At 43.6% G+C, this 57,671-nt stretch carries 55 protein-coding genes; 33 read left to right on the forward strand and 22 right to left on the reverse strand.

From position 1 onward, the window contains the following. The first annotated feature begins 3 nt into the window (after positions 1-3). The 4 genes from GWK51_RS07345 to GWK51_RS07360 all read left to right on the forward strand — a co-directional run bounded on the left by GWK51_RS07345 (position 4) and on the right by GWK51_RS07360 (position 5,112). Positions 4-900, forward strand: coding sequence for an acetaldehyde dehydrogenase (acetylating) (locus GWK51_RS07345; protein WP_142769596.1), 897 nt, complete (start codon positions 4-6; stop codon positions 898-900). A 10-nt stretch (positions 901-910) separates the two neighbouring features. Next, positions 911-1,930, forward strand: a complete 1,020-nt coding sequence (dmpG, locus tag GWK51_RS07350) for a 4-hydroxy-2-oxovalerate aldolase (RefSeq protein WP_142769595.1) — start codon at positions 911-913, stop codon at positions 1,928-1,930. 799 nt (positions 1,931-2,729) lie between these two features. Continuing rightward, the gene (locus GWK51_RS07355) at positions 2,730-3,968 is read left to right on the forward strand and encodes an OprD family outer membrane porin (protein ID WP_161933213.1); all 1,239 of its coding nucleotides are present in this window, start codon (positions 2,730-2,732) and stop codon (positions 3,966-3,968) included. Positions 3,969-4,251: 283 nt separating this feature from the next. Then, a complete protein-coding gene (locus GWK51_RS07360) occupies positions 4,252-5,112 on the forward strand; it encodes an alpha/beta fold hydrolase (protein WP_161933214.1) in 861 nt (286 codons plus the stop codon). Positions 5,113-5,186: 74 nt separating this feature from the next. Here the strand turns inward: GWK51_RS07360 and GWK51_RS07365 are convergent, their stop codons facing one another. Together GWK51_RS07365 and hcaR are read right to left on the reverse strand one after the other, a co-directional pair. Then, positions 5,187-5,864, reverse strand: coding sequence for a DUF1345 domain-containing protein (locus GWK51_RS07365; RefSeq protein ID WP_161933215.1), 678 nt, complete (start codon positions 5,862-5,864; stop codon positions 5,187-5,189). A gap of 309 nt (positions 5,865-6,173) precedes the next feature. Further along, positions 6,174-7,073 carry a DNA-binding transcriptional regulator HcaR gene (gene hcaR, locus GWK51_RS07370; protein ID WP_100240507.1) on the reverse strand — a complete coding sequence of 300 codons (900 nt, stop codon included), beginning with the start codon at positions 7,071-7,073 and terminating at the stop codon, positions 6,174-6,176. 283 nt (positions 7,074-7,356) lie between these two features. Between hcaR and hcaE the strand changes: the two genes are divergently transcribed. The 8 genes from hcaE (at position 7,357) to katG (ending at position 16,677) form a co-directional block, all read left to right on the forward strand. Next, positions 7,357-8,724: a 3-phenylpropionate/cinnamic acid dioxygenase subunit alpha gene (hcaE, locus tag GWK51_RS07375; protein ID WP_161933216.1), complete on the forward strand. Its 1,368-nt coding sequence runs from the start codon at positions 7,357-7,359 to the stop codon at positions 8,722-8,724. Further along, entirely contained in the window at positions 8,721-9,239 is a 519-nt protein-coding gene (gene hcaF / locus GWK51_RS07380; protein ID WP_161933217.1) for a 3-phenylpropionate/cinnamic acid dioxygenase subunit beta, read from the forward strand. The genes hcaE and hcaF overlap by 4 nt, the downstream gene beginning before the upstream one ends. Continuing rightward, entirely contained in the window at positions 9,239-9,565 is a 327-nt protein-coding gene (hcaC, locus tag GWK51_RS07385; protein WP_100240510.1) for a 3-phenylpropionate/cinnamic acid dioxygenase ferredoxin subunit, read from the forward strand. The genes hcaF and hcaC overlap by 1 nt, the downstream gene beginning before the upstream one ends. 2 nt (positions 9,566-9,567) lie before the next feature. Then, positions 9,568-10,383 (forward strand): 3-phenylpropionate-dihydrodiol/cinnamic acid-dihydrodiol dehydrogenase, encoded by an 816-nt coding sequence (gene hcaB / locus GWK51_RS07390; RefSeq protein ID WP_100240511.1) that lies wholly within the window; start codon positions 9,568-9,570, stop codon positions 10,381-10,383. A 323-nt stretch (positions 10,384-10,706) separates the two neighbouring features. After that, on the forward strand, positions 10,707-11,672 hold the full coding sequence (locus GWK51_RS07395) for a 3-carboxyethylcatechol 2,3-dioxygenase (RefSeq protein WP_161933218.1): 966 nt from the start codon (positions 10,707-10,709) through the stop codon (positions 11,670-11,672). Positions 11,673-11,676: 4 nt separating this feature from the next. After that, a complete protein-coding gene (gene hcaD, locus GWK51_RS07400) occupies positions 11,677-12,903 on the forward strand; it encodes a 3-phenylpropionate/cinnamic acid dioxygenase ferredoxin--NAD(+) reductase subunit (protein ID WP_161933219.1) in 1,227 nt (408 codons plus the stop codon). Between the two features lie 244 nt (positions 12,904-13,147). After that, positions 13,148-14,206: an MBL fold metallo-hydrolase gene (locus GWK51_RS07405; protein ID WP_161933220.1), complete on the forward strand. Its 1,059-nt coding sequence runs from the start codon at positions 13,148-13,150 to the stop codon at positions 14,204-14,206. A gap of 284 nt (positions 14,207-14,490) precedes the next feature. Continuing rightward, a complete protein-coding gene (gene katG, locus GWK51_RS07410) occupies positions 14,491-16,677 on the forward strand; it encodes a catalase/peroxidase HPI (protein WP_142769584.1) in 2,187 nt (728 codons plus the stop codon). A 90-nt stretch (positions 16,678-16,767) separates the two neighbouring features. Here the strand turns inward: katG and GWK51_RS07415 are convergent, their stop codons facing one another. Then, positions 16,768-17,460 (reverse strand): aspartate/glutamate racemase family protein, encoded by a 693-nt coding sequence (locus tag GWK51_RS07415; RefSeq protein ID WP_161933221.1) that lies wholly within the window; start codon positions 17,458-17,460, stop codon positions 16,768-16,770. A 179-nt stretch (positions 17,461-17,639) separates the two neighbouring features. On the opposite strand from GWK51_RS07415, the gene GWK51_RS07420 reads away from it, so the two are divergent. After that, on the forward strand, positions 17,640-18,515 hold the full coding sequence (locus GWK51_RS07420) for a LysR substrate-binding domain-containing protein (RefSeq protein ID WP_235941102.1): 876 nt from the start codon (positions 17,640-17,642) through the stop codon (positions 18,513-18,515). Positions 18,516-18,855: 340 nt separating this feature from the next. On the opposite strand, the gene GWK51_RS07425 is transcribed toward GWK51_RS07420, so the two are convergent. Together GWK51_RS07425 and GWK51_RS07430 are read right to left on the reverse strand one after the other, a co-directional pair. After that, positions 18,856-19,212, reverse strand: a complete 357-nt coding sequence (locus GWK51_RS07425) for a DUF1360 domain-containing protein (protein WP_161933222.1) — start codon at positions 19,210-19,212, stop codon at positions 18,856-18,858. A 58-nt stretch (positions 19,213-19,270) separates the two neighbouring features. Then, positions 19,271-19,714, reverse strand: a complete 444-nt coding sequence (locus GWK51_RS07430; protein ID WP_142769580.1) for an RrF2 family transcriptional regulator — start codon at positions 19,712-19,714, stop codon at positions 19,271-19,273. 382 nt (positions 19,715-20,096) lie between these two features. Between GWK51_RS07430 and GWK51_RS07435 the strand changes: the two genes are divergently transcribed. Together GWK51_RS07435 and GWK51_RS07440 are read left to right on the forward strand one after the other, a co-directional pair. Then, complete coding sequence (locus GWK51_RS07435) at positions 20,097-20,408, forward strand: hypothetical protein (protein ID WP_161933223.1); 312 nt, start codon at positions 20,097-20,099, stop codon at positions 20,406-20,408. Between the two features lie 233 nt (positions 20,409-20,641). Further along, entirely contained in the window at positions 20,642-21,175 is a 534-nt protein-coding gene (locus GWK51_RS07440; protein ID WP_161933224.1) for a PaaI family thioesterase, read from the forward strand. A 181-nt stretch (positions 21,176-21,356) separates the two neighbouring features. Here GWK51_RS07440 and GWK51_RS07445 read toward each other — a convergent pair whose 3' ends face one another. After that, positions 21,357-21,974 (reverse strand): TetR/AcrR family transcriptional regulator, encoded by a 618-nt coding sequence (locus GWK51_RS07445; RefSeq protein ID WP_161933225.1) that lies wholly within the window; start codon positions 21,972-21,974, stop codon positions 21,357-21,359. A 79-nt stretch (positions 21,975-22,053) separates the two neighbouring features. Between GWK51_RS07445 and GWK51_RS07450 the strand changes: the two genes are divergently transcribed. Then, positions 22,054-23,706, forward strand: coding sequence for an acyl-CoA dehydrogenase family protein (locus GWK51_RS07450; protein ID WP_161933338.1), 1,653 nt, complete (start codon positions 22,054-22,056; stop codon positions 23,704-23,706). A gap of 330 nt (positions 23,707-24,036) precedes the next feature. Here GWK51_RS07450 and GWK51_RS07455 read toward each other — a convergent pair whose 3' ends face one another. Continuing rightward, complete coding sequence (locus GWK51_RS07455) at positions 24,037-25,035, reverse strand: NADP-dependent oxidoreductase (RefSeq protein WP_328703732.1); 999 nt, start codon at positions 25,033-25,035, stop codon at positions 24,037-24,039. 321 nt (positions 25,036-25,356) lie between these two features. After that, on the reverse strand, positions 25,357-25,797 hold the full coding sequence (locus GWK51_RS07460) for a MarR family winged helix-turn-helix transcriptional regulator (protein ID WP_161933227.1): 441 nt from the start codon (positions 25,795-25,797) through the stop codon (positions 25,357-25,359). 252 nt (positions 25,798-26,049) lie between these two features. Between GWK51_RS07460 and GWK51_RS07465 the strand changes: the two genes are divergently transcribed. After that, positions 26,050-26,250 carry a DUF7230 family protein gene (locus tag GWK51_RS07465; RefSeq protein WP_161933228.1) on the forward strand — a complete coding sequence of 67 codons (201 nt, stop codon included), beginning with the start codon at positions 26,050-26,052 and terminating at the stop codon, positions 26,248-26,250. Here the strand turns inward: GWK51_RS07465 and ptsP are convergent. Next, positions 26,247-28,544: a phosphoenolpyruvate--protein phosphotransferase gene (ptsP, locus tag GWK51_RS07470; protein ID WP_161933229.1), complete on the reverse strand. Its 2,298-nt coding sequence runs from the start codon at positions 28,542-28,544 to the stop codon at positions 26,247-26,249. The two genes, GWK51_RS07465 and ptsP, sit on opposite strands and share 4 nt — an antisense overlap. An 83-nt stretch (positions 28,545-28,627) precedes the next feature. Continuing rightward, positions 28,628-29,110 carry an RNA pyrophosphohydrolase gene (locus GWK51_RS07475; protein WP_016168296.1) on the reverse strand — a complete coding sequence of 161 codons (483 nt, stop codon included), beginning with the start codon at positions 29,108-29,110 and terminating at the stop codon, positions 28,628-28,630. 182 nt (positions 29,111-29,292) lie between these two features. On the opposite strand from GWK51_RS07475, the gene GWK51_RS07480 reads away from it, so the two are divergent. The 3 genes from GWK51_RS07480 (at position 29,293) to GWK51_RS07490 (ending at position 30,925) form a co-directional block, all read left to right on the forward strand. Further along, positions 29,293-29,946: an HAD family hydrolase gene (locus tag GWK51_RS07480; protein WP_161933230.1), complete on the forward strand. Its 654-nt coding sequence runs from the start codon at positions 29,293-29,295 to the stop codon at positions 29,944-29,946. Positions 29,947-30,093: 147 nt separating this feature from the next. Continuing rightward, positions 30,094-30,342 (forward strand): DUF2789 domain-containing protein, encoded by a 249-nt coding sequence (locus GWK51_RS07485; RefSeq protein ID WP_100240529.1) that lies wholly within the window; start codon positions 30,094-30,096, stop codon positions 30,340-30,342. A gap of 76 nt (positions 30,343-30,418) precedes the next feature. Continuing rightward, positions 30,419-30,925, forward strand: coding sequence for a DUF2628 domain-containing protein (locus GWK51_RS07490; RefSeq protein ID WP_161933231.1), 507 nt, complete (start codon positions 30,419-30,421; stop codon positions 30,923-30,925). A 50-nt stretch (positions 30,926-30,975) separates the two neighbouring features. Here the strand turns inward: GWK51_RS07490 and GWK51_RS07495 are convergent, their stop codons facing one another. Both GWK51_RS07495 and GWK51_RS07500 read right to left on the reverse strand, forming a co-directional pair. Next, on the reverse strand, positions 30,976-31,833 hold the full coding sequence (locus tag GWK51_RS07495; protein ID WP_142769572.1) for a LysR family transcriptional regulator: 858 nt from the start codon (positions 31,831-31,833) through the stop codon (positions 30,976-30,978). 122 nt (positions 31,834-31,955) lie between these two features. Next, complete coding sequence (locus tag GWK51_RS07500) at positions 31,956-32,198, reverse strand: DUF2061 domain-containing protein (RefSeq protein WP_161933232.1); 243 nt, start codon at positions 32,196-32,198, stop codon at positions 31,956-31,958. 228 nt (positions 32,199-32,426) lie between these two features. Here GWK51_RS07500 and leuC point away from each other — a divergent pair, with 228 nt between their 5' ends. The 4 genes from leuC to leuB all read left to right on the forward strand — a co-directional run bounded on the left by leuC (position 32,427) and on the right by leuB (position 36,303). Beyond that, on the forward strand, positions 32,427-33,845 hold the full coding sequence (leuC, locus tag GWK51_RS07505) for a 3-isopropylmalate dehydratase large subunit (RefSeq protein ID WP_161933233.1): 1,419 nt from the start codon (positions 32,427-32,429) through the stop codon (positions 33,843-33,845). A gap of 21 nt (positions 33,846-33,866) precedes the next feature. Beyond that, positions 33,867-34,517, forward strand: a complete 651-nt coding sequence (leuD, locus tag GWK51_RS07510) for a 3-isopropylmalate dehydratase small subunit (protein ID WP_100240533.1) — start codon at positions 33,867-33,869, stop codon at positions 34,515-34,517. Between the two features lie 100 nt (positions 34,518-34,617). Further along, positions 34,618-35,181, forward strand: coding sequence for a hypothetical protein (locus GWK51_RS07515; protein ID WP_100240534.1), 564 nt, complete (start codon positions 34,618-34,620; stop codon positions 35,179-35,181). Between the two features lie 42 nt (positions 35,182-35,223). Next, positions 35,224-36,303, forward strand: a complete 1,080-nt coding sequence (gene leuB, locus GWK51_RS07520) for a 3-isopropylmalate dehydrogenase (RefSeq protein WP_100240535.1) — start codon at positions 35,224-35,226, stop codon at positions 36,301-36,303. A 62-nt stretch (positions 36,304-36,365) separates the two neighbouring features. On the opposite strand, the gene GWK51_RS07525 is transcribed toward leuB, so the two are convergent. Together GWK51_RS07525 and infA are read right to left on the reverse strand one after the other, a co-directional pair. Next, positions 36,366-36,758 carry a hypothetical protein gene (locus GWK51_RS07525; RefSeq protein WP_161933234.1) on the reverse strand — a complete coding sequence of 131 codons (393 nt, stop codon included), beginning with the start codon at positions 36,756-36,758 and terminating at the stop codon, positions 36,366-36,368. Positions 36,759-36,898: 140 nt separating this feature from the next. Further along, entirely contained in the window at positions 36,899-37,120 is a 222-nt protein-coding gene (gene infA, locus GWK51_RS07530; RefSeq protein WP_001284370.1) for a translation initiation factor IF-1, read from the reverse strand. Between the two features lie 229 nt (positions 37,121-37,349). Between infA and GWK51_RS07535 the strand changes: the two genes are divergently transcribed. Then, on the forward strand, positions 37,350-38,357 hold the full coding sequence (locus GWK51_RS07535; RefSeq protein WP_100240537.1) for an AraC family transcriptional regulator: 1,008 nt from the start codon (positions 37,350-37,352) through the stop codon (positions 38,355-38,357). Between the two features lie 66 nt (positions 38,358-38,423). Here the strand turns inward: GWK51_RS07535 and truA are convergent, their stop codons facing one another. The 5 genes from truA to asd all read right to left on the reverse strand — a co-directional run bounded on the left by truA (position 38,424) and on the right by asd (position 44,352). After that, entirely contained in the window at positions 38,424-39,221 is a 798-nt protein-coding gene (truA, locus tag GWK51_RS07540; RefSeq protein ID WP_161933235.1) for a tRNA pseudouridine(38-40) synthase TruA, read from the reverse strand. A gap of 18 nt (positions 39,222-39,239) precedes the next feature. Beyond that, entirely contained in the window at positions 39,240-40,211 is a 972-nt protein-coding gene (locus GWK51_RS07545; RefSeq protein WP_161933339.1) for an asparaginase domain-containing protein, read from the reverse strand. Between the two features lie 46 nt (positions 40,212-40,257). Then, positions 40,258-41,577 (reverse strand): hypothetical protein, encoded by a 1,320-nt coding sequence (locus GWK51_RS07550; protein ID WP_161933236.1) that lies wholly within the window; start codon positions 41,575-41,577, stop codon positions 40,258-40,260. A 68-nt stretch (positions 41,578-41,645) separates the two neighbouring features. Next, positions 41,646-43,091, reverse strand: coding sequence for a type IV pilus assembly protein FimV (locus GWK51_RS07555; RefSeq protein WP_161933237.1), 1,446 nt, complete (start codon positions 43,089-43,091; stop codon positions 41,646-41,648). 142 nt (positions 43,092-43,233) lie between these two features. Then, positions 43,234-44,352: an aspartate-semialdehyde dehydrogenase gene (gene asd, locus GWK51_RS07560; protein ID WP_100240541.1), complete on the reverse strand. Its 1,119-nt coding sequence runs from the start codon at positions 44,350-44,352 to the stop codon at positions 43,234-43,236. 190 nt (positions 44,353-44,542) lie between these two features. Here asd and GWK51_RS07565 point away from each other — a divergent pair, with 190 nt between their 5' ends. Continuing rightward, positions 44,543-45,661, forward strand: coding sequence for an endonuclease/exonuclease/phosphatase family protein (locus GWK51_RS07565; RefSeq protein ID WP_161933238.1), 1,119 nt, complete (start codon positions 44,543-44,545; stop codon positions 45,659-45,661). A gap of 298 nt (positions 45,662-45,959) precedes the next feature. On the opposite strand, the gene GWK51_RS07570 is transcribed toward GWK51_RS07565, so the two are convergent. After that, on the reverse strand, positions 45,960-47,066 hold the full coding sequence (locus GWK51_RS07570; RefSeq protein WP_161933239.1) for a glycosyltransferase family 4 protein: 1,107 nt from the start codon (positions 47,064-47,066) through the stop codon (positions 45,960-45,962). 97 nt (positions 47,067-47,163) lie between these two features. Further along, on the reverse strand, positions 47,164-48,099 hold the full coding sequence (gene lpxL, locus GWK51_RS07575) for an LpxL/LpxP family Kdo(2)-lipid IV(A) lauroyl/palmitoleoyl acyltransferase (RefSeq protein WP_161933240.1): 936 nt from the start codon (positions 48,097-48,099) through the stop codon (positions 47,164-47,166). A gap of 200 nt (positions 48,100-48,299) precedes the next feature. Between lpxL and GWK51_RS07580 the strand changes: the two genes are divergently transcribed. Further along, positions 48,300-49,271, forward strand: coding sequence for an acyltransferase family protein (locus GWK51_RS07580; protein WP_161933241.1), 972 nt, complete (start codon positions 48,300-48,302; stop codon positions 49,269-49,271). A gap of 106 nt (positions 49,272-49,377) precedes the next feature. Here the strand turns inward: GWK51_RS07580 and GWK51_RS07585 are convergent, their stop codons facing one another. After that, positions 49,378-51,288 (reverse strand): ATP-binding cassette domain-containing protein, encoded by a 1,911-nt coding sequence (locus tag GWK51_RS07585; RefSeq protein ID WP_142769561.1) that lies wholly within the window; start codon positions 51,286-51,288, stop codon positions 49,378-49,380. A gap of 33 nt (positions 51,289-51,321) precedes the next feature. On the opposite strand from GWK51_RS07585, the gene GWK51_RS07590 reads away from it, so the two are divergent. From GWK51_RS07590 to GWK51_RS07615, 6 genes are all read left to right on the forward strand, one after another. Then, positions 51,322-51,567 carry a SlyX family protein gene (locus GWK51_RS07590; RefSeq protein ID WP_100240547.1) on the forward strand — a complete coding sequence of 82 codons (246 nt, stop codon included), beginning with the start codon at positions 51,322-51,324 and terminating at the stop codon, positions 51,565-51,567. 134 nt (positions 51,568-51,701) lie between these two features. Then, positions 51,702-52,694, forward strand: coding sequence for a hypothetical protein (locus GWK51_RS07595; protein ID WP_161933242.1), 993 nt, complete (start codon positions 51,702-51,704; stop codon positions 52,692-52,694). 70 nt (positions 52,695-52,764) lie between these two features. Beyond that, positions 52,765-53,214: an ammonium transporter gene (locus GWK51_RS07600; protein WP_142769559.1), complete on the forward strand. Its 450-nt coding sequence runs from the start codon at positions 52,765-52,767 to the stop codon at positions 53,212-53,214. A gap of 36 nt (positions 53,215-53,250) precedes the next feature. Beyond that, positions 53,251-55,896, forward strand: coding sequence for a type I DNA topoisomerase (topA, locus tag GWK51_RS07605; RefSeq protein ID WP_161933243.1), 2,646 nt, complete (start codon positions 53,251-53,253; stop codon positions 55,894-55,896). Positions 55,897-55,991: 95 nt separating this feature from the next. After that, a complete protein-coding gene (locus GWK51_RS07610; protein ID WP_161933244.1) occupies positions 55,992-56,795 on the forward strand; it encodes an NYN domain-containing protein in 804 nt (267 codons plus the stop codon). Between the two features lie 5 nt (positions 56,796-56,800). Continuing rightward, positions 56,801-57,559, forward strand: coding sequence for a hypothetical protein (locus GWK51_RS07615; protein ID WP_161933245.1), 759 nt, complete (start codon positions 56,801-56,803; stop codon positions 57,557-57,559). Positions 57,560-57,671: the final 112 nt, after the last annotated feature.

Consider the following 57,671-nt stretch of genomic DNA (forward strand, 5'->3'; position numbering starts at 1 on the left):
TGCATGAAAAAGATTAAATGTGCATTAATCGGTCCGGGAAATATTGGGACTGATTTACTGTATAAGTTGCAGCGTAGCGAATTTCTGGAACCTGTGTGGATGGTTGGGATTGATCCAACTTCGGAAGGTTTGGCACGTGCTGCCAGTATGGGCATCAAAACTACGGCAGAAGGCGTAGACGGTTTGCTGCCACATGTACTTGCAGATGAAATTCAGATTGCCTTTGATGCGACTTCAGCATATGTGCATGCAGAAAACAGCCGCAAGTTGAATGAGTTGGGTGTACAGATGATTGACCTGACGCCTGCTGCGATTGGTCCGTTCTGTGTGCCACCTGTAAATCTTCAAGAATTGTTGGATGCAGGTGAGTTGCCGAATGTGAACATGGTGACCTGTGGTGGTCAAGCGACCATTCCTATGGTGGCTGCGATTTCACGTGTACAGCCTGTGAACTATGGTGAAATTATTGCCACCGTTTCGACCAAATCGGTCGGTCCAGGGACACGTAAAAACATTGATGAATTTACCCGTACTACGGCAGGTGCGATTGAAAAAGTTGGCGGTGCAAAACAAGGGAAAGCCATCATCATTATTAACCCAGCCGAACCTCCATTGATGATGCGTGACACCGTGCATTGCTTGGTCGAAGGTGAGCCTGATCAAGCGGCAATTACCGCTTCGGTGCAAGCCATGATCACAGAAGTACAAAAATATGTACCGGGTTACAAGTTGGTGAATGGTCCTGTCTTTGATGGCAATCGTGTTTCGATTTTCCTTGAAGTACAAGGTTTGGGCGATTTCTTGCCGACCTATGCAGGCAATCTCGACATTATGACTGCAGCAGCGGCACGAACCGCAGAAATGTTTGCAGAACGTTTATTGGCAACCGCTGAAGTATAAGGAGCAACCCATGTCTAAGATTATTGTGCATGATATGACTTTGCGTGATGGGATGCATCCTCAGCGCCATCAAACTACGGTTGAGCAAATGATTGCAATTTCAACTGCTTTGGATGATGCGGGTGTACCGTTAATTGAAGTCACTCATGGGGATGGGTTGGGCGGTTCATCGGTCAACTACGGTTTTGCTGCGGCAAGTGATGAAGAATACTTATCTGCTGTGGTTCCGCGGATGAAAAATGCCAAAGTTTCGGCATTACTTCTACCGGGGATTGGTACCGTCGATCATTTGAAAATGGCGCATGAGATTGGTGTGTCGACCATTCGTGTGGCGACGCACTGTACCGAAGCAGATTGTTCCGAACAGCATATCACCGCTGCGCGTCACTTGGGGATGGATACAGTTGGTTTCTTGATGTTGGCGCATATGGCATCACCGGAGCGTCTTTTAGAAGAAGCGAAAAAGATGGTGTCTTACGGGGCAAACTGTATTTATGTGACAGACTCAGCGGGTTATATGCTGCCACAAGATGTGACAGACCGCGTTAGTTTACTGCGCCAAGAATTGGACAGCAGTATTGAACTGGGTTTCCATGGTCATCATAACTTGGGCATGGGCGTAGCCAATACGGTAGCAGCGGTTGAAGCGGGTGCAATTCGTGTCGACTTGGCTTCTGCGGGCTTGGGTGCAGGTGCGGGCAATACACCATTGGAATTGTTTATTGCGGTGGCAAACCGGATGGGCATGGAAACAGGTGTAGATTTGTTTAAGGTGCAAGATGTAGCAGAAGATTTGGTGATTCCAATGATGCTAAATCCAATTCGTGCCGACCGTGATGCCGCAACTTTAGGTTATGCAGGCGTGTATTCATCATTCCTGTTGTTCGCGAAACGCGCTGAAGCCAAATATGGTGTCTCTGCACGTGAAATTCTGTTGGAATTGGGACGTCGTGGTACCGTAGGTGGTCAGGAAGACATGATTGAAGATTTGGCGTTGACCATGTCTAAAGCGAAGGCTGCTTTGGTTTAATTTATTAATTAAAGCGAAGAATCGAAAGCATCTAATGTCTATAAGTTAAGGAGTTTCTCGTAAACTTCTTAACTTTTTTCTTTTCATAATTTTGTTGAGTCCCTCCAGAATCATATACTTGGAGCTCGTATGTTACTTTGGATAAGCCCAAAGTAACCAAAGGCATCTTGCGGCGCAGTGCGCCTCATCGCAAAACTCGTCATATAATTATTACTAAATAATTAATCGCAGAAACTTTACTTGCAAAATACAGTCTGCCTCAAACAATTGCGAATGCCATTTTCGCATATCAAATAAAAAAGAAGATTCCACAGGGAAGCTAATTTTATTTTATGAACTCACAATGAACCAAGTCATGATTGTTAAATAAGCTATAGGGAAAAATACTTTTCTTCCTTAATTTAATTGCATATTCATCAGGTTTTCAGGCTGTTCACTTACAGGCTTTAAATATAGAAAATATCTGTGATATGAGCGCTTTTTCTTATAATTCTGTAGCGAACGTAAAATTTTCCACTTTAAAATTTAAACAAAAAAACACTTAAAAATTTCAGCTCTTGAGAAAATAAATCGAATTTTGTTAGGAAAGGCTTGGTAGAGCCAAGCTCTCATCATATCTTGCGAAATTGGGTAAAGAGCGAGTTATTGTAATTATATCTTAATCTAAAAAATGTTCGGTCTATTCAGCTATTTAAGTCAGGTTTAGGTGCATTTTCTTAAGACTGTGGTCGGATTTTTTCTGCCCGACAAGTTCCGCATGATGGCGTCATAGCTTAACGTGATCATTGGAATGAATCTCATGCGTCGTCAAACTTTATGGACAGCCATCTGTGTTGCAACAGCAGCATTAGGTACAACTGCAACGAATGCAGAATTTATCGACGATAGCCAAGTCCAGCTTAAACTCAGAAATTTTTATTTAGACCGCCAGTATGAAACGGTGCCGCAAAACAATTGGGGCAGTTGGTCGCAAGGCATCACTTTAGATGCCAAATCAGGTTATGCCGAATTGGGTGGTTTGCAATTGGGTGCCGATCTTTTGGTGCAACATGCATTCCGTTTAAATGGGCGTGACAAAAATGCGGATTGGGTACTTCCGCATAATGGACAGGAACAAGCCAGCAATTTCGGCAAAGTCGGTGCGACTTTAAAAGCCAAAGTGTCACAAACCGAACTCAAAGTGGGTGAATTATTGCCTGTGTCACCGGTGCTGGTATTTGATCCATCTCGTCAGTTACTCACGACCTATAGCGGGGCGTGGTTAGAGTCTAAAGAGCTGAAAGATACCAAACTGAGTTTGGCGTATATTGATGGCATTAATGCGCGTTATGACAATCAGTTTCAGGACTTAAATTTATTCCCGAACAATAATCCGAATACAGCCAAAGCTGCGGATGGGATGTATATCGCGGGGATTGATCATCAGTTTAATCCTGCCATTGGGGCGAGTTATTGGTATGCCGATGTCAAAGATATCTATCAACAGCATTATGCAGGCATCAATTACAACACCAATTTAACAGCAAACACTAAGCTCAGCAGTCATGTGCGCTATTTTGATAATTCCGAGTCAGGCGACAAACTATATGGTGATATTGATAACCAAGCCTTGTCGGTTGGTGCAAAATTCAATCATGGTGCACATACGCTGGGACTGGGTTATCAACAAATGTTTGGGGAAAATAATTTCCCAACCTTGGCTGGCTGGGTGCCGCAGCCGTATTTGGTGAACTGGTCTGTTGCGACCTTTACTAATGCCAAGGAGAAATCATGGAGTGTGTCTTATGCTTATGATTTTGCAGGATTGGGGCTGAAAGGCTTGAATGCCAATGCCATTTACTTTGCAGGCTTTGATGCCAAAGCAGGCGGCAAGACCAATCAGGATGAACAAGAACTGAACCTGATTGTGAATTACACCGTGCCTGAAGGCAAACTCAAAGGTCTGGGGGTACAAGCCATGTACATCGACACCGATTATGACTGGAAAAGTGACCTGAAAGAGTATCGTGTGGCGACCACCTATAGCTATAAATTCTAAGTTTTCAGCTGCAAGCGGGCGATTTGGTAACAAGTCGCTCTTTTTTTATTGATGCAATCTTGAAATGCAGAGTAGCGAATGGATTGTTGATTTTTATCTTGAAAATATTGTTTTAAAACATAAACTTAAATAATCGTTTTTTTATAGTGTGTGATCGAAAACAAGTATCAGTATGAGGCTTTTGAACAGGTAAGATGGAACAGTAAAACCTGTCGAAATGAATGAATTGACCTGTCTTGAACACAGAACATCAGACAGGTCTTAGGCTGTACGAGGAGTATGTATGAGCACGGTCCAAATCCCGAATTACACCACCGACCCATTTTTTGGCTTGGAAGATAAATGGATTGAAACGGCTGAAGGTGAGTTAACCCATTACCATGAAGTGGGTCAAGGAACGCCGATTTTATTTTTACACGGCTCTGGAACGGGTGTTTCGGCAGCAGCAAACTGGTGGTTGAATTTACCTCAAATTGGTGAACAAGCCCGTTGTATCGCCATCGATTCGATTGGCTATGGTCAAACAGTCGTGGCGGAAGGTACAGCGTATGGCATTCGCGCATGGGTCGATCATGCGGTGCGTACCCTTGATGCGTTGGGCATTGAAAAAACGTGGCTAGTGGGGAATTCATTGGGCGGTTGGTTAGCCTTCCAAATGGTGTTGGATTATCCTGAACGTGTGTTGGGTATTGTCTCAATGGGGACAGGTGGTGCTAAACAAACCGCTGCGCTCAAAGCACATGCCAACCCAGTATTGACCGAAGAAGGTATTAAAAATACCTTGTCGATGTTCGTGGTCGATAAAAGCTTGATTACCGATGAATTGGTGAAAGTTCGCTATGAAGCTGCAAAAAATGATTATGCTTCAGACCGTTTAATGGATGTGGTTGGTGCACGTGACCGCGACCGTTTTGAATTCCCGCTCGATTTTGAAAAAATGAAAGACATTCAAGTGCCTGTATTGCTGATTCATGGCGTTCAGGATGTGGTGATTCCCGTTTCACGTACATGGGATATCTTAAATACAGTGCCATTTGCCGATGCACACATTTTTAGTCAGTGTGGACACTGGTCACAAGTAGAAAAAACCGAAGAATTTAATACGGTGATTAAAGATTATTTGACCGCGCGTGGCGTGAAATAATCTGATCGAAAAGAAAAGGGATGCTTGAGCCATCCCTTTTTTATGCCTGATATTTTATAGAGGTCAAAGCAAATTTAAAGCGTGATAAAGCCAGCAGCCACATTAATGCTGATGGCTAAAATGGAAGTGTTGAAACCATAGGCTAGAATAATATGCAGAATATTTAAAATCCGCATGGAGCGGGAAGTAATGGAAACATCGGCCGTTTGTGCTGAGGTGCCAATCACATAACTAAAGTATAAGAAGTCGGGATAAGTTGGATATTGGGTCTTGGGAAAATCCAGTCCTGCATCTTGCTCATCTGCCAGTGCCAGATAATAGTCATGCGCATAATGAATCGCAAAAATGGTATGCATAAAAAACCATGCGCTGATAATGGTCAGCAGTGAAAGCAAAAGATGCCCAAGGGTCAGCAGTGAGTTGTGTGGCAAATGCGTCAGTTCTATCACAATTGCAATCAGGCACATGCCTAGGGTCAGAATCACCAGCAATAAAATAATCCATTTACTGGCATCCTGTTGCTGTGCATGTTGCAAAATGTGCTGATGATCGACAGCCCAAAGCGTGGTCATAGTTTTCAGCAAATAACTGGAAACAGCAATATTCCAGCTAATCAGTAAATTGGTCGACCATGTCCAGTGGGTAAACAGGGTGAGTACGCCAAACAGCAGTGCGGTCAGCAAAAAGGTAATAAAAAAGTAAGGGCGAAATTGCATCCCAGATTTTAGGCGATGCAAGGTGGACATAGGCATCAAGCGCTCCCTTTTGATTTTTGTTTTTTATCGTATGCCAGACAGTATAAAAATTTATGCTGAGGGGCGCATCTGTTTAGACTTAAGTTGTAGGAAAAACCCTACAAAAAATCTGATTTTTTTTTTGCAATCGTATCGTAAAAATTAAGGCGGTGCTGAAAGTTCAGCAGAGTTGAGGAGAAATACGCTTTGGAATGCTGAGTTTTTGAGAGAAAACGGGCATTTTTACCGTTAAAAAAGCACACCAATATTTACTCAGGAAATAATGGTGTGTACAAAGTTCAGTTGCTGAATCGACACAAGAGCGCATTAATTGCGATTTATATCCAAATAAAACACGCGTGTCAGCAATTCCATAAACTTGTCCACCGCTTGCGAGGAGTTTTGTTTGCGGTAACTCACATACAAGTCGAGCGAAGGTAATTCGACTTCGAGTGGACGAATCACGGTATTGTTCATGGTCAGTGGGGCAATGTAACCCGGCAAAATCGTACAGCCGAGTCCCATACCAATCGAGTTGATATTGAACAGAATATTGTCGGCTTTTTGCACAATATTGAATTCAATATTGTTGGCTTTGGCAAACTCCAAAATGGTGTTGTGCAAGGTCAGCGACTGTTCTGCCGCAGGAATAATAAAATCAATTCCGTTCAAGGCTTTGACAGGAATACGTTCGTATTTTGCCAAAGGATGATCTTTCGGAAGCAGGAACAGCAGCGGTTCACGCAGCACAAACTGGCTTTCAATCTCGTCGTTATGAAAATTATGCCGGGTAAAGGTGATGTCCAGTTCACCCTTCTTGAGCAAGCGCATTTGCTCGGTATTGTTCATACTCAGCAATTCAATTTTCAGGTCAGGATTCTGTACCCGTAAATTCGGCAGAACATAAGGGAAAATTTTCATTTCCGCGACAGGGACAAAACCAATGCGCAGCATTTGCTGTTTGGCTTGTGCCACTTGGCGTGCCATCGCCACGGCTTTATCGGCTTGTGCCAAGGTCAGGCGCGCTTGTTCCAGAAAAACAGCACCTTCTTCCGTGAGTTCCACTTTACGTTTGGTGCGATGCAGTAACTGCACCCCGACATCTTCCTCCAGATCCTTAATCTGCTGGCTTAAAGAAGGTTGAGCGGTATAAAGCTTCAATGCCGCCTTGCTAAAGTTCAGTTCTTCAGCAACGGTAATGAAGTAACGAAGGTGTCTAAGTTCCATATAAATAACCCACTGAGTAATCCAAAAAATGTCTTACCACGACTGCAGTAAAGTATAATCTATAAACAACTATGCCGTGAAGTTGATTCAAGCATTTAGAAAATAAATGGTCTTGAGCTTAGAACTGAGATTTTAATATAAGAATTAACTTTTTTAATAATTGCTAAAACGTATTAATTAAAACAAAAAAAATATTTCCCTAAATGGGTCTAAAAAATCATGATTCCTGCAAAAGTTGAGTCTATTTACGTTGTGCCGTGTATTGGTCGCAGGAGAGCTTTTCATGAGTGGAAAAATTGATGTGCGTGAAATCGACGCTTTGGTCGATGCACAAAATGGACGTATCTCGCCATCCATCTATACAGACCCAGATTTATACGAATTAGAACTTGAACGTGTGTTTGGGCGTACTTGGTTATTTCTCTGCCATGAAAGCCAAATTCCAAAGTCGGGCGACTTCTTTAATACCTATATGGGTGAAGACCCGATTATTGTGGCACGTCAAAAAGATGGCTCAATCAAAGCATTTTTAAACCAGTGTCGTCACCGCTCGATGCGTGTGAGCTTTGCTGACTGTGGCAACACCCGTGCCTTTACCTGTCCGTATCATGGCTGGTCATACGGTGTGGATGGCGCATTAAAAGATATTCCGTTGGAAGACCGTGCCTTTCCGCAAGGGGCATGTAAAGAGAAGTGGGGCTTGGTCGAAGTTAACCGTGTCGAAAGCTATAAAGGCTTAATTTTCGGTTGCTGGGATGAAACCACGCCTGATCTGGTCGAGTATATGGGCGACATCGCTTGGTATCTTGATGGTGTGCTAGACCGTCGTCCAGGTGGCACGGAAATTATTGGTGGCGTACACAAGTGGGAAATCGAGTGTAACTGGAAATTTGCTGCGGAACAGTTTGCCTCAGACCAGTACCATGCCTTGTTCTCACATGCGTCTGCGGTACAAGTCTTGGGTGCCAAACCGAATGATGATGCTTCCAAACAATTGGGTGCTGCGCAAACCGCCCGTCCAGTTTGGGAAACCGCCAAAGATGCCTTGCAATATGGTCAGCGTGGTCATGGTTCAGGCTTCTTCTTTACCGAAAAACCCGATGCTAACGTTTGGGTCGATGGTGAAGTCGCCAACTACTTCCGCGAAACTTTTGACGAAGTGAAGGCACGCTTGGGTGAAATCCGAGCCTTACGTTTGGCTGGACATAACACCATGTTCCCAACCTTGTCTTGGTTAAACGGCACAGCAACCTTGCGCGTATGGCACCCACGTGGTCCAAACAAAACTGAAGTTTGGGCATTCTGTATTGCCGATGCCGAAGCATCACAAGAAGTCAAAGATGCGTTTGAACGTTCAGCCACCCGTGCCTTTGGTCCAGCAGGTTTCCTAGAGCAAGATGACTCAGAAAACTGGGTGGAAATTCAGAAAGTCTTACGTGGTTATAAAGCCCGCCAAAACCAACTGATTATGGAAATGGGCATGGGCAATGAGAAAGTCCGTGAAGATGGTATTCCAGGCATTACCAATTACATTTTCTCTGAAACCGCAGCGCGTGGTTTATACCGCCGTTGGGCAGACTTGCTGATCCATGAGAAATGGGAAGACGTTGAAGCCGCAGCCGAAGCCTACGAGAAGGAGCTTGTGAAATGAAATCAGTCAGCTTAGAGCTTTATCATTCTATTAGCCAGTTTATGTATGCCGAAGCCAAATTATTGGATGACTGGAAATTTCGGGAATGGCTGGATGTGCTGGCAGAGGATATTTCCTACACCTTACGCACCACGCCAAATGCACAAACCCGTGACCGTCGCCGTTCGGTCGAGCCGCCAACCACGTGGGTGTTTAATGACAATAAACACTTGTTGGAGCGTCGTGTAGCCCGTCTGGAAACAGGGATGGCTTGGGCAGAAGAGCCGCCATCACGGACCACGCATATGGTCTCGAATATTTTGGTCGAAGCGACTGAAGTTGAAGGCGAATATGATGTGCATCTGACCTATTTGCTGTATCGCACACAAAAGGAAAAAGATGTGACTATCTATTGCGGCAAACGCTTAGACAAAATCCGTCAGGTAGACACGGAGCTGGGCTGGCAGATTTTCAACCGCAAAATTGTATTGGATCAGGTGACCTATTCGTCACATAACTTGAGTGTGTTCTTCTAATGAATAAGATTTTTGTATGCCAAATCGATGAATTGGATGAAGGTGAAGCACTCAAGGTCGATTGTGGTGTCAATGGAATTGATGCTTTGGCCGTGTTTAACAATGGCGGAGAATTCTTCGCCATGAATGACCGTTGCTCGCATGGCAATGCCTCGATGTCAGAAGGCTATCTTGAAGACGATGGTACGGTGGAATGCCCATTACATTCTGCCCGTTTCTGTCTTAAAACAGGTCAGGCATTGTGCCTGCCTGCAACGGATCCGATTCAGACCTTTCCTGTGATTGTGGAAGATGGTGCGCTGTACGTCCATATGGAAGGAGCATAAGCATGGGCTGGCTTGAGGGTGAAGTTGCTCTGATTACGGGCGGTGGCTCGGGGCTAGGCTGGGCTTTGGTCGAGCGCTTTTTAGAAGAAGGTGCTCAAGTTGCGGTACTGCAACGCTCACAAGCCAAAGTGGATGCGCTAAAAGCTCATTTTGGTGACCGTATTGTAGCGGTCACAGGCGACGTGGCGAATTTTGCCGATAACGTTCGTGCTGTTCAGGCCACGGTAGAACGCTTTGGCAAACTGGATTGCTTCATTGGCAATGCAGGAATCTGGGATCACTATGCCGACATCGTGAATATGTCAGGTGAACAGTTAGAACACGCCTTTGATGAAATCATGGGGATTAATACCAAAGCATTGATTTTGGGGGCGAAAGCGGCACTGGATGAATTGGTGAAGTCTGAAGGTTCCATCATTTTCACCCTGTCCAATTCAGCCCTGTATTCTGCGGGCGGTGGTCCAATTTATACCGCATCGAAACATGCGGGTGTAGGCGTGATGAAAGAGTTGGCGTATGAGCTTGCACCGAAGGTACGCGTCAATGCCGTCGCGCCATCAGGCATGAATGTGAATATCAAAGGGGCGGCTTCTTTAGGGCAAGAGAATTTGGGTCTGCTGGATGCACGCGACCCTGAAAAAATTGCACGCGGTATGCCACTGAACTTCCTGCCTGAACCTGAAGAAATGACCGGTTCTTATGTGTTGCTGGCATCGCGCCAAAATAACCGTCCACTAACGGGTGTGTTAATCAATGCCGAATGTGGTCTGGGAATTCGCGGTTTACGTCAGCCTCGCGCTGGGTTTTTTGATGAGTGATTTGGATGTGGTGCCGCGTTTTTGATTAGCCCAGATTTAAATTAAATCAAGCACAGCCACAAATAAATGCGAAAGTTTAGATGGTTTTTCGGAGGCATTTCCTTACTTTTAAGGATCAAAAGTAACAAAAATCCATGGTTGGGTGAGAGGTTCATCCCTGAAACCTCCACCCAACGGCGACATCCATGTCGCCAACCGCGATAGTGAATAGCTTTGTGAATTCTATATTTCATTTAAAACCACTCACAATGATTTAAGCCATTTACTAAAGACTTTACTGGGCAGCTGTCTTTTTAGTGAATATTTTTATTTTGGAGTCACACATGGCCGTTAAACTCATTTGTGCATCGCACAGCCCATTAATGGAATTTGCCTCTCCGCAGGAACAACGCAAAGAGCAAGTTGTTCGTGACACTTTTTCCAAGCTGGCTGCGGAAGTCAAAGCTTACGATCCAACTTTAATCATTACTTTTGGTCCAGACCATTTTAATGGCTTCTTTTATGACTTGATGCCAAGTTTCTGCGTGGGTATTCGTGCCACAGCCGCAGGGGATTGGGATTATGGCAAAGCGCATCCTGAACTAAATGTGCCTGAAGCCACCGCGTTACAATTGGTACGCCGTGTCTTGGATGAAGGCGTGGATGTGGCGTATTCCTACCGTATGCAGGCCGATCATGGCGTGACTCAGCCCTTGCATTTCTTATGTGATGGGCAATTAAACCGTTATCCAACCATTCCAATTTTTATTAACGGTGCCGCTGCACCGATGCCAACCACCAAGCGTACGCTGGCTTTGGGTCGTGCAGTGGGGCAATTCATCCAGTCCTTAAATCTGGAAAATGAACGCATCCTGATTTTAGGTACGGGCGGATTGTCACATGATCCACCGACACCACAAATGGGCTCGGTACCTGCCGAGGTCGAAGAGTTCCTGATTTGTGGGCGCAATCCAACCGCAGAATCTCGCAACAACCGTCAAGCCAAAATTATTGCGGTGGGACAGAAACTGGCCGCGGGAGATATGTCGGTTGCTGTGCCGCTAAATCCCGAATGGGATCGGGCATTACTCGATACATTGGCCAAAGCAGACTTTGCCGCGATTGAAGCCATGACCGAAGCAGACATCCGTCGTGATGGTGGACGTGGTGGACAGGAAGTCCGTTCATGGATGGCAGCATTTGCCGCCTTGCATACATTGGGGGAATACCAGATGACCACACATTGCTATGAAGCGATCAGTGAATGGATTGCGGGCTTTGGCATCGTATCGGCAGAATTGAAAGGGTAAGCACATGAGTACGATTGAAACCATCATCATTGTCGGTGCAGGACAGGCTGGCGCAAGTGCGATTTTAGAACTGCGTAGCAATCAATACACAGGCAAAATCATTTTGGTGGGCGATGAAAGCCATCTTCCGTATGAGCGCCCACCTTTATCTAAAGATGTGATTTTAAAGCCTGAAACAACCAAAATCGAAATTCTGTCGGAAGCCAAACTGGCGGAGTTGGGGGTTGAGGTGATCCGCAACAATGGCGTGGTTAAACTCGATGCAGAAGCCAAAACCGTAACCCTGAAAAATGGCGATGTGTTGGGGTATGACAAACTGTTGCTGGCTACAGGTGGCGCAGCACGCCGCTTGCCGAATTTCGATGCCTTGGGGCAGCGGGTGTATACCTTACGTAATTTGGAAGACTCACAAGCCTTGGTGCCAGTCCTGCAACCCGAACGTCGCATAGTCCTGATTGGGGGCGGGGTGATTGGTTTGGAACTGGCTTCTTCGGCACGTTTTAAAGATTGTCAAGTCACGGTCATTGAAATGGGTCCAATGGTAATGGGACGTTCTTCACCGCAGCTTTTGAGCGAGTTTCTATTGGCACAGCAGCGTCAAGCGGGTGTCGATGTTCGTCTGAATACGCAAATTAGCGACTGTCGTTTAGACGGTGAAGACGTGGTGATCACACTTGCCGATGGCGAGGAACTGCGTGCCGATGCAGTGATTTACGGGATTGGGATTGTGCCGAATGCCCAACTGGCAGTGGATGCAGGTTTAGCGGTTGATTTTGCCATTCAGGTCAATGAAAACTGTCAAAGCTCAGATCTTGATATTTATGCTGCGGGAGATGTTGCAACTCAGTTACGTGCCGATGGACAGTATCGTCGCGTAGAAACTTGGGAAAATGCCAACCTGCAGGCGGGCATTTTTGCACGCCATGTGATGGGAGTGTCACATCCTCAAGCCAATCCAGCATGGTTCTGGACGGATCAGCTGGAGATTAATTACCAGTTTGTTGGTGATATGCAGGCAGCACAGTGGCATGTACGTGGTGAAATGGATGCTACTTTAGGTTCAGCCTGTTCTTGTGTGCTGTTTGGTGTGACCGATGGGGTTGTGGTGGGCGGGATTACCATCAATGCTGCCAAAGAAATGCGTCATCTGAAAAAAATGATCAGTAAGCAACAGCCTTTCGATGCAGAAAAACATTTAGATCTGGTGCAAGACTTACGCAAAATTGCTTAAGTTTTAGGGTTTACAACCTCGGCAGACTGAGTCGGATTTAAGTCTGCCGCTTTTTTTTGTGATGTATCTGTTATTTTCAATGCATACTCGATTTTGAGCACGAGAAAACATAGCGAAGTCTAAAGTTTATATTTTGTTGTTTGGCTTGAATTAGCGCATAGAGTATCTACAATAAGAAACACGCCAATCTCGACATTCATGTTATTGCATTGAATGTGACGTTTCTTTTAGATAATGACAGTACATGAAACAGAATTTAGAACAACAGCATTTCCAGATTAAAACCCAAGAATGTTGGTCACATACTTGGCGCAAACCTTATTTTCAATATCTTGAATCGGCACATTTTAATGGGACTCGGTTTTTAAATCCGCTACCTTCGCCTGAAGGTCGTACCCGTTTTGATTTATTTAAATGGCTGTTAAAACGCAAATCCTCAACGTGGGGAACCCCAGAAACCGTAGATATCAACCCGAATACCGCAACAACCAAGCGTGTTTTACCACAAGACCGTCCGAATGCGGCCATGAATGATTGGCAGGTCTGGTTTGTAGGCCATGCCACTGTGCTGTTACAGATTGGTCCTTACAACTTGATTACCGACCCTGTTTGGGCAGAATTTGTCAGTCCGAAACAGGGGCGTGGTCCCAAGCGTTTTTGTCCCGCTGGGATTGCACTAGAAGAATTGCCGACCATTCATGCGGTGCTGCTCAGTCATAATCATTATGACCATATGGATTTGGCCAGCCTGAACTGGTTGCATGATAAATTCGCCATGCCAATTTATACTGGCTTGGGCAATGGCTGGTATCTGCCAAAAAGCATGCATGTGATAGAACTGGACTGGTGGCAATCGGCGCAGTTTCATGAGCTGGAACTGATATATACCCCTGCGCAACACGGTTCTGGACGCGGTATGCGCGATCAGAATATGGCACTTTGGGGCGGCTTTGCGGTCAAACAAGGGCGTGAATACAGCTTCTTTGCAGGGGATACAGGTTATTCACCACATTTTAAAGAAATTCATACCCGTTTGGGTGCGCCGCGCATTGCCTTATTGCCAATTGGGGCATATGAACCCCGTGAGCTGATGCGTTATATGCACATGAATCCTGAAGATGCTTTTCAGGCACATAAAGATTTACACGCCAAATGTTCTTTGGCGATTCATTATCGGACTTACCAACTGACCGATGAAGCACGCGAGCAGCCTGAGCATGATTTGCATGTGGCAATGCGAGGTTCGTCCAAACTGATGAATCCTTTTTATTGCATCCGTGAAGGCAAACGATTAATTGTGTAAATGTGCTGTTTACATCACCTTATTTTGAATAAAATTTAAACAGCTTATTCGATATTACTTAAAGGCTTTGCTGCTCAGCAGCATAGCCTTTATTTTTTGCCAGAAATGGATGAATTCAAAGCAAAAAACTCAAGATTGTGAATGTTTTAGATAGAAGAATTCGATTGTTTTGATTAGTAAATTCCGCTTTAGCTCAGTTGAAAAACAGGCTATGTTGATAGTCGAACACTACTTTAGACGGTTCAATAATAATCAATTTAAGAAATTGAGTTTGGAGAGATAACATGGACAATAATTCGCAAGCCTCGTCAGGTAAGTGCCCATTTTCACATGGTGCAAATACCTCCGCTGCCAGCTCAAACGATTGGTGGCCAAATTCACTTAATTTAGACATTCTTTCTCAGCACGACACCAAAACCAATCCTTTAGATCCCGATTTCGATTATGCGAAAGCCTTTGAATCCCTCGATTTAGAAGCCGTTAAACAAGATATTCGCGAACTCATTAACAGCAGCCAAGACTGGTGGCCATCCGATTATGGCAGCTACATTGGTATGTTTGTTCGTACTGCATGGCACTTGGCTGGTTCTTACCGCAAGCAAGATGGACGTGGTGGTGCCAACACGGGTAATCAGCGTTTTGCCCCGCTGAACAGCTGGCCCGATAACGTCAACACCGATAAAGGTCGCCGCCTACTTTGGCCAATCAAGAAAAAATATGGCAACAAACTTTCTTGGGGCGATCTAATCGTTCTAGCAGGGACCGTCGCCTATGACGTTGCTGGACTGAAAACCTTTGGTTTTGGCGGTGGTCGTAAAGATATCTGGCATCCAGAAAAAGACATTTATTGGGGCGATGAACAGGAATGGTTAGCGCCAACAGCCAACCGTTATGCCAGTGACCAAGACCGTAAATCACTGGAAAATCCTTTGGCAGCGGTACAAATGGGCTTGATCTATGTCAATCCTGAAGGGGTAGATGGGGTACAAGACCCACTACGTACTGCACAAGACATGCGAGTCACCTTTGACCGTATGGGTATGGACGATGAAGAAACCGTTGCGCTCACCGTGGGTGGTCATACCGTGGGTAAAGCGCATGGTAATGGTAAGGCAGAATTACTGGGTAAAGATGTGGAAGGTGCCGATGTCGAATTCCAAGGCTTAGGCTGGCATAATCCTGAAGGCACAGGCAATGGCCCGAATACCATGGTCAGCGGTCTAGAAGGTGCATGGACCACACATCCAACCAAATGGGACAATGAATTCCTCTATCTGTTGTTCACGTATGAGTGGGAAAAAACCAAAAGTCCTGCGGGTGCAAAACAATGGGAACCGATTAACATCAAAGAGGAAGACAAGCCTGTTGATGCGCACAACCCAAATGTACGTCGTAACCCAATGATGACCGATGCCGACATGGCACTGAAAATCGACCCTGAATACCGCAAAATTGCAGAAGGTTTTTATAAAGACCCTGCACGTTTAGCCGAAGTTTTTGCTCGTGCTTGGTACAAATTGACCCATCGTGATATGGGTCCAAAATCTCGCTACTTGGGTGCAGATGTCCCTGCAGAAGACTTAATTTGGCAAGACCCAATTCCTGCTGTGGACTACACTTTATCTGAAGCGGAAATTGATGAACTGAAAGCCAAATTGCTGAACAGCGGTTTATCCAGCAGTGATTTAATTACCACGGCTTGGGACAGTGCACGTACGTATCGTGGTTCGGACTTCCGCGGCGGTGCTAATGGCGCGCGTATTCGTTTATCGCCACAAAAAGACTGGGCAGGGAATGAACCTGAACGTTTAGCCAAAGTACTTGCGAAACTGGAAGAAATTCAGGCAGGTCTGACCAAGAAAGTCAGCATTGCCGACCTGATTGTATTGGGGGGTACGGCTGCGGTAGAAAAAGCGGCACAAGCGGCGGGTGTGAATGTCAAAGTGCCATTTACACCAGGTCGTGGCGATGCAACCCAAGAGCAAACCGATGAATATTCATTTGCCGATTTAGAACCAACCCATGATGGTTACCGTAACTGGTTAAAACAAGACTATGCGGTGCAACCTGAAGAAATGCTGTTGGATCGTACCCAGTTAATGGGCTTGACTGCACCTGAAATGACCGTGTTGATTGGTGGTATGCGTGTGCTAGACACCAACTATGGTGGTGCAAAAGAAGGCGTATTCACAGACCGCGTTGGCGTGCTCAGCAATGACTTCTTTGTCAACTTAACCGACATGAATTACACATGGAAACCTGTGGGTAAAAACCGTTACGAAATTTGTGACCGTGCTACGGGTGCAGTGAAGTGGACGGCAACTCGTGTGGATTTGGTGTTCGGTTCAAACTCAATTTTACGTTCTTATGCTGAAGTGTATGCACAGGACGATAATAAAGAGAAGTTTGTACATGACTTTATTGCCGCGTGGAATAAAGTGATGAATGCAGACCGCTTTGATGTGAAGTAAGCTTCGTACCATAAAAAAACCGCTCTTCAGAGCGGTTTTTTTATCCGTGATTAAAGTGCGTATCGTCAGAATTCATTTTACGTTTAGAACTCAGTATAGAACGGCTTTGATCAGCTTTTGAATGTGAATGTCTAGGGTATCTAAAGCTGGAATAGGCAAAACAGTATCCTTAAAGATCAAAGGCAATTCCGTGCAGCCTAAGATGATCGCCTCGATTTGATCTTCCTGATACATCCGTTGCACAATCTTCAACATCTGTTGCTGCGTTTCTTTGCAAACCATGCCATGTTCTAGCTCATTTGAAATTTTGTCCGCAATAAAGCCTTGTTCATTGTTCTGTGGAACAACGACATCGATGCCCGCTGCAATGAACGGTTGCTTGAAGAACTTGGCTTGCATGGTGAACTTTGTCCCAAACAATCCGACTTTTTTGTATCTGCGATGCTCTGCTTCCGCTTTGGTTGCTTCCACAATACTGATTAATGGAATGGAGGACTTCGCTTGAAGTTGTTCAAATACAATATGCGGCGTATTGCCTGTCAGGGCGATGACTTCGGCACCACCCGCAATCAGACTGTGAATACCTTGCATCAGATAGGCAATCAGTCCTTCCAAATCTTTGTTTTCACAAAATGTCAGTACATCAAAGACATTTAGGCTTTCAATCGCTAAGTTTGGAAAGAATGTTGGACCTATTTCATGCTGTAAGGCATAGACCAGTGTTTTATAGTAAAGCAGGGTTGACTCTGGTCCGATGCCACCAATTAATCCGAGTTTTTTCATTTCCCAGCCTCTGCGCAGAACTGTGTTGTTATTTCTCCGATGCTTACTTCTATGACTTGCAGATTTATACCAAGCATTGACTGATCTCTATACTTTTTTCAACCGATATGCAGCATGTTAAAGGCTGGTGATATTCAATAAAATTAAGTAATATTGAATAAATGGTTTAACTACATTGAATGATGGACATTAGCCAGCTAAAAACATTGATTGCACTGGTCGATACTGGAAGCATTACAGCGGCTGCCAGAATACTCAATCGCGTTCCGTCTGCGATTACTATTCGCCTGCAACAACTTGAAGAAAATTTGGATACACCGCTGTTTTTACGCGAGAAAAAAAGCTTAATTGCTACGCCAAAAGCGTTATTACTTTATCAGTACGCCCAGCAGATTGTGGCATTAGCACAAGAAGCAGAACATCAGATCAAAAGTGATCAACCTTGTGGACCTTTTAGAGTGGGGGCACTGGAAAGTATGGCAGCAGCCCGATTACCACTTCCGCTGGCTCGGTTATATGCAACTTATCCTGCAATAGAATTAGAACTGGTCACTGGCATCCGAGATACCTTGTATCAATCTCTGATCGATGGGGCGCTGGATGTGATCTTGATTGGAGACGCCCCGCAGAATTCACTCCTGAATAGAACACTCATTTTTGATGAAGAGCTGGTGATCATTGCAGCCAAAGCGCATCCTGAAATTCTTACTCCATCTGATACCGAAAATGCGACCATCCTTGTGTTTAAAGAGGGATGCTCGTACCGCGATCGCTTATTAAGCTGGTATCAGTCATTCAATAGGACGCCGAAAAGAATTGCTGAGGTCACTTCTTACCATGCAATTTTAGGCGGTGTGGCTGCTGGGATGGGCATTGCGATTATTCCCAAATCGATGTTGGAGATTTTCCCGAATACAGATTTACTGTCGATACATCCCCTGAATACCGCATTAGGACGCATTCAGATTGAATTAATTTGGAGAAAAAATTTAGCCTCTGCAAATATTCAAGCACTCGAAAAATGCCTGAAAAGTACGGTTACTGCGGTGCAATAATTCCAAGCCGTTTCGGAGAAAGGGCATATACGTGTTTTTAAAATTGGATGTATAGCAGCAGTTTTAGTTTGCTTTCAAACATCGAATATTAAAGCGATCAGTTAATATCGTTAGCAATTTTAATTAGATTCTGATTAGGAATACGAATGCAGACCGCTTTAATGTGAAGTATTCTTTGCACTATAAATAAACCGCTCGTAAGGGCGGTTTTTAGTGGGATATTCATTTTTTCTTTTAAAAATAAACGGCTAATTTGTTTGGTTTTATGAATTAAAATATTGAAATACATTGGTTATTTTTAACCTTGTCTAAGCTGTATTATGTCAATTTTAGAGAACCTTTATAATTTAGCTATTTCATTTTCAATAACTTTCATCTTCATTTTGCATGTAAATACTTTAAAAATTATCCCATTCACAAGTGTACTGATTGTTATCGTAAAGAAAGCTGAAACGATTAAATCAATTAAATAATATTCACTTTTAATCAAGATAGGTTGATAAATTGCAACTGCGAATAGAACGATCCAGTGGCTCATGCAATAAAAGCATTGGAATAGATAACCTATCATATGCCCGCATTTATTAGCAAAATTACGTACAGGTACGAAAAGTTCTGTAAGTGTAATCGTCGTTGCAATACTTGCAGATGCAACAGCAATTACCAGACAAACCCAAAGATCTTGAATAAATTCCATATCAGAACCAATATGTATCTTTTAAAGTTACATATTAAATCACTTAAAATGCCCTCATTCAATTAGACGGACAATTTTTATTATTTGCTTCATTCTCAAAATGAATTAACAGCTCTGATAATTTTATAGCTTTGAACTGATCAATCAATTGTTGCTCAGCATCTCGTAAAATACTATCAAGTACTTGGTTTACAGCGACTTCTACGGCACAGTTTGCATGTTCTATATCTGTATTAATAGTAAAGAATTCTGTTTGGCCTACAGCCATTAAAACATCATATAAAGTGATATTTTCAAGGCGATTGTTTAAGATCCAACCACCATTTGAACCATTCAAAGATTTCACATATCCCTCTTTTTTTAGTCCTGCCATTGTTCTACGGACTACAACGGGATTCGTTTCTATCATTTGAGCAATCACTTCGGATGAAAGCGGCTTGTTCGCATATGCCATATGTAGAAGGACATGTAACATTCTAGAAAGGCGGCTGTCTTTTCTCACTATCAAATACTTATTGCATAATATAATAATGATTATAGCTCTAGTTTGGATTTAAAATTCTTGCACAAGAAATTAATTATTATTCATTTAACATAAGGGGGTTATGAGAAAATATCTTATATATTTATTTAAAAATTAGTAACTTAAAACATTTAGTCTCAATAAAAATACTGGCTCTGAAACAAGTCTATATTTTTGTCAGAAATTTTAAAGAGTTTTGCCAATTTAAGCGGCTTGTTTAACGAATAAAAGCAACATTTTTATGAGGATGAGTGAAATCTTATTTGTTAGAAAATACAGGATAAACTGGATAAATCCATTAAAAATTCATAATTGATTTATAGGATGGTGAGAATAAATGAAACAAATGAGATTCATCACAATGAAAAAAATTCTATCGGGCTTAATCTTAAGTTTGAGTGCATTGGCAATGACAGGGACAGCATTCGCTGCAAGCACTGCTACGGATACTAAAAACCCTCAAACCATGCAGCATGATGCTGCTCAGCATAAAGAAATGAATGCGAAAGGTTGTCCACCGCCACCAAAAGGTGCACAGGGTAAAGACCGTCCACAACCTCCAAAAGATGCGCAAGGTAAAGATCGTCCGCAACCACCAAAGGATGCCAACGGTTGCCCAATGCCACCCAAAGATATGAATGCTAAAGACCATCCAGCAGCCAAAGCTCAGTAATTATGTGATCCTGAATCAAGAGTGAAAACCGCCGTTAAAGGCGGTTTTTTTCATTTTTAAGTTTTATGAGTGTCTTGTAGATGGAGATAATTGCTCACAAACAATACAGTGCTTGGGGTTCTGGTTTCGCAGATATTGCCGATTTTGGGCGTAAAATGAAAGTGAGATGAATCACAGCGAGGAAGATGAAGACGCTCAAACTGTCAAAAAAACCAAGAAGAAAAGGATGAGTAATGAACAATATTCAAGACGTCCTAAAAATTTGGGAAGAGGAAGAGCGGCAGGTGCGTGAACATTTGGCATCTGCAGGTTCGGTGCATCCATCCGAGCTGATTGAACGCACGGGTATGGATTTTTTTAATGACATGTTTGCAGGCAAGCTACCATCACCCCCTATCGGGGAGACTTTAAATTTTATTCCCTTACATATGGAAAAAGGGAGTGCGGTGTTCCAAGGGCGACCACTGTATCAACACTATAGCCCTTTAGGGACGGTACATGGTGGTTGGCTATGTACCTTACTGGATTCTGCGGTCGGATGTGCGGTTCAGAGTACGCTACCTCAGGGCAAGGTATTTACGACGTTGGAAATCAAAGTCAATATGGTGCGGGCATTAACCGTGGATGTCCCGATTGTCCGTGCTGAAGGTAAGGTGGTTCATAGTGGTCATCAAGTTTCCACAGCCGAAGGTCGTATCGTGGGTCCAGACGGGAAAATTTATGCTCACGCCACCACAACCTGTTTAATTTTTGATGTGCGGCCTTAACTTCTACATTAGCGTTTTAGTTCATGCACTTTTAAAAGTGGTTTATTGAACTGTCTATTGCACTGCTAAATTTAAATTGTTCAAAATATCCGATGTGATATACGCACGTCGGATGTTGGGTTGCGCAGTAAATAGACCTATAAAGCCAGTGATGTTGCACCATTGGAAGCAGTGATATTACTCAGCCGCCCAAAGTCGCTAAGCTGAAAAGAATGTCATGTTCTAAGATTGACCAAGCATCAAATTCGGGTTCCATCAACAGGCTTTGCGAGACAAAGCCATAGCAAATCCGTTGTACATTCAAACTGCTGCGTTGTAATTGTTCACTGTCCTGAATAAAAGGGGTAAGAATGCTGCGCCACATCTCCAGCATCATGGCATAACTTTTACGGTAACTTTCTATGTTGGAGATCTGCCGTTCCAGCAAAAACGTCTGCGCCCATAAAAATTGCTGGGCTTGAATCTGTTCTAGTTGAAAATGAATAATGCGCTGTAAATACCCTTGTAAAGTTAAATTTGTGGATAACTCAATCTGCTGTTGTGCATAACTTTTGAGTTGTTCTGCATTGCTTTTCACCTGCTGGAAAATGGTCAATGCAATCAAATCTTCCTTTTTGGAAAAATATTCATAAAAGGTACCTAAGCCGACACCTGCCAGATCGGTAATTTCACGAATGGTAATTTTATCGGCCGAATGCTCATGCAAAAGCCGAACAAAACTTTCCTGCAAGGCTTCTTGGGTAAGTTTGGCACGTGATTGGCGCGGTCTGCGGCGGACTTGGATCTCAGGATTTTTCATGGCACAAAGCTGAACATATCAAGGTCATTTTTTCTCTATACTGAAATGAAAATCGAATCAGAACAAGAGCAAAATGACGATGATCAATACATGGATGACCCATCAAATTAGTAATCAATTTGATGAAAAACAGGACTATAACCTATTTGCTACCGATCAAGTGCTACAGGAAATTTTGACCCGCTATGGCAGTCAAGATCAAACGGCTTTAACTGAACTCGGACAGGTCGCAGGTTCTGCGGAATATTATAGCTATGCCGATCAAGCCAATCGACATACGCCAATTTTACATGTCTTCGACGCACGTGGACGGCGTAAGGACTTTATTGAATTTCATCCTGCATGGCATCAATGGATGGCATTCAATCGCCAACATGCCGTGCATGCCCATCCATTTTTAGCACCGCAATCAAAATCGGCTTGGGTGGATTGGGCAGCACGTTTTTATCTCTCGGGGCAAGTGGAATGCGGTAGTTTATGTCCAACAGCGATGACGCTTGGCAGTATTTCTTTACTGCAGCGTGAACCTGAATTGTGGGAAAAAATCGGCAGTCAATTGCTCTCGACTGAATATGATCCACGCGATCTCCCAATCGCCCAGAAAAAATCGATTTGGCTGGGCATGGGCATGACTGAAAAGCAGGGCGGATCGGATGTACGTGCCAATCAGACCCTTGCACGCCCAGTCTCTACAGCGGGGCGGGGGCAAGCCTATTTGCTCACGGGGCATAAATGGTTTTTCTCGGCACCGATGTGTGATGCGCATTTGGTGGTGGCACAAACCGAACAGGACGGCTTGGCGTGTTTCTTTGTGCCACGCTGGTTGGAAGATGGCAGTAAAAATGCCGTACAGGTGCAACGCCTAAAAGAAAAAGTAGGGAACCGCAGTAATTCCAGTTCCGAAGTCGAATTTCAAGAGGCTTGGGGCATCATGATTGGTGAGGTAGGACGCGGCATTCCAACCATTATTGAAATGGCAAATTACACTCGACTCACTTGTTCGGTGGGCAGTAGTGCCATGCTGCGTCAGGCATTGGTGCAATGCTTGGCGTATACCCGACAACGTAAAGCTTTTGGTAAACATTTAGCTGAACAACCATTGATGCAGGCGGTTTTGGTCGATTTGGCTTTAGAAACCGAGGCCGCAATCCAACTAAGTTTCCATTTAGCTCACTGTTATGCTCAAGACGATGATTTATCTGTGGCATGGAAACGGGTGATGACGCCTGCGGCAAAGTTCTGGATTTGTAAACGGGCAGTGGAACTAACAGGCGAAATGATGGAAGTGTTTGGTGGCAATGGCTATGTCGATACGGGCATTATGGCGCGAATTTTTAAAGAGGCCCCAGTAAATACTATTTGGGAAGGTTCAGGTAATGTCATGTGTCTGGATGTGCTACGTGCGATTCAACGCGAACCTGAATCCATCCAGCTATTGTTCCAGTCTTTTGCTCAGGTGGCAAAGCACCAACCTATATTGCAACAAGAACTGCAACAACTGACCCAGTTATTCCAGCAATCACCCGATGCGTTACAATTTATGGCCCGCAGCTTGGTCAGTCGCTTGGTAATCCTTGCGCAAGCAATATTATTACAACAATATGCACCTGCATATGTAGCAGGGGCATTTATTCAATCCCGCTATCAGGCTTTTCATGGGCGCGTGGTCGGTATGCTGGAATTACAACATGATGATGTCGAAGCCATACTGGCACGGGCTTTGGCGATTTAATCGCGAGCAGAGGCTGTTTGTTTAGATAGACTGTTGATTGTTATTTAATCACACGTGTAAGCCTAGGCTTACAATGAATGATGGACATTGCGTATAGGCAATTTTTTCGAAATCTCCTATCATGCATTTCATTCAGGAACTGGATGTTCCAGAACATACAAGGATTGTGATGTTCTAAAGCAAGGATCGTTTTGGTGCAACAGGAAGTTATACCGAGCAACGAATATGGAAAAGGCCCGACAGGATGTTGGGCTTTTTTTATGTGTATTCGCACAGCATCTCATCAATCAACCCGCCGCTTCATCTGCATCATTCCATTTTGTTGCTGTATTAAAATCGGACAATCAATTTGCCCATGGGGGCTGTCTCATTGAAGTACTGTATTAAAGTTTCAGGTAAGTTTTCAAAACCCTCAATCACATGGGCTTGGTATTTAATTTTGCCTTGCGCGAAATACTCCGCCAACACGCAATGCGATTCCTGCATCAACGCGAGATAATCACGGACTTCAAATCCTTGAATACTTAAGCGTTTGTGCTGAATCTGTATTAAATCTGGAATAGGGCGGGCTTTGTGCTGCTGTGTTTCAGGTATGTCCGTAATAATGACACGCCCATAAGGATTCATCAGCGGATAGATCAATTCTTGAATCGGTTCATCGCTATTTTCAAAGAAGATGTCAATGCCATTCGGTGCGGCGGCTTTTAATTGTGCTTCGAGATGTTCGCTATGCGTATTGATGACAGCATCAAATCCGATTTCTTGCATTAACCATTGGCACTTTTCCTCTGAGTCAGTTATGCCCAGCACGCTTAAACCGTTAGTTTTGGCCAGTTGACCCAGCAGGGAGCCTACCGCACTTGCGGCATCTGTGATGACCAGAGTTTCGCCTTGTTTGGGCTGCGCGAGTTTGAACAGACTGACATAGGCGGTCAGTCCTGTGAAATAGAACAGGGACAAGATCGCTTCAGGTGCGAGACTTGCATCCATCAGGTACATGTCGTCATTCCCGACTATATATTCACTCCAGCCCGTCAAACCGACCACCTGAGCCCCCACGGGAAAATCTGGATTTAACGATTCAACCACTTTGCCGACACCATAAGATTGCAAAATTTCACCAATGTGCATGGGTGGGGCATGATGGAATTTAGTTTGCTGAAACCACGCGTGCATCACAGGGTCTAAAGACATATGGGTCTGCATGACCAGAAACTCACCCTCGGTAAAGTGCGGGAGTGGTAAGGGAACCATATCAAATATATCCATACTGAATTTTCCTTGTGGATATCTGGATAACCGAAATGCTTGATTCCTCATTATTGTCATCCTTTTGCATTCGTTTTTTATAATTGATCTTGCTCTTATCTAGCGAAAGCATTGAATTATCAGTTGTTGTAGCTTTAATTATTCTCGGTTTCAGTTTGAGGGATATGACAGTGTGAAATCTTATCTGTGTATCGAATCAATGAAAACTATCATTGCCAATAGCTATGGATTGGCTTTATCTCATAAGAACTTTGCTCTGCCTGTATTGCACCCAACTGAATGAGTTCAGTCGTTGCTCTCATACCTCAGAACGTCAGGGATAAGATGATTGTAAAATGTACTCTTACTACTTTTCAATCGTGTCTTGATCAGTTTTCTACATCATTGTTCTTTGAGTTGTGCACGTAAACGATTGAGTTCTTCACGTAACTGGCTGACTTGATCGGGTGCACACTGAATCGCGGTCAGAATCTGTTCAGGAATTGGCATGACAGCTTGCTTTAAAGCACGTCCTTTGGCAGTCAGGGAAATCAGTACACGTCGTTCATCTTCAGCCGAGCGTTTACGTTCAATCAAACCTAAACTTTCCAGACGTTTTAATAAGGGAGTGAGGGTGGAGGATTCTAAGAAAATACGTTGTCCAATCTCAGAAACGGTGAGTTGGTCTTGTTCCCATAAAATCAGCATCACCAAATATTGTGGATAGGTAATGCCATGCGGTTGTAACAGTTTTCTATAGTACTGATTCAAGGCAAGATGAGAGGAATATAAAGCAAAACAAAGTTGATTATCGAGCTTTAATAACTCCTCTTGATTTGACATAGGATCGTACCAATTTAATGAATAGACTTTATTATAACTTTAAGCCAGCATGACGCACATAGCTATCTGTAGATTCAGGCGTTTAGGCAAAAGCTACATGCGAGAACCTGTATAGAGGTGGTGAACTTGGACAGTGAAGCACAGCATCTATAGGGGATGAAATCTGCTTGTAAAATAGCCAAAAAGGCGTATCATCAACTTCCTACTTTTTTAGTAGTTCAATCAACATTGGTGTGTAAAAGGTGAAATTACATGGCAAAACAGAAACGACAACCCGAACTGGTCGTGCATAACTTTGTGGCAAAACATATGCATGAGGTCAATAAAAGCCAAGTGTTTATAGATCGAAAGAAAAATGCAAAACGTGGTTATAGCAAACATAAGCAAGGGCGATATTCCGAAGATTATCGCCCTTTTTTATGCTCGGTCTTTCAGCCTATAGTGCTGTGTTAAACTCCGACAATACGGGTACTTGATTTCACCATATCGGCTAAGCCATGAGTTTTAAAATAATATTCCATCCAGCTTTTCACCATCAGTGGATTACTCATTTTTAACACACGATCCAACTGTTCTTGCGCATCAGACATCGGCACATGACAAATGGCTTTACGCACACGTAGAATGTTACTCGAACTCATGGACAAGGTATTAAAGCCCATCGCCATGAGTAGAATTGCAGAGAGCGGATCTCCCGCCATTTCACCACAAATACTGATCGGTTTATCAAATTTATGACATTCTTGAACTAAGCGAGTGAGCGCACGTAGTATGGATGGATGGTAGTGCGAATAGACATTGGCAACTCGCGGGTTATTACGATCCACTGCCAATAGATATTGGGTCAAGTCGTTCGAACCCACCGAGAAGAAGTCCACCAACTCTGCAAACTCTTCAATTTGCAGCAGCACACTTGGCACTTCGACCATGATCCCAATTTTCGGTTTATTGATTTTGACCTGTTCTTCTTCTTGTACCGCATGCCAGTCACGATCGAGTAAATACAGGGCTTCTTCGACTTCACTGACACTGGTGACCATTGGCAACAAGATATGCAAATTATTGAGACCAATGCTGGCTTTGAGCATGGCACGAATTTGCGAAGAAAAAATTTCAGGATGATCCAGAGTAAAGCGAATGCCTCGCCAACCCAATGCTGAGTTTTCTTCTTCAATCGAGAAGTAGGGTAAATCTTTATCGGCACCAATATCTAGCGTTCGCATCACCACGGGTTTGTTGGCAAAGTGGCTGAGCTGCTGACGGTAAATGGCACGTTGTTCTTCTTCACCCGGGAAGCGGTCACGCAACATAAACGGAATTTCAGAGCGATATAAACCAACCCCTTTCGCGCCGCGTTGCACACCACGTACTACATCAATCATCAAGCCTGTATTCACATAGAGACGAACGGCAATCCCATCAGGCGTGATTGCATCTTTGGTCTCGTACTGTTTCAGGTCTTTGGCAATTTGCTCTTCTTCTTTCTGGATTTCTTTATAGCGGGTACGTAAACGACGTGGCGGATTAATAAAAACCCTTCCTTGATGGGCATCCACAATCATTTCTGCATCATCAAGGGTATTAATCGGCAGTTCAGTCACCCCGACCACAGTCGGAATACCTAACGCACGTGCCACAATCACCATATGTGAATTCATGGCACCTTCAGTGGTCACAATCGCTGCAATTTTATCGACAGGCAATTCCACCAAGGCAGCGGTCGAAATTTCCTCGCCAATCAAAATGCTTTCATCGGTGAGTTCTCGATGGCTGGAATCGGCTTCTTGCAAAAACGCTAAAATCCGTCGACCTAAGTCTTTCAGATCCGCCACGCGCTCGCGCAAGTAGTCATCTTCCATTTGCGCAAACAGCGCAATATGGTTATCAATGACAATACGGACTGCACCTTGTGCCCAGTTGCCGTCCCGAATTTCGGACTTGATTTCGGCAGGCAGGGCATTTTCATCCAGCATGCGCAAGAACACACTAAACAGGGCACGTTCTTCTGCCATCAAAGCATCTTGCATTTTATCGTCAAGCGATTGAATTTCTTCACGGACTGCTTTCAGTGCACGATCCAGTAAATCCAATTCTTCACTGATGTCATCGGCTTCACGGTCAGGAACAGCGGATAAATCGGCAGGCGGATATAGAATGACGGCACGACCTAAGGCGATACCACCTGAACCTGAAACCCCTTGGAAGGTCTTGTAGGCTGGCAGGTTGCTAGGTTTGCGGAAGACATCAATATTGCCCACGGCATGTGCATGTGCGATTACACCTGAAAGCTGCGCACAGAGGGTCACGAGGAAGGATTCTGCGGCTTCACTAAAATCTTGCTTATCTTTATTTTGCACCACCAGCACGCCCATCACCTTGCGGCGGTACATGACAGGTACCCCAAGGAAAGAATTATAAATTTCTTCCCCAGTTTCTGGCAGGTACATAAAGCGTTCATGCTTGGGTGCATCATCTAGGTTGACAATTTCTTCGCGCTGTCCAACCAGACCAACCAGTCCTTCACCCGTATGCAGCGATACATGTCCGACAGACTCAGGGTTTAACCCCTTCGATGCCATGAGTAAATAGCGTTGATTGCGTTCATCAAGCAGATAGATGGAGCAGACATCCACATGCATCGCTTCTGCGACCTGATTGACCATAATGTCGAGTGATTCATGCATACTGGTGGACGCATTGATTTCTTGTACAATCCGTCTAAGGGTATCCAGTTGCATATTCGACATAGAGTCTGCTCCCAAAAAAAGTGTAAATTAGTTTTATTTATAGCAATAGTGTCCTAAAAAATCTGCATATTTATACAATTTTTTTAAGGTTTTTTAATGGGTAATTGATTGCACAATTCCACCATGGCTTTACGGTAAACATCACGCTTGAAATTGACCACCTGTCCCAAGGGATACCAATAGCTCACCCATTGCCATTGGTCGAATTCAGGAGGATCGGACAAATTCAATTGAATATGCTGTACCGAAGCGGTCAACTTGAGTAAAAACCACTTTTGTTTTTGACCAATACATACGGGGTCTGAATCCGCACGTATATACCGATGTGGCAAACGATAGCGCAACCACCCTTTAGTTTGCGCTATGATTTCGACGTGTTCGGGCAGTAAGCCAACTTCTTCTCTCAGCTCACGATAAAGTGCCTGTTCAGGGGTTTCTCCATATTGGATACCTCCTTGTGGAAATTGCCAAGCATTGTGTCCAATGCGCTTTGCCCATAAAACCTGTCCAAAGTCGTTTGCCAAAATGATCCCGACATTGGGTCGGAAACCTTCAGAGTCGATCATTTGGCTACCTAAATTTTGTGTAATATTGTGGCCTCGCGTTCGGGGATTGTTATTTCTTTATCCAACTCGAACCAAAACAAAGCTAAAATGTTAAAATTGCTATGATCTTAACGAATTTCTATCGACTAGCGGAGATAGATTTACAATTTTTTTCTTAAATTTCAGTTTTTACGAGTATTTTCATGAAATTGGCGCTATTTGATCTCGATCACACCTTACTTAATACCGATTCAGATCATTCTTGGGGAGAGTTTTTAGTCAATGAAGGACTGGTCGATCCCATCCGCCATCGTCAAATGAACGACAAATTTTATGAAGACTACAAGGCAGGGCAATTAGACCCGATTGCCTACAATGAATTTGTATTCGAATTTCTGACTCAGCATGACAATCAGTATTTAAGCGACCTACATGAATTGTTCATGCAGAAAGTGATTCGTCCTCAAATGCGCCCAGAAGGTTTTGCTGCGATTGAAAAACATCGTGATGCAGGTCATGCCTTGGTGGGTATTACGGCCACTTCAGACTTTATTACCGCACCGATTTTTCGTGAATTTGGAATTACGGAAATCATTGCGACCAATGCGGAAGTGGTGGATGGTAAATATACGGGTAAAGTGATTAATATCGCATGTTATCAAAAAGGCAAATTGGCACGTTTGGATTTATGGCTGGCCGGACGTGAAGTAGAGGAGTCTTGGGCCTATTCAGACTCCATCAATGACCGTTTCCTGTTGGAATATGCGGATCATGCCATTGCCGTCAATCCAGATGATCGCTTAGAAGTCTTAGCCAAAGAAAAAGGTTGGGATATTCAAGACTGGTCGATTGCCTAAATCATGTATATCTGACGCGGATTTTAAGCGACATGGGTGGATGAAAATCTGCCCATTTTTTTGCGCATGTTAAACAGATTTAACAGTTTTCAGCGCTTCGAGTTGCTATGCTGATGGTGAGAATAATAAGACGATAAGGACATGAGCATGAATCAAGTTCGACCAAGAATGACACATTTATTTGAACAGCTCGGTTTAGACGCGAGTGAAGATGCGATTGCATTATTTATTGTGACCCATCAATTGAATGCAAAGACTCATATTGTGCAGGCAGATTACTGGAACGAAGCGCAACGCCAGTTTTTAGAAGAAAAAATCCAGTCCGATGGCGAGTGGGCGATTGTGGTTGATCAATTGAATGAATCCTTGCATGAAGAGTCGGTGCTTAAAAAATAGGGTTTATATTCAAATGTGGTGATCAAAAGACTTTTACGTCTGGTCGTAAATAAACACATAAATGAAGAAGAATAATATGACTTTAGATCAACAAGCAGTTCCGCCGTCAGTGCCCTTAGAAAATTCAGCCTTGATGCATCAGCTGGAGCAAGATCGTGCCGCATTTGTCGGTGAGAAATATCAAACTTATTACCAGCAACAGTTTGGGGAAATGACGCCCAAGAAACCCTATGCCGGCTTTAATATTGCCGCCTTTTTCTTCGGTGTTATTTGGTTGTTTTACCGAAAAATGTATAGCTATGCGGTAATGGCAATCGCATTGATTATCCTGATTGGGGTGATTGAAACCGTTTTAGAGATAGACAGTTTTGCTTCAACCATCGGCTTGAGTGTCGCCTTCGGTGTATTCGGCAATACTTTGTATAAGCATCATGTTGATAAGCAGATTGCCAAACTACGACAATTGGAAAAAGGTGACCTGAGCGTTGAATTGGAAAAATGTGGTGGAACCAATGTTGTTGCAGGTTTAATCCCGTTGCTGATAGTGCTTGGGTTGATTGGACTGGCCATCATGAATTCCTAAGACCCAATACAATAAAAAACCATCTTTGAGATGGTTTTTTATTGTCGCGATTACTTCATCATTTCAATCAGTTCCAGTACCGCTTTGGATTGTGTACGCCCAGGGTGCCACACCATACCCAGTTGACGGTTCATTTCAAAATTAATGTCGAGTTGCTGTAGGTCTTGATTAAGCAAGGTTTGCGGCAGTACCGACCAGCCTAAGCCAATAGAAACCAACATCCGGATGGATTCCAGTGGGTTATTGCTCATGGTGATTTTCGGTTTTAACCCCTGCTTTTCAAATTCTGCCAGCGTAATTTGACTGGTATAGGTTTGCGCAGAGGGCAATAAACTCGGATAGGCGATTAAATCTTCCAGTTTGAGATTTTTCTTTTGTGCCAAGGGATGAAACGGTGCTGCCACAAACACCAAAGGATCTTTCCAGATGGTGACATAATTCAGGCGATCATCACCTTGCGGAGGCAAGGTTAGAAATGCCAACTCCAAATCACCCGCCAGCACTTGTTCATGCGCTTGTTCGGAATCAACAAAATGCACATCTAAAGTGACTTGCGGAAAGCGTTGTACATAATTGCGTAAATGATGCGGTAAATGGTGCAGACCAATATGATGGCTGGTGCCAATCTTGAGCTTGCCTTGCACCTGACCTTGTTCATGGCTGAGGGTATGGTGAATATCGCCCAGTTCATTCAGCCAGTTTTTAACTTTCGGTAATAGTGAATGTGCGGCATGGGTGGCTTGTACCCCACGTCCTGCCGACTCAAATAATTTCACCCCAAAATAATCTTCCAAGCTATGAATTCGTTTGGTCACTGCGGGTTGGGTAATAAACAGTTGATCTGCCGCCAAAGAAATAGAACCTGTTTCCATGACTTTTACAAATGCTTCAAAGGCGGCCAAATTCATAGGAGTAATCCATAAAGTTTTTTTATGTGTAATGTATTATTTATAAACTTTTTGCATTAAGCAATAAAAAAAGCACCCGAGGGTAGGGTGCAAAGTGGAAAGCCGACTCAAGGAGGAACAATTTAAGCTGTGCTTTCTTGAGAGTTCGTCTCTGGATTCGATTTCTTGTCCCATACTTTTTCATGGAAGAAGAATGCAATCGCTTGTACTGTTGGTTCGAGTAAACTTAAGGTAATTGCCATCACTAAGCTGCCTGTGACAAAATAGCCGACCAGCATGGCAACGCTAATATGCATAATGTAATAGCTGAAGGTTTTCTTTAAGGTACGTTGATTGTGTTGAACAAATTGATAAATATGCGCCATGAGTTTTTGCCTTGAGTCGTTGGGTATGAGTAAATGATAATGAGTTTGATTTAATCTGTAAAAACGAATATTTTTTTAAAAAGGATCGAATAATACGATTTAATTTTTGGTATTTAAGTATTCTAAAAAGTTTTTAAATCTATAAAAATGATAAATTAGATTTATATTATTTCAGCGTTATAATCACCTAAAGTAAAGCAATTACCCAGTTCTATGGAGCGCGTCGACATGGCAGGCAAAACCTTATATGACAAATTGTGGGATGACCACTTAGTAAAACAACGTGATGATGGTTCATGCTTGCTCTATATCGACCGTCATTTATTACATGAAGTGACTTCACCGCAAGCATTCGAAGGTTTACAGCTTGCAGGACGTCAACCTTGGCGTTTAAGTGCCAATGTGGCAACGCCTGACCATAACGTACCGACCTCGAAGAAAGAGCGTGAGCAAGGTATTGCAGGTATTGAAGACGATACTTCACGGATTCAAGTACAAACCTTGGATGACAACTGTGAAGCCTTCAATATTGTTGAATTTAAAATTAACGATATCCGTCAAGGTATTGCGCACGTGGTTGGACCAGAACAAGGCTTAACCTTACCTGGCATGACCGTGGTGTGTGGTGATTCACACACGGCTACGCATGGTGCTTTCGGTTGTTTGGCACATGGGATCGGGACATCTGAAGTTGAACATGTATTGGCAACCCAATGCTTGGTTCAAAAGAAAATGAAGAACATGTTGGTTCGCGTGGATGGCACCTTGGGTCAGGGCGTAACCTCAAAAGACGTGGTCTTAGCCATTATTGGTAAAATCGGCACTGCGGGTGGCACAGGTCATGCGATTGAATTCGGTGGTCAAGTGTTCCGTGATATGTCGATTGAAGGTCGTATGACAGTATGTAACATGGCGATTGAAGCGGGTGCGCGTGTCGGCATGGTTGCAGTCGATGACAAAACCATTGCTTATGTGAAAGATCGTCCTTATGCACCGAAAGCGGAACAATGGGATGCGGCGGTTGAGTATTGGAATACTTTACACTCAGATGCCGATGCAGAATTCGATACCGTTGTGGTCTTACAAGGCGAAGAGATCGAGCCACAAGTGTCTTGGGGCACTTCTCCAGAGATGGTGATTCCAGTGTCTCAAGCAGTACCCACTTTGGCTCAAGCGAAAGATGACGTACAACGCAATGACTGGACACGTGCCTATAACTATATGGGCTTAGAAGCGGGTCAGGCATTGGCGGACATTCAATTGGATCGCGTGTTTATTGGTTCATGTACCAATTCGCGTATTGAAGATATTCGTGCAGCGGCAGAAGTGATCAAAGGTCGCAAAGTGGCTGCTAGCATTAAACAAGCGATGGTGGTTCCAGGTTCGGGTTTGGTGAAAAAGCAAGCCGAAGAAGAAGGCTTGGATCAAGTGTTCCTTGAGGCAGGCTTTGAATGGCGTGAACCAGGTTGTTCAATGTGTTTGGCAATGAATGCTGATAAATTACAACCCGGTGAACACTGTGCTTCAACTTCAAACCGTAACTTTGAAGGTCGTCAGGGCAATGGCGGTCGCACGCACTTGGTGAGTCCTGCAATGGCAGCAGCAGCGGCAATTGCAGGTCACTTTGTCGATGTTCGTACATTTTAATTGGGTTGAAGGGAGCAAAGAATGAAAGCTTATACCGTTGAACAAGGTATTGTTGCACCATTAGACCGTGCCAATGTCGATACTGATTTAATTATTCCGAAGCAGTTCTTGAAATCAATCAAGCGTACTGGTTTTGGCGATAACTTATTTGATGAGTTGCGTTATTTAGACGAAGGCTATCCGGGACAGGACAATTCACAACGTCCGAAAAATCCTGACTTCGTGTTAAATCAACCACGCTATCAAGGGGCTTCGGTTCTTATTTCTCGTGCCAATTTTGGTTGTGGTTCAAGCCGTGAACATGCACCATGGGCATTGGAAGAATACGGTTTCCGTACAGTAATTGCTCCAAGCTATGCCGATATTTTCTTCAATAACAGTTTTAAAAACGGGATGTTACCTGTAATTTTAGCTGAAGAAATTGTCGATCAACTTTTCAAAGAATGTGCAGCGAATGAAGGCTATCAACTCACGATTGATCTTGCTGCGCAAGAAGTACGTACCCCATCAGGTGAAGCGTTCAAATTTGAAATTGATCCGTTCCGCAAGCATTGCTTGTTAAATGGTTTGGATGACATTGGTTTAACTTTACAGGCGCAAGATGACATTCGTGCCTATGAAGAAAAAACCAAACAGTCGCGTCCTTGGGTTTTTCAAGAAATTCAAGGCTAAAGGTTGCATATTTACTCATGACAACAGCGCCCAACTCTTGCTAACATCGGGGCATAATCAACATGATCAATGCTTTATTACGCAAGGTTGGGCTAGCAAAATGACGAAGGTTCTCGGTCAATGTGTCGTTGCGGGATTATTGTTCAGTACCCTCAGCGCGTGCCAGTGGGTAGATAGTGCTCGCATCAAGCAGGTGGAATACACCGAGAACACGCCAGCAAATGCTTTGATTTATTGTGCTGGAACGCATAATTGTGAGTTTGAGCGTCTAGGTGAAGTTTTCATTGTGGATGCCAAAACGCATCGAGTGAATGCGGATGCAATTGATAAAGGTTTGGTCCGTCTACAGGCAAAAACGCTAAATCAGCCGAATGCATTGTACTTATCTGCACCTGCAAAGCAGCAGGAACTGGTGATCCGATTTTATCCGATTTCACCAGACCGAGCAGAAACCCTGCATGTGATTCATGCCTTTAAAGCTAAGCAGACTTATACCTTTAAAATGTATCGGGATCGTACTCGACAGCATGTCAGTTTACTGAATGCGTCTGTGCCAGACCCACTTTGTGTCGATTTGCAGCAACAACAAAAAACCATTCGTCGCTTTTGCAGACCATATAACCCGCAAACGGGGTTGGGTGAGTTTGTAGAGCAAAAAAATTAATCTCTAAACAGTCAATGTACTGATGTAATAATGGAAGTTCTCATGTCTAAACAAATTTTGATTTTGGCGGGTGATGGTATTGGTCCTGAAATTGTCAAGGCGGCTGAACATGTACTCGACCGAGTCAATGAAAAATTTAATTTAGGTCTTACATGGGAACACGGCTTGTTAGGCGGTGCAGCGATTGATGCACATGGCGAACCGTACCCAGCAGTGACAGCAGCGCAGGCAAAAAATGCTGATGCGATTTTATTAGGGGCTGTGGGTGGTCCTAAGTGGGATACCATTGAACGTTCAATTCGCCCTGAACGTGGCTTGTTAAAAATTCGTAGTGAATTGAATTTATTTGCGAATTTGCGTCCTGCAATTCTATATCCGCAATTGGCAGATGCGTCTAGTCTAAAACCTGAAATCGTGGCAGGTTTGGATATCTTGATCGTGCGTGAGTTAACGGGGGGGATCTATTTCGGTCAACCACGTGGTATTCGTGAACTCGAAAATGGCGAGAAACAAGGCTTCAATACTGACGTTTATGCTGAATCTGAGATTAAGCGCATTGCCAAAGTTGCTTTTGAATTGGCTGGTTTACGTGGTGGTAAAGTGTGTTCGGTGGATAAAGCCAACGTACTTGAAGTGACTGAGCTTTGGAAGCAAACCGTTACAGCATTAAAAGAAGAGCAATATCCTGAAATTAATTTGTCGCACATGTATGTCGACAATGCTGCCATGCAGTTGGTGCGTGCACCGAAGCAGTTTGATGTGATTGTAACGGGTAACTTGTTCGGGGATATCCTTTCTGACGAAGCGGCAATGTTGACTGGTTCGATTGGTATGTTGCCTTCTGCTTCATTAGATGAAAATGGTAAAGGCATGTATGAGCCATGCCATGGTTCAGCACCAGACATCGCAGGTCAGAACCTTGCCAATCCATTAGCTACAATTTTGTCAGTTGCCATGATGTTACGTTACACCTTCCGTGAAGAAGCTGCTGCACAGGCGATTGAAGATGCGGTAGGTCAAGTTTTGGATCAAGGTTTACGTACCGCGGATATTATGTCTGAAGGCATGAATAAAGTGGGTACAGTGGAAATGGGTCAAGCAGTGGTTGCGGCACTTGCCTAATCCTTACTTGATGTTAAAAACGCAGCCTTGAGCTGCGTTTTTTTATGGGTTAAATCGAACATTTAACACGTCCCTTGGCTCACTTGAACAGCCGTTGCGATGTCATTTTTGAGCTGAAACTGAATTGTGCAAGACAAGTCGGTGGAGTACTGTTGCGCGCTGTTACTGGGGATGTAAATTGGGGCTTCACCTGCGCTATTCGGTGCTTGCGGAATGGGAATCGGGATATTCATTGCTCGAGGAATGCTGTAGATCAAGACGTCTTGATTCTGTTTGACCAGCCGAGCAGGCGCATAGCCTAAAGCACTGAGGTCAAAGTCTTGCACAATTCGCTGGCTGGATTGACCAATATAGCCTTGCAAGTACTGCTCGAGTTGTCGATGTGAAGAGGGTGATGTTGCACATGCAGATAAATACAGATAGCTGCTTGTGAGAAAGAGAGAAACCAGCTTCATAGGGGCATCCTAAGCTTGATCATTCCCTTCATTATAAGCATCCCTTATTGGATGCGATTCACAACACGATAGACGGTAAAATCGACAAATTTAGGCAACAAAAAAGCCACATCATGTGTGGCTTCATTTGCATTCACTAATTAGCGTGCACGGTACGTGATACGACCTTTAGTGAGGTCATAAGGGGTCATTTCTACCTTCACACTGTCGCCAGTCAAAATGCGGATATAGTGTTTACGCATTTTTCCAGAAATGTGGGCAATTACTTCGTGACCGTTTTCTAAACGTACACGGAACATCGTATTAGGAAGCGTTTCGGTGACAACGCCTTCGAACTCAATGAGTTCCTCTTTATTGGCCATAGCCTACCTGATGATCAAATTGGAAAGGGGCAAATTATAGTCAATTTTTTAGAAAAAATCAAGAATCAAACCCCCGGGAGTGTGCTAGCTGGCAGTAAATTAAGCGAACTGGTGGTTTCAAAAATTTCCAGAAAAAATTGACTATAGATGTTGTCAGTTTGGTCAATCGCAGTTAATCTAAATTTATTGTTTTAGGTATAAATGAATCACATACAAGGAAGGTCATTGCGTGGGTCAGCTAACGGATGCATCGGTTGTACTACGATTGGGCTATCAGGCGATTCGTCGTTCAGGATTACCAACCGAAGAAATTTTAACAAAAGCGGGGGTGGCCTTAAATCAAGTTCAGGCCAATGATCGTACCCCATTGAATGCACAATTTGCATTTTGGACAGCAGCAGAAGACGTCAGTAAGGACCCTGATATCGGTTTGCATTTAGGGGAGCATTTGCCCTTATATCGTGGACAGGTGATTGAACATCTGTTTATCAGTAGTGAAAATTTTGGTGAAGGTTTAAAGCGTGCCTTGGCGTATCAGCGTCTGATTAGCGATGCTTTTCATGCACGTTTGGTGATAGAAGATGACCGATGTTATTTGACCAATGGTGAGCAACCTTGGGCGGAAAACTTAATTAATCGTCATTTTTCTGAATGTGCGATGTCAGGCATTTTGCGCTTTTTTAAGTTTATTACGGAAGGGCGTTTTCAGCCCTTGTATATTGACTTTAACTTTTCTCAAGGTGCACCCGATGATGAATACTTTCGGGTATTTGAATGCCCCGTCAGTTTAGGTCAAAAGGAAACACGGCTTTATTTCGATCCTGCCATTTTGGCTTATCCGCTATGGCAAGCTGAACCAGAACTGTTGCAGTTACACGAACAACTGGCAATTGAAAAACTGCAAGAGCTGGCTCGCTATGATTTGGTGGGTGAAGTTCGCCGTGCGATCGGATCGACTCTAGAAAGTGGTGAAACGACTTTAGAAACCGTGGCGGCGCATTTAAATATTACTCCGCGTCGTTTACGTACCCAACTCAGTGAAGCCAATACCAGTTTTCAGCAGATCCTTTCGGATTATCGCTGCCGCTTAGCCAAAAAGCTTTTAGCCAACACCAATGAAAGTGTAGAGAGAATAGTGTATTTGACTGGATTTTCCGAGCCGAGTACGTTTTATCGTGCATTTAAACGCTGGACTAATGAAACTCCCGTGGAATACCGCAAGCGGAAACAACGTTAATCCATTCAAAATAAAAAAACCTCCGTACGGAGGTTTTTTTATTTTAGGGATAACAGAACTCAGGACTTAGTCAGGCATGTTTAACCAGTGTGGACCTAAAGGTACTTTGGGTAAATCGAACTGGGCTGGATAGTCGGCATGAATAAAATACAGACCATCAGGTGGGGCAGTCACACCCGCAGCTTTACGATCCTGCGCAGCAAAAATCTGGTCAATTTGGTCAATCTCATACATGCCTTGTCCGATTTCCAGCAAACAGCCCATAATGTTACGCACCATATGGTGTAAGAAGCCATCAGCTTGAATATCCAGCACCAAATAAGCTCCATGACGAATGAGGCGGCAATGGCTGACGTGGCGTACAGGCTGATTGGATTGGCAGGCAGCGGCACGAAAACTCTCAAAATTATGTGTGCCTTCAAACTTTTTTGCCGCCGCAATCATCTTTTCTACATCTAAAGCATAGTGAGCATGAGTCACTTGTTTATGCAGTAAAGCAGGGCGTTGCGGATGATTGTAGACCACATAACGATAGCGACGGGCTTGCGCCTTGAAACGGGCATGAAATTCATGATCCATTTCTTTAATCCACTGGATGGCAATATCTTTCGGCAGTTGGCTATTGGCCCCCATTAACCAGCCACGTAGCGGTCGGATGGCATGCGTATCGAAATGCGCCACCATATTGGTCGCATGGACACCTGCATCGGTACGACCTGCACCATGCAGCACAATCGGTTCGTCTGCAATTTTACTCAGGATAGTTTCAAGCGTTTCTTGTACGCTAATCACACCTGCTTGTTGGGTTTGCCAACCACGATAAGCTGCGCCTGAAAATTCGATGCCAATGGCAAAGCGTTGCATAGATCTATTTACCTTTGATTAAACCGAGTCATGCCAGTGGCTAAAGCATTGTTCAATCGAATTATGCTTCATATACATCAACAGTGCTTTGGCATATAAATCAGCATGGCTGATACAATCACTCACCACCACACCTGCTTCCTGAATCCAGCTACTAATCGCATAGCGTTGGTCAGTTTTACCAAAACAAACCTGAGTCGTAAGCAGCACCATACAACCTTGTTGGCGGAGTTGTTGGAAGAGTGCTATACACGTAGCATTGACTGCCAGATTGCCCGTACCAAAGCCCTGTAAAATCAGAAATTGGGGTGGGCGTTGTGCGATGGTTTGTAGATTCTGTAATTGAGGATCCAGAGCAATCGGCTGCATCATCAAGTTCAGACAATTGAATTGATCTGCTTTGATCAGATCTTCAGCTTGAACCAGATATGCTGAACTCGGTTGAGGCAGTTCGTGCTGGCTGTTCACACCTGCAAAGGCATCCAGTTCCGTGGTGTGTTGTTTTAACACACTGCGTCCATGCAACAGTTGTTGATGGAAGGCGAGATATACCCCAACAGGTTGGGTGTGAACCGCATGCAGTGCAAAACTCAGGTTGTCGATGGCATCGGTGAATTCGCGTGTGTCCTGCCCCTGAATGTTGAGTAATGGATATTGACTGCCCGTGAGCACGACATGCGCAGATTGTCCTAAAAATCTAGACAGAATTGCACTGGCGTAGCTGAGGGTGTCTGTGCCATGAATAATGACAAAATGTTGGAATTGTTGTAATTGCAGTTGTTGTATAAATTGGACCAATTGCAACCAGTCCGCAGGTGTGCAAGCACTACTGTCTTTAATGACAGGTGCGACCATGCATTCAATGGCAAGATCCAGTGGTAAAACTTTCTCAAGTTGAGGCAGAAATTCTGTTGCAGGCATCGGGCTCAGTGGTTCACCGACACAGCCAAAAGTCCCACCCATATAAATCAAAGCAATTTTTTTCATCATAAAAAAAGCAGTCATGTATGACTGCTTTATAGTAGAGGGAAATGCTTTAAGATGCTATTTGATTCCGTAACTGTTCTGCACGATGTTGCTGCTCCGTCGAAAATTTATTCGAATTTGCAGCTAAAAGCTGGCGGGCAGCGTCATAAGAACCGAACTGGATATATTGCTCGGCTAAATCTAGATCGAGTGTGGTTTCATTAATTTGTCCAAGTTCAGGGAAAGACTGGACTAATGGATCTTCTAAATTAACCTCTTCCTGAGCCACAGCCGTAACGGATGTAGCAGGCTCAGCATTATCAACTGGAATGCTTGGAGTTGCTGTGCGGTCTGATGCTTGCGGGTCTAAATCAAATGAAAGTGCTGGAAGAGCAGCAGCTTCTTCTTCAATCTGTGTGGTTGTTTCTACCGGAGCAGGAGATTGCTCAAGGTCAAAAGAAAACTTGAACTCAGGTTTATCCTCTACCGTATCTTCAGCAGGCACCGCTACAGGTTCAGGAGCACTTTCAACCGTTGGAGCAGGGTCTAGATTGAAAGAAAATTCTAGATCTTTCAATTCAGTAACGAGAGGTTCGTTTTCAGGCTGAGGTGCAACGTTGTCTTTTGCTTGAGGATTAAGCTCTAGGTCATCAAATTTAAGAGGAGCTGCTTCTACATTTTGTGTAGCTTCTGTCTTTGTTTCTAAAGCCTCAGGGTTTAGTGAAAATGACTTAAACTCTAATGGCTTTTCTTCAACAGCAGCAGGTTGAGTGGTTTCCGCCTGCAATAAATCAAAAGAATTTGATGTAATTGGTTTATCATTAATTAGTGCATCAAAATCTTGAGTATTGAGTGTAGGAGCTGATTCGATTTCTGTTGAAGACGATGTTTGCGGTTGAAATTCAATAGTATCTACTGAAGAAAGATTTTCTTTCTCGTATTCAGTTTTTTTCTGTTCAGCTTGAATAAGAGTATCTTCTAATTCAAGTGAGCGTAAGTGGTTGAATAATTGGCTAATTGCAAATTCATCTTTTTGTTGTAGATGAATGTCGAGTAGTAATAAATATAACTCATGCTGAGAATTATCTTTATTCAATGCCTGATTGATTTGTGCTTCCGCAGCAAAATAGTTCCTATCGCGAATTAGCCCCTGAATTTGGGTGCGTAATTCATCGCTAAGTGGAGTCTCCTGTTTCTTTTCGATAACAGGATCTTCGATCACTTGGGTTTTTTGAGGGGCTTTGCGTTTGTTTGCTGGTGTCTTGGCCTTAGTACGTGCTGCAGCAGTTGTTTTTTTTGGTGCCTGATCGGCTTCTTTACTTGCTTCACGTTTCTTCAGCACAATGGCCACGACTAACAACAGTACAAACGGAATCACATAAATCAGCATGTTTTACCCCTTATGAATCAAATGTAATCTTAAGACACTGATTCTAATATTAAAAAATTTATAACACGTTAGCTGTTTGGCTTTTTCTGTGCTTGTTGCGCTTTCAACTGTTGTTGCAATTGCGCAAGACGAGCATTTAATAATTGAATTCTCTGGTCCTTTTGACGTAGTGCCAATTCCAGCTGGGTTACGTTTCTCTGTAATTTAACGGTTTTTTCCCGAGATGTCATAACTTTTAATGACAATTCATTTGATATTTGTTCATTTTCAGTCTGTTGTTTTGCCGTCCCATTGGTCGCTTCAGGACTCTTTTCGGCAACTAAACTCATTTCGGCCTGATTGAGACGATATTTGGCTTTGCCAGACTGTTTAACCGTCGTATCTGCTGGGGTAACGATCTTCTGCTGTGGTTTATTGGTATTGGTCTGTAGGTTTAAAGTCACACCGCGACGTAGGCGATTGATATCCCCTTGAATAAACGCGTGCGAGTTTTGGGTTTTAATTTGCTGCATGACTTCACCAATCGGGCGATTTTGCTCTGAGGCAACCCGTTGTGCAATGGCCCACAGGGATTCATTATTTTGTACCACATGCTGATTGCTTGCGGGATTTTTTGGCTCAGAAGCAGGCGCAGTTTGGGCTGGCTTTGGCGTTTGTAGTTTTGCTTCAGTTGATACTTTGGTGGTTTCTGGTGTTGCTGCTGAAGTCACAGCCGTCTTTGCTGCTGAGTTTTTCTGGTATTGCTGTACTAAAGGATCGGCAGACTGTTGAGCGGATGCGCTCGGCGTGTTGGTGGTCTGTTTTGCAATCGTTGTGTCAGGGGTGTTGGATTTACTTTCAGTCTGTCCAGCGATTTGAGTTTTTGCTGCTGGTGCAGGAGCTGTATTCAAGCTAGATACGACAATAGGCGCATCAGCTGATTCAGCCACGCTTGCCAATTTGGGTGGTTGAATAGTTTTGAGCTTGAGTGAATCCGCAGCATTGTTAGAGGTGGAATTTTGTTGTGTCGTGATTGGTGCTTGAAACTGGGTACTGGTTGGTAAATTCAGTGCAATATCTTTTTCACTGACAATCATGATCGGGCTGAGCACTTTCTCATTGGCTTTGGCACTAAACATGGGTTTTGGTGCAGCTGTACGTTGCATTGGCGTACGAATATGTCGCAAATGTACCGCGCTACCTTCCTGAATGCGAACCACAATATTCAGTTCAGACTCAGTCAATGGTCGAGATGAGGTAATGGTAATCACACCTTCGCCAGCACTGTTTTGTCGAGAAAAGAAATTAAGATGACCAGGTGGCTGATGCATGACGCCTAAAGTATTGATCTCTTCTGGAGTCGCCAAGCTGACTTGAACAGGCACATCGGTTTTTGCATGATGAAACGGAATTTCTGCATAAAGCAGTTCCCCAGGCGCAGACTGAATCTGTAGCGGATCAATACTAATCGCTTGAAGATTTTGCGATGCAATAATGGCGAGAATAGCAATTTTTAATTTGTTATATACAGTCATCTTAGTTTTTGACTCTGGTCATATATCGCAACGAGAGAATTATACATTACCGAGATGTTGAGGAATTGTAAATGGATAACATTCGAGTAACATAAAAAGCCGATCATAATTGATCGGCTTTTGTTTGAAAATTTAAAAATACTTATGCATTTTTAAAATCAATCAGGATACGGAGCATACGACGGAGTGGCTCAGCAGCACCCCAAAGCAATTGGTCACCGACAGTGAAAGCACCTAAGTACTCTTTGCCCATGTTTAATTTGCGTAAACGACCCACTGGAACAGTCAAGGTACCCGTAACTGCAACAGGCGTTAGATCTGTCATCGATGCTTCACGTGTATTTGGCACAACTTTCGCCCACGGATTGGCATTGCGTAACATATCTTCGATTTCATCCAGCGGGACGTCTTTTTTCAGTTTTAACGTAAGTGCTTGAGAGTGACAACGCATTGCCCCGATACGGACACAGTGACCATCAATTGGAACGATTTGCTGGTTGCCCAAGATCTTGTTGGTTTCAACTTGACCTTTCCACTCTTCTTTCGATTGACCGCTTTCTAGCTGCTTGTCAATGTACGGAATAAGAGAACCCGCTAAAGGCACGCCAAAGTTTGCAGATGGGAAACCTTCACCACGTTGTAATTCAGCAATTTTAGAGTCGATGTCTAGAATTGGAGAACGTGGGTCATCTAACAACTCTTTGGTGTTGTTATACAAGTAGCCCATACCTGTGATCAATTCACGCATGTTTTGCGCGCCTGCACCAGAAGCGGCTTGATAGGTCATTGAGGTTGCCCATTCCACCAAATTGTTTTGGAATAGACCGCCTAAGCCCATGAGCATCAGTGAAACGGTACAGTTACCGCCAACAAAAGTTTTAGTGCCTTTTACCAAGCCGTCTTTGATCACATTCATGTTGACTGGATCAAGTACGATGATCGCTTCATCATCCATACGCAGGGTAGATGCCGCATCAATCCAGTAGCCATTCCAGCCTTCCGCTTTCAGCTTTGGAAAGACTTCAGAAGTATAATCACCACCTTGACAGGTAATAATGACATCCATTTGCTTCAGACTACTAATGTCTGTTGCATCCATAAGTGCTGGGGCAGTCTTACCACCAAATGCAGGCGCTTCACCACCTGCATTACTGGTAGAAAAATAGAATGGCTCAAAGTGAGCAAAGTCATTCTCTTCAACCATACGTTGCATAAGGACGGAACCAACCATCCCGCGCCAACCGACCAGACCTACTTTCATGTCATTTTGCCTCGGTGCGTTAAAAAATTAAAAGGGGTTTGAGTGTATCAAAAGCGACCACAACTGCAAGCACTACATAAGTAAAACATCACGATAATTGAACGAAATAACTTGTTTATGATACATACAAAATTGATAAAGTTAGTCCAGACTTAGTTTTACCAAACGGCATACGATTGAGAAAAACAATATGATTTGGGTAGAAGTCTTGGCAGTCACGGTGGTGGTGCTAACTTTTTGGTCTTTGATTCCACGTGATGAGTGGTGGATTCGCGGTACAGATTTTCCTCGTTTGCAAATCCTCGTACTGGGTCTGCTGGCATTTGTGTTGTTGATTTTCTGGCCTGCAGCTTGGGATGTACAACGTGAATTGATTCTCACCGCTTTAATCGCAGCGCTGGCGTATCAATTGAAAATGGTTTTGCCTTATACCTTTCTGTGGAAAAAACAGGTGCAAACCGTTTCCGAGGCACAATTACAACCCGAACGGCAAATCTCCCTGCTGATTTCCAATGTGCTCACACCCAATACCCAGCATCATTTACTCATTGAACAGATTACCAAATTTCAGCCCGATCTGATTTTGACCTTGGAAACCGATCAGCGTTGGCAGCAAGCCTTACAGGTAATTGAAGCAGATTATCCCTATCGTGTCCCGATTCCCTTGGATAATTTGTACGGCATGCATTTGTACAGCCGTTTGCAGTTAAAAGAGACCGAAGTCAAATTCATCTTGAGTGATGAAATTCCCTCGATTCACACCACGGTGTTGCTGCCATCGGGGCAGCCTGTGCAGTTGTACTGTTTGCATCCCAAACCACCTAGTCCGACCGAAGCCAAAGATTCCACTCTGCGTGATGCAGAACTGTTGATTGTCGGGGATCAAATTAAAGAACTGGATCAAAGTTGTATTGTGATGGGGGATTTGAATGATGTGGCATGGTCAAGAACCACCCGTCTCTTTCAGCGCATTAGTGGTTTGCTGGACCCGCGAGTCGGGCGACACTATGTAAATACTTTTCATGCCGATTACCCTTTTTTACGATGGTCTCTGGATCATGTCTTTCATAGTACTGACTTCGCACTGATTCAAATGCAGCGCCTACCGCATATCGGTTCGGATCATTTCCCAATTTATGTCGAGTTGCAATCGGGGCGTGTCTTTGAACAGCAACAAGAAGAGCTAGAGCAAACCGATGCCGATGAACAAGAAGCTCAGCAAGCCATTGAGGAGGGGATTGAAAAAGCAGAACGAGAAGAGAAAAGAGTGACCGATGAAATAGCGCAGGATTATAAAAAGGAGAATTAGTTTGCAAACTGAAGAAAAAATTGTGTACGAAATTGCTTACAAAAGTTTCGGTCTCTGACGAATGGTCGAAGCAGAAGAATTCTTTTATTCTTACTCCATCAGCACAAGGAACAGGGAACGGAATATCCCACTAAGGAAGACGACGCTGAAGGAAAATCATCACGGAAATGATGGCTGGTTGGGATGACCAAACACTAAAACAAGAATTATGATTGAAAGCACAACCTCATATGCCCGAGTTTTGCAGGAAGCAGAACTCGGGTTATGTGTTTTAGTCTATCTGAAAAATATTTAAAGATTATGACGATTTCAAAACGTTCTGATACAGTGCCAAAGTCTGATCACACATATCCTGCAAGCTAAACTGGGTCACGGGTGCAACTTGTTTAGGGTGTTCAATATGCTGTTGTACCACACGAATCAATTCGGCTTGATCATCAACAGGAATCAGACCTTGCGGATAAACCGTCGATAAAATTTCAGCCACTCCACCTCGATTCCAGCCGACCACGGGTGTTCCCACGGACAGCGCTTCGAGCGCGGTGCGTCCAAAAGTTTCTGCCTGATTGGAGAGTGATAAAACCACATCACTATAGGCCAACCATTCCCGAATATCAGAGCGATGTCCGACAAAGGTAATTTGATGTTCCAAGCCTTTACTTTGAATACTGCGCTGTAACTCATCTAAATAGGCAGCTTTTTTTGGATCAGCCCCACCGACGACGATGGCATGCAAGTAGGGAAATTGTTCATTTAACTGTTGAATCAATTCAATTAAGGTTTCATGTCCTTTCAGTCGCGTGATCCGACCAGGTAAACACAACAAAAATTTATGTTCGAGTTGCGGGTAGTCTTTTAAGGTGTGTTGAATCCATTGTACCGAGGGCTGATAGCCATGCGGAAAGGCTTTAGGATCAATACCACGGTAGATACGCACAATATTTTGTGGGGGACAATTTTTATAATGATCGGTGATGTATTGCACCACACTATCCGACACCGCAATCACTTTTTCTGCTTGAGTCATAATTGCACTATAGCGATTGATGGAATAAAAACCATGTACGGTGCTAATCAGATGCGGGCGTTGTGAAGCAGGAATGCCCTTTAAGGCAAAATGAGTTAACCACGCAGGTACACGCGAGCGGACATGCACGATTTCAGGTTGATGCTGTTGGATCAGCTGACGTAACGGACGGATTTGCCATAAGCTCGACAGGGATTTTTTATGAATCGGCAGAGTTAAATGTGTGGAACCTTCGGCTTCAAGTTGTGCCACCATACGCCCGCCATTGGAAACCACCAGTGACTCATGTCCTTGGCTGACCAATGCCTTGGCAATTTCTAAAGTACCGCGTTCAACACCTCCACTATTCAGTTCAGGAAGAAGCTGCATCACTTTCATTGAATTTATCCTTATTTGAGATGTTGTGCTGTTCAAGTTACAAAACCAAAACAGCATGCAGTAAAAGAATTGAAATTACGTGCCTGTTATTCGCCAATTAGTAAATCTTTTCATAGCCTTCAGGGCGGGTTTTAAAGCGGCGGTGAAACCACATGTATTGTGTCGGTGCAATCCGCAGCTGGCGTTCGATAATTTGATTGACGCGTGTTGCATCATCAACTTCATCTTCGCTGGGCAAGTTTTCAACTGCAGGTTCAATCAACAGGTGATATTTCGGATTGTTCACATCGCCATGACGGTAAAAATACAGCGGCACAGCAACTGCTTTGGAGATTTTGAGCAAACGTCGATGGGCGGTCACCGTCGCGGCAGGTACGCCAAAAAAGGGTGCCATCACGCCTTGCTTTAAGCCAAAGTCTTGATCGGGGCTATACCAGATAGCATGTCCATTTTTTAAATTGCGAATCAGACCACGCATGTCATCATGGTCAATTTGATTGGCATAAATCGTGGCACGACAGCGATAAATCAGCATGTCTAACAAAGGGTTATTCTGCGGACGATAGACCACATCAGGTTCAAAATACTGGGCACATAAATAGCCACCAGCATCTAACAGGGTAGAGTGAGTACCGAGCAGGAGCACGCCTTTACCTGCAGCTTGGGCAGTTTGAATATGTTCCAAGCCTTCAATGGTGACGCGGTTTTTAAACCATTGTGGGCAGTACCATGCATTCAGGGTTTCAAACACCCCGAGCATTTGATCGACAAAGACCTGACGGGCATTCTCTTGAATTTGCTCTGGACTCCATTCAGGGAAGCACACCTCTAAATTGCGAACGGTGGTCTTCCTGCGTGATTTCAATTTATTAAATGCAAGATTACCCAGAAACGTGGCTAAACGGTGCTGAATTGCCCATGGCAAAATTGCCAGTATCATTAAGAACACGATGCCGAGCCAAATTCCCCAATATTTAGGATGGACAAATGACCATTGAAATTCACCGGGTTGATAGTCTGGCTTGTTGCTCATAAATGATGAAAAGCATAGAAAAGAAAGCCTTGAGTGTAACATGAAGCGGAAATGATTGGACACTGTTCGGCTGTAGTGTGAGGGAGAAGGCCGAAGGCGTTAGAGTGAATGAGCGAGATTTAAAATGCTAAGTGCGCATCGAATGAATGATCTCAGTGCTAGAATAAATGAATAAAACTTTGATTTAGATGTGCTGATACATGAGAAATGACGCACTGGATACCGCCAAAGCGGGTTTAATTTTTCTGGTGGTGCTGGGGCATTTTCTGGAGCGAATGATCGGTTGGTCACAACCGAGTAGTCATTTATTGCTGGAAACCATTTATGCCATGCACATGCCTACTTTTATTTTTATTTCAGGTATGTTGTATAAAGATAAAAACTGGCTAAAAAACATCGTCTTTTTTATTGCTTTGTTTATTCCCTTTCAAATGCTGTACCTCATTTCAGATTTGCTGATGACGGGGCAATGGCGATTTAACCTGTTTGCACGACCTTATTGGCTGATGTGGTATCTGATGGGAATGATGGCGTGGACGCTGTTCATGCATGTGTTTTATCGTAATCGATGGGTACTGTTGTGGGCGGTTTTGATAGCGTTCGGAATAGGTTTGTCACCGTGGAATAATTATGCTTATTCCATTGGGCGTATCGGGGTGTTCTTGCCTTTCTTTGTATTGGGATGTCGTTATGGACATACTGTATTGGCGTGGTTGCAACAACAGAAACATGCCACAATTTGGAGTAGTCTCAGTCTAGTTTTGATCATGCTGATTCTGTATTCGACCCAGCTCAGTCAATTTTGGTGGTACGGCAGTTTGAGTTATGCCCAACTTAAAGTGGATGTCTGGCAGGGAAATTTGACGCGATTGGCTTGTTTATTGTTGTCTGGTTGGGGCATATTCACCCTTTTAGCGTTATTTCAAGGTTTGGGATCACGTTTTACGCGATTGGGACAAAATACGCTGCCTGTTTATTTGCTGCATGGGTTTGTGGTGATTTGGTTGGCACATTGGATTCAGTTAAATGTTTCGACTGGCATTAAAATCACAGTATGTATTTTACTTTCAATCATCACTTGTTGGGTGTTGCGCCAAAGCCTATTTGATCGGATCTTGCGACAGCTGTCGTTATGGTTGGTCAAGCCAACCCGTAAACTTTGGCAAAAATAACAAGATAAAGAGGCTTTAAAAGAGATGATTTAGTTGGTTAATTTCTTAAGTATTAAAATGTCCTCAAATGCCTGTTCAGACATTTGAGGATTCAAGCTCGGCTAAATTAATTGCCTTTGCTGAGATTTTCTAGTTCATCCCAACGTTCAAGTTTTTCTAGTAATAATTCTTCAATTTCAGCCAAACGCTGTGAAGCTTGAGTTGCTGCACCTGCATCGGTCACAAACCAAGAACCATCAGCCAACTTCTCTGAAAGTTGAGTTTGTTCAGCTTCTAGTGCCTCAATTTCTGCCGGTAAGCTATCCAGTTCACGTTGATCTTTATAGCTGAGTTTCACTTTTTTCGGTGCAGGCGTTGCTGCTGCGGCAGCCGCTTCGGCTTTGGCTTGTGCCTTTTTTACATCGCTTTTCTGATCAACCACTTTTTGATCTGGACGTTGTTCGAGGTAATCTTGATAACCGCCAATGTATTCATCAATATTGCCTTTACCATCAAACACCCAAGTTGAGGTGACCACGTTGTCCATAAAGGCACGGTCATGCGAGATCAACAGTAAAGTGCCTTTGTAGTCTGACAACATTTCTTCGAGCAGTTCCAGCGTCACCATATCCAAGTCATTGGTTGGCTCATCCATGACGATGAGGTTGGATGGTTTCAGCAATAGTTTTGCCAATAAGATACGATTTCGTTCACCACCTGAAAGCGCTTTAACTGGTGTACGTGCGCGTTCTGGCGAGAATAAAAAGTCTTGTAAATAGCTATAGATATGACGACGATTTCCATTGACATCAACGAAGTCTGAACCTTCGGATACGTTCGCCATCACGGTTTTTTCAAGGTCAAGTGCATTACGGAGTTGGTCAAAATAAGCAACCTCAAGTTGCGTACCAGTCTTGACCGAACCGCCATGTTCAATTTCACCTAAAATGGCTTTAATCAAGGTGGTTTTGCCGACACCATTGTCACCGACCAAACCAATACGGTCGCCACGCATCACCAAGGCAGAAAAATCTTTGATCAGCGGTTTGCCATCATACGAAACACTGAGATGCTCAATATCAAACACCAATTTGCCAGAACGATTGGCATCTTGGGTCGCCATGCTGACTTTGCCTTGTTGGAAGCGACGGGCTTTGGATTCTTCACGTAGCGCTTTCAAGGCACGAACACGACCTTCGTTACGGGTACGACGTGCCTTAATGCCTTGGCGAATCCAGGCCTCTTCTTCCGCTAATTTTTTATCAAACAAGGCATTTTGCTTTTCTTCAGCTTCCATTTGCTGCGCTTTTAAATCGAGATAGCGCGAATAGTTGCCTTCATAGCTGCGTAAAACGCCACGATCTAGCTCAACAATACGGGTCGCAATGCTGTCTACAAACGAACGGTCATGCGAAATAAACAGTAGGGTCAGGTTGTTTTGATCGAGTAGGAATTTTTCTAACCATTCAATGCTTTCCACATCTAAATGGTTGGTTGGCTCATCCAGTAGTAACACATCAGGTTGGGTCAGTAAGGCACGTGCCAACAGTACGCGACGCTTACGACCACCAGATAAATCGGCCAAATCCGCATTCGGATCCAGTCCCATCTTACTTAAAATAGCATTGACTTTATTTTCTAGAGCCCAGCCATCAAGCAAGTCTAATTTGTGTTGTAAGTTGCCCATGCGGTCGCAGGCTTCCATGTCACCGAGGGTGCAGGCATCGCTCGCTTCGTGATATGCTTTCAGTACAGTTGCGGCTTCGCCTGCACCATCGGCAACGATGTCGGCCACTTTGCCTGAATCCATAGGCACGTCTTGCGCCAGCATAGATACGGTTAAGCCATTTTGAATGGACACTTCGCCCGAGTCTGGGAGTAAGCTACCTTCAATCAGTTTAAGTAGTGTCGACTTACCTTCACCATTACGGCCAATCAAACACACTCGTTCGCCACGTTCTAGGTTAAAATTCGCGCCGTCGAGCAGGGCAGGTCCACCAAATGCAAGTTGGACATCCCTTAAAGTAATATAGGCCATAATGTTTCCTGAAATCTCAAATGAGGACTTTAAATGACTAAACAACAAAATCTTGATAATCAGGCGTCATTTTCCGCACCCATTGAAGATTTGCAAGTCCGAATTGCATTTTTGGATGATTTAGTTGATCAGTTGAATGATCAGGTGGCACGCCAAAATGTCGAAATTGCTGATTTAAAAAAACAAATGCAGTTGTTGTATCAACGTGTGGAATCGGCTGATTTATCGGAAGGTATCGAAGTTTTTGATCCTTTAACCAATATACCACCCCATTATTAATCTTATTTGTAGATTGAAATGAAGTGCTTGAATTCGCTTCATTTCAAATCTGGGAACACGGGGCAAGGCTTGACCTTTTGCCCGCTTCCCGTTCTAATGCACCCTCTTTGCTCATCTCTCATGACTGTGTGTTTATGTCTGTTAAAGCGGTTTTGTTCGATCTAGAAAATAATATGCCAACGGCAAAGATGTTACGCGATCTCGTGCAGCATTATCCCACTTTATATCTGTTTAACTGCACAGGTCAGTTTGCCTATACGCTGGAAGATCTCACTGAATTTGCAACGTGGGTCAGCAGTGGACAAGTGGTGATTTTAGAAACCGTCGAAGCCAAAGAAAAAGAATTTGAATATGCGGTCTTGGTGGGGCAGTTAATGGCCTTACTCGAACCTGAAACGCATGTCGAAGTGATTTCGGCGACAAAAAGCAGTTCACTATTAATTGATTTGATGCGTGGCTCTGCTTTGAGTTGCAGCTTGATTCAAATTCAAGACGCGAGCGAAGCCAGCAAATCGAAATACAAAATCCCCAGTCTGGCTGTGATTCAAAGTAAACCCTATTTACAGCAAGTGAAACAGTATTGTGAAGTTTTGGCGAAAATGTCGGGTAAACCGAATACGGTAGACTCCTTAAAAAATTCGGTGATGAATATTCTGCAAGTGGTGCCGGAAAAAGCTCAGCACTTGGTGGGCATGCTGATTAATCTGAAAATTGTCAAACGTTATGATGAGCAGATTAATTTTCGTAAGAAAGTATTAAAACAGTGGGCACAATTGCATCAGGAACAAGATCAGGCTGAGTTGCTAACGTCCACCAATTTAGATCAAGCGGTGCAACAATTACAGGCTTCCGCAGAACAAGAAGCTCCGACTACAGCGGAACAACCACTACAAGATCCTTTGTTTAAGGATTTCGGGAAAATAGACCCTGTACAGTTGGAAGTGGCGAAAAAACTGCGTGAATTGAAAAATGATAAGCCCAAAGACATTTATGCCTTGCGTGATTTATTAGAACAAATGTTTCCCAAAGCAGATATCCGTTTGCTGCTCAAAGAATTGATCGAAAAGGGATATATTTACTGGAATGGGCATGAAGTTCTATATAGTCATGAAATGTTCTTGAATTAATTTCGTCGTTGTAACTTGCGTTTTATATTGTGCTTATGCAACTCTAATAAAAGATAAAAAAGGTTTTTTTATGGAACATACTGGAATTTGGGTTGCCGTTATCATTGTGGTTTTTGTGCTGGGATCAATTTTTGGTCTCCGCGTCAGTCCGCGTGAAAAGGCTTTGGGCTTAATGCGAGAGAAAGCACGTAAAATGGGTTTACACCCACGCTTGGTGGCTGCGCCTGATTGGACCAAAATTCCCAAAGCATCTTCAGATCGTGCCAGTATGGTGGCGTATTACAGTGTCCTGATTCCCGATGCACGTTTGCCGCTAATGCGCGCCCGTGTTGAAGAACAGCAGCTTAAGCTGGTGCATGGTGATGAAAAATTTAATAATTTTCCCATTGCATTAAAGGGCATTTATGCTATTGATATGCAGGCAAACTGTGTAGGAACCTATTGGGACGAAGAAGCTGATTTAAGAGCAACCCAATTAGAAGACATCAAAGCATATTTACATTCTTTGGCTGAGCTTTAATTTTTAGATTCACTGAAATAGGAAAAACGGTTAACTATGGCGAATGCTCCTCGATCCACATCCAAAAGCACCACAGCAAAATCTTCCGATGCTGGGAATAAGCGTGCCTTAGTGATTGTGGAGTCGCCTGCAAAAGCGAAAACAATCAACAAATACTTGGGATCAAACTACATTGTAAAATCCTCTGTAGGTCATGTTCGTGACTTACCTACGGGTGGTTCAGGTAAATCTGCAGACAAGAAAACTGCAACCTCCAGAGCCAAACTGACCGATGCACAAAAAGCTGAAAAAGCACAACAAGCTTTGGTCAACCGTATGGGGGTAGACCCTGAGCATGACTGGAAGGCACATTATGAAGTGCTTCCAGGCAAAGAAAATGTGGTTGCTGAATTAAAGAAACTGGCATCGCAAGTCGATGAAGTCTACCTCGCAACGGACTTGGACCGTGAAGGGGAAGCCATTGCTTGGCATTTAAAAGAAGTGATTGGGGGTGATGATTCACGTTACCAACGCGTGGTGTTTAACGAAATTACCAAAAATGCCATTCAAGAAGCCTTTAAGCATCCAGCACGTCTAGACACCAATAAAGTCAATGCACAACAGGCGCGTCGTTTCCTCGATCGCGTGGTGGGCTTTATGATCTCTCCTTTATTGTGGGAGAAAATTGCACGTGGTCTATCTGCAGGACGCGTACAGTCAGTTGCTGTGAAACTGGTGGTGGAGCGTGAACGTGAAATTCGTGCCTTTATTCCTGAAGAATATTGGCAAGTGTTTGCAGACACCAAATCTTCCAGTGATGAGATTCGTCTTGAAGCGGTGAAGCAAGCAGGCAAGACCCTAAAATTACGCAATAAAGCTGAAACTGATGCTTTATTGAAAATTTTGAAAGATGCGGATTATAAAGTTTCAGCACGTGAGGATAAACCGACCAAGGTCAATCCAAGTGCGCCGTATATCACTTCAACTTTGCAGCAAGCAGCCAGTACGCGTTTAGGGTTCTCGGTCAAGAAAACCATGATGTTGGCGCAGCGTTTGTACGAAGCAGGTTTTATTACCTATATGCGTACCGATTCGACGTTCTTGAGTGATGATGCGGTGAATATGGTGCGTCACCATATTGAAACGGAATTTGGTGCGAAATACCTGCCAGCAAAACCAAATCGTTACGGCAACAAAGCGGGTGCACAAGAAGCGCATGAAGCGATTCGTCCATCCAATGTTGGCTTAAAAGGCGATAGCTTGGTCGGTGTAGAACGTGATGCGCAGCGTTTATATGATTTAATCTGGCGTCAATTCGTGGCGTGTCAGATGACACCAGCAGAATATCTATCTTCAACCATTTTGGTCGATGCCAACGGTGTTGAACTCAAAGCCAAAGGTCGTACCTTGGTATTTGATGGCTTTACCAAAGTTCGTGGTCAAAACAAGTCTGATGATGATGTGCTCTTACCTGCCGTGAAAGTGGGTGAAGTGCTGAATTTGGAAAAACTTGATCCATCACAACACTTTACCAAGCCACCTGCGCGTTTTACCGAAGCTTCTTTGGTAAAAGAGTTAGAAAAGCGCGGTATTGGTCGTCCATCGACCTATGCTGCGATTATTTCGACCATTCAAGATCGTGGTTATGTGAAACTGGAAAATCGCCGTCTATTTGCTGAAAAAATGGGTGAGATTGTCACGGATCGTCTGGATGAAAGTTTCAATAACCTGATGAACTATGACTTTACTGCGGACCTTGAAGGTCAGTTAGATAAAGTTGCAGATGGTGAACGGAACTGGAAAGAATTACTCGATAGTTTCTATGGTGATTTCAAAAAGCGTTTGACCACTGCACAAGGTGATAGCGGCATGCGTCGTAATCAACCTGTAGAAGTGGATGCGGTTCAGTGTCCAGAATGTACGCGCCCAATGCAAATTCGCACGGGTACAACTGGTGTATTCTTGGGTTGTTCAGGTTATAACTTACCACCGAAAGAACGTTGTAAAGGTACTTTAAACTTAACACCTGTGGAATCACTGGCTGCACTCTCTGATGATGATGCTGCCGAAACCGCAGACTTGATGTCGAAAAAGCGTTGTCCGATTTGCGGTACTGCGATGGACAGTTATGTCATTGATGGTGGGCGTAAATTGCATGTCTGCGGTAACAATCCTGATTGTGCGGGCTTCGAGCTGGAAGAAGGTGAATTCAAGATTAAGGGCTATGATGGTCCGACCATTCCTTGCGACAAATGTGATGGTGAAATGCAACTCAAGACAGGTCGTTTTGGACCATACTTTGCGTGCATGAGCTGTGACAATACCCGTAAGGTCTTGAAGAGTGGTCAGCCAGCACCTCCGCGTGTCGATCCTATTAAAATGGAACACTTACGCTCAACCAAGCATGATGATTTCTTTGTGTTGCGTGATGGGGCGGCGGGTCTGTTCTTGGCAGCAAGTAAGTTCCCGAAAATCCGTGAAACGCGTGCACCGAAAGTGTCTGAGTTACGTTCTGTGGCTGAACAGCTTGATCCAAAATATCAATTTATTTTGCAAGCGCCAGATGTGGATCCTGAAGGGAACCCGACTTTGGTGAAGTTTAGCCGTAAAAACCAAGCACAATATATTGGTTCAGAAACCCCTGAAGGGAAACAGACCAAGTGGTCATTGGTTTTCCAAGATGGGAAATGGGTTGAAGCTTAACCGCATCAATGATTGAATAGAAATGCTCACTTCGGTGGGCATTTTTTATGTCACAATGATTTATATAAGAAATTAAAAATATATTTGGGGGAATAGTGGACATTCAAACGAAAAAGTTTGCTGTGTTAATTGATGCAGATAATTCATCTATTGGTGCCATTTCATCTGTTTTGGAAGAAGTCGCTAAATACGGGATTGCGAGTGTAAAGCGAGTCTATGGGGATTGGAGTAATGAAACGCTGAAGAAATGGCGCGATGTTTTATTACCTCATGCAATTACTCCCGTTCAGCAATTTGCCTATACAAAAGGTAAAGATGCGACGGATATGATTTTAATTATTGATGCAATGGATTTACTCTATGCAGGTGCATTAGATGGTTTTTGCATTGTATCTAGTGACAGTGACTTTACACCTTTAGCATCGCGTATTCGTGAAAATGGTTTAAGTGTTTATGGCTTTGGCAAAAAATCTACGCCAGAAGCCTTTAAAAAGGCTTGTGATAAATTCATTTTTATTGAAAATTTAATTTCAGAAAATGAACTTAAAAATTCAGAAGATGAAGAAGTAACGAGCGCTCAGGTCAGAAAAATATTCGAGTCTAGTAAAATATCTGATTCAAAACTTGCGAATCAATTGAAAGATAATATCGTGACAGATGTTATGGATCGAGCCACTTTGAACCTGATTTATAAAGCAGTCAAAGACAATGCCGATGAGAATGGATGGGCAAATTTAGGTATGGTTGGACTATATATAAGTGCAGTGAAACCAGATTTTGATTCTCGCAATTATGGTAGAGCAAAACTCTCAGGCTTAATTAAGGCATTAAATCTTTTTGAAACAAAAGTAGAAATGAGTCAAATGTATTTAAGAAAAATGAAGAAGCAGAGTGCTTAAAAGAAATGTGGAAAAAAATTAGAATCTTGTGCTTATTGCTGATTTTGCTCATTGTCGCAGTCAACGCATGGCGAGACCAAAATCAGAACTGGGATAAACCCGTCATCGTGCTATTGCATCCAATTAATTCAGATGGTCAAGCCACTACGCAACAGTACATTCAGCAATTATCTTTGAGTGATTTGGGGGCTGTGCAGCCATATTTGCAGCAAATGTCGACACATTATCGTGGTCAACCTATTCAGCTTTATTTAAATCTTGGGCGTGAATTAACCCAAAAACCACCGAAAGTCCCTGAGCAGGCGAACTTGCTGGATATCATCTGGTGGAGTCTAAAATTCCGCTTTTATGATTGGAAACAGCACCAGCGCAGTGATGGGGCATCTGCTGTGACTCTATATTTGAATTATTATGATCCGCAGTTAACCAATCAGTTAAAACACTCGACCGCTTTGGAAAAGGGGCGTATTGGGGCTGTGAATCTGTATGCCAGCAAAAAACAAAATGAGCAAAATCAGATTGTTCTGGTGCATGAACTGTTACATGCCTTTGGCGCAAGCGATAAATATGATGCCGCTACAGGGCAACCCTTGTATCCGCAGGGTTATGCAGCACCCAATCAGCAACCTTTATTTCCCCAAGCCAAAGCAGAGTTGATGGCGGGACATCTGCCTATTTCTGCTCAACAAAGCAAAATGCCCGATCGTTTAGACGATACCGTATTAAATCAAATTACCGCTCTGGAAATCGGCTGGATTAAATGAGTTGTGTATAACTTAAATTTTATCCACAGTATGAATGCGTGCAGTGGATAAAAAAGATGCAGTTTGATAACAGACATTCATTGAAAAAACGGCAACAATCATTTTATTCCAT

Origin of the sequence: Acinetobacter kanungonis (assembly GCF_009939195.1) — a bacterium.
Taxonomy (GTDB): domain Bacteria; phylum Pseudomonadota; class Gammaproteobacteria; order Pseudomonadales; family Moraxellaceae; genus Acinetobacter; species Acinetobacter kanungonis.

What these genes read in the sequence shown, in the direction of transcription:
- GWK51_RS07555 (WP_161933237.1), bottom strand. Translation starts at nt 43,091, where the DNA reads ATGACTGTATATAACAAATTAAAAATTGCTATTCTCGCCATTATTGCA.
- GWK51_RS07345 (WP_142769596.1), top strand. Translation starts at nt 4, where the DNA reads ATGAAAAAGATTAAATGTGCATTAATCGGTCCGGGAAATATTGGGACT.
- GWK51_RS07475 (WP_016168296.1), bottom strand. Translation starts at nt 29,110, where the DNA reads ATGATCGACTCTGAAGGTTTCCGACCCAATGTCGGGATCATTTTGGCA.
- GWK51_RS07485 (WP_100240529.1), top strand. Translation starts at nt 30,094, where the DNA reads ATGAATCAAGTTCGACCAAGAATGACACATTTATTTGAACAGCTCGGT.
- GWK51_RS07585 (WP_142769561.1), bottom strand. Translation starts at nt 51,288, where the DNA reads ATGGCCTATATTACTTTAAGGGATGTCCAACTTGCATTTGGTGGACCT.
- GWK51_RS07495 (WP_142769572.1), bottom strand. Translation starts at nt 31,833, where the DNA reads ATGAATTTGGCCGCCTTTGAAGCATTTGTAAAAGTCATGGAAACAGGT.
- GWK51_RS07405 (WP_161933220.1), top strand. Translation starts at nt 13,148, where the DNA reads ATGAAACAGAATTTAGAACAACAGCATTTCCAGATTAAAACCCAAGAA.
- GWK51_RS07600 (WP_142769559.1), top strand. Translation starts at nt 52,765, where the DNA reads ATGGAACATACTGGAATTTGGGTTGCCGTTATCATTGTGGTTTTTGTG.
- GWK51_RS07550 (WP_161933236.1), bottom strand. Translation starts at nt 41,577, where the DNA reads ATGCTGATTTATGTGATTCCGTTTGTACTGTTGTTAGTCGTGGCCATT.
- dmpG (WP_142769595.1), top strand. Translation starts at nt 911, where the DNA reads ATGTCTAAGATTATTGTGCATGATATGACTTTGCGTGATGGGATGCAT.
- hcaE (WP_161933216.1), top strand. Translation starts at nt 7,357, where the DNA reads ATGAGTGGAAAAATTGATGTGCGTGAAATCGACGCTTTGGTCGATGCA.
- GWK51_RS07595 (WP_161933242.1), top strand. Translation starts at nt 51,702, where the DNA reads ATGTCTGTTAAAGCGGTTTTGTTCGATCTAGAAAATAATATGCCAACG.
- GWK51_RS07565 (WP_161933238.1), top strand. Translation starts at nt 44,543, where the DNA reads ATGATTTGGGTAGAAGTCTTGGCAGTCACGGTGGTGGTGCTAACTTTT.
- asd (WP_100240541.1), bottom strand. Translation starts at nt 44,352, where the DNA reads ATGAAAGTAGGTCTGGTCGGTTGGCGCGGGATGGTTGGTTCCGTCCTT.
- GWK51_RS07440 (WP_161933224.1), top strand. Translation starts at nt 20,642, where the DNA reads ATGAACAATATTCAAGACGTCCTAAAAATTTGGGAAGAGGAAGAGCGG.
- GWK51_RS07365 (WP_161933215.1), bottom strand. Translation starts at nt 5,864, where the DNA reads ATGCCTATGTCCACCTTGCATCGCCTAAAATCTGGGATGCAATTTCGC.
- GWK51_RS07500 (WP_161933232.1), bottom strand. Translation starts at nt 32,198, where the DNA reads ATGGCGCATATTTATCAATTTGTTCAACACAATCAACGTACCTTAAAG.
- hcaF (WP_161933217.1), top strand. Translation starts at nt 8,721, where the DNA reads ATGAAATCAGTCAGCTTAGAGCTTTATCATTCTATTAGCCAGTTTATG.
- leuC (WP_161933233.1), top strand. Translation starts at nt 32,427, where the DNA reads ATGGCAGGCAAAACCTTATATGACAAATTGTGGGATGACCACTTAGTA.
- GWK51_RS07360 (WP_161933214.1), top strand. Translation starts at nt 4,252, where the DNA reads ATGAGCACGGTCCAAATCCCGAATTACACCACCGACCCATTTTTTGGC.
- GWK51_RS07420 (WP_235941102.1), top strand. Translation starts at nt 17,640, where the DNA reads ATGATGGACATTAGCCAGCTAAAAACATTGATTGCACTGGTCGATACT.
- hcaD (WP_161933219.1), top strand. Translation starts at nt 11,677, where the DNA reads ATGAGTACGATTGAAACCATCATCATTGTCGGTGCAGGACAGGCTGGC.
- GWK51_RS07590 (WP_100240547.1), top strand. Translation starts at nt 51,322, where the DNA reads ATGACTAAACAACAAAATCTTGATAATCAGGCGTCATTTTCCGCACCC.
- GWK51_RS07355 (WP_161933213.1), top strand. Translation starts at nt 2,730, where the DNA reads ATGCGTCGTCAAACTTTATGGACAGCCATCTGTGTTGCAACAGCAGCA.
- katG (WP_142769584.1), top strand. Translation starts at nt 14,491, where the DNA reads ATGGACAATAATTCGCAAGCCTCGTCAGGTAAGTGCCCATTTTCACAT.
- GWK51_RS07435 (WP_161933223.1), top strand. Translation starts at nt 20,097, where the DNA reads ATGAAAAAAATTCTATCGGGCTTAATCTTAAGTTTGAGTGCATTGGCA.
- GWK51_RS07580 (WP_161933241.1), top strand. Translation starts at nt 48,300, where the DNA reads ATGAGAAATGACGCACTGGATACCGCCAAAGCGGGTTTAATTTTTCTG.
- GWK51_RS07525 (WP_161933234.1), bottom strand. Translation starts at nt 36,758, where the DNA reads ATGAAGCTGGTTTCTCTCTTTCTCACAAGCAGCTATCTGTATTTATCT.
- GWK51_RS07445 (WP_161933225.1), bottom strand. Translation starts at nt 21,974, where the DNA reads ATGAAAAATCCTGAGATCCAAGTCCGCCGCAGACCGCGCCAATCACGT.
- GWK51_RS07460 (WP_161933227.1), bottom strand. Translation starts at nt 25,797, where the DNA reads ATGTCAAATCAAGAGGAGTTATTAAAGCTCGATAATCAACTTTGTTTT.
- leuD (WP_100240533.1), top strand. Translation starts at nt 33,867, where the DNA reads ATGAAAGCTTATACCGTTGAACAAGGTATTGTTGCACCATTAGACCGT.
- GWK51_RS07490 (WP_161933231.1), top strand. Translation starts at nt 30,419, where the DNA reads ATGACTTTAGATCAACAAGCAGTTCCGCCGTCAGTGCCCTTAGAAAAT.
- hcaC (WP_100240510.1), top strand. Translation starts at nt 9,239, where the DNA reads ATGAATAAGATTTTTGTATGCCAAATCGATGAATTGGATGAAGGTGAA.
- topA (WP_161933243.1), top strand. Translation starts at nt 53,251, where the DNA reads ATGGCGAATGCTCCTCGATCCACATCCAAAAGCACCACAGCAAAATCT.
- GWK51_RS07570 (WP_161933239.1), bottom strand. Translation starts at nt 47,066, where the DNA reads ATGAAAGTGATGCAGCTTCTTCCTGAACTGAATAGTGGAGGTGTTGAA.
- infA (WP_001284370.1), bottom strand. Translation starts at nt 37,120, where the DNA reads ATGGCCAATAAAGAGGAACTCATTGAGTTCGAAGGCGTTGTCACCGAA.
- GWK51_RS07545 (WP_161933339.1), bottom strand. Translation starts at nt 40,211, where the DNA reads ATGATGAAAAAAATTGCTTTGATTTATATGGGTGGGACTTTTGGCTGT.
- hcaR (WP_100240507.1), bottom strand. Translation starts at nt 7,073, where the DNA reads ATGGAACTTAGACACCTTCGTTACTTCATTACCGTTGCTGAAGAACTG.
- GWK51_RS07480 (WP_161933230.1), top strand. Translation starts at nt 29,293, where the DNA reads ATGAAATTGGCGCTATTTGATCTCGATCACACCTTACTTAATACCGAT.
- GWK51_RS07455 (WP_328703732.1), bottom strand. Translation starts at nt 25,035, where the DNA reads ATGACAATAATGAGGAATCAAGCATTTCGGTTATCCAGATATCCACAA.
- truA (WP_161933235.1), bottom strand. Translation starts at nt 39,221, where the DNA reads ATGCAACGCTTTGCCATTGGCATCGAATTTTCAGGCGCAGCTTATCGT.
- GWK51_RS07395 (WP_161933218.1), top strand. Translation starts at nt 10,707, where the DNA reads ATGGCCGTTAAACTCATTTGTGCATCGCACAGCCCATTAATGGAATTT.
- hcaB (WP_100240511.1), top strand. Translation starts at nt 9,568, where the DNA reads ATGGGCTGGCTTGAGGGTGAAGTTGCTCTGATTACGGGCGGTGGCTCG.
- GWK51_RS07615 (WP_161933245.1), top strand. Translation starts at nt 56,801, where the DNA reads ATGTGGAAAAAAATTAGAATCTTGTGCTTATTGCTGATTTTGCTCATT.
- GWK51_RS07415 (WP_161933221.1), bottom strand. Translation starts at nt 17,460, where the DNA reads ATGAAAAAACTCGGATTAATTGGTGGCATCGGACCAGAGTCAACCCTG.
- ptsP (WP_161933229.1), bottom strand. Translation starts at nt 28,544, where the DNA reads ATGTCGAATATGCAACTGGATACCCTTAGACGGATTGTACAAGAAATC.
- leuB (WP_100240535.1), top strand. Translation starts at nt 35,224, where the DNA reads ATGTCTAAACAAATTTTGATTTTGGCGGGTGATGGTATTGGTCCTGAA.
- lpxL (WP_161933240.1), bottom strand. Translation starts at nt 48,099, where the DNA reads ATGAGCAACAAGCCAGACTATCAACCCGGTGAATTTCAATGGTCATTT.
- GWK51_RS07465 (WP_161933228.1), top strand. Translation starts at nt 26,050, where the DNA reads ATGGCAAAACAGAAACGACAACCCGAACTGGTCGTGCATAACTTTGTG.
- GWK51_RS07425 (WP_161933222.1), bottom strand. Translation starts at nt 19,212, where the DNA reads ATGGAATTTATTCAAGATCTTTGGGTTTGTCTGGTAATTGCTGTTGCA.
- GWK51_RS07450 (WP_161933338.1), top strand. Translation starts at nt 22,054, where the DNA reads ATGATCAATACATGGATGACCCATCAAATTAGTAATCAATTTGATGAA.
- GWK51_RS07515 (WP_100240534.1), top strand. Translation starts at nt 34,618, where the DNA reads ATGACGAAGGTTCTCGGTCAATGTGTCGTTGCGGGATTATTGTTCAGT.